The organism is Bacillus cereus group sp. BfR-BA-01524, from assembly GCF_022662595.1.
GTDB lineage: Bacteria > Bacillota > Bacilli > Bacillales > Bacillaceae_G > Bacillus_A > Bacillus_A thuringiensis_S.
The window spans coordinates 1-57,671 of the sequence record NZ_JAKUDW010000005.1 but is presented as its reverse complement, the minus strand read 5'-3'; the positions used below and the strand labels follow the sequence as shown (position 1 = coordinate 57,671).

Here is a 57,671-nt window from a genome sequence, read left to right as displayed (position 1 = left end):
TAAAATAATACCGGCAATAATGCAAAGACTGTACAAAAAAGCTTCTTGTTTCGTTACCTTCGTAAGTAATGAGCTAAGTGTACTTCCGTATATACCAAACCAAAAAACAAGATTTAATGGATTGGATATCGCAATTAAAAATCCTGCCATAAACGATTGCTTAAGGCCACCTACCTCTTCTTTTTTATATTCCATATTCGAGTGGAAAATTCCTTGTTTTACACTTTGAAATCCTAAATAAAATAACAAGAAAAAACCCGTGCAATACATGAACGCTTGTACATATGTATACATAAACACAGAAGATAAACCGAAATAAATGAGAAGCATAAATAAAACATCTGCAGTCATTCCACCAATTCCAACAACCCAAGCATGCCAAAACCCACGTTCAATTCCTCGTTTTAACATTTCAATATTAATCGGCCCTACTGGCGCAGCTAATGAAATACCTAATACGATTTGCTGTATAATTGCTCCAAACATCGCTCTATCCTTTCTTCTCTTTTTACTACTAGTTAATGATGTAATTTTAAAAAATAGACTAGCTTTCATAATAAAATACCCTTTTTTATCCAAAATATACAAAAGAGCCATCCAGATGATGGCTCTTATTTTTCTATCCTATGAAGAAAAGGACATTTCCCTTTTATTAGCTCTACATCGTCTCCTATGAAATATTGTTTCCATTCACGATGCTCTGGGTCACCGTAATGACTAATGTTAGGATGTTTCGGCAATTGATCCCACTTTTCAACTCGCTCACGGACCATTTGTCTTGAATATGCTCCTTTAGGACGATCTCCCTCTAATCCATCAAAAATAGTGCGTGGCTGAAACCCAATAACGAGAGAATTCCCTAAATGTCTAGTTTTTCGTTGTTTATAAGCTGGCGCATTTCCAAATGCAAATATTGGCTCACCACCAAATGAAAATTCCCATAAATAATGGTCTGGATCTTCAGGAATTTGCTTTGGCCATGCTTGATTATCGTTTTCATGTAAATACTGTAGCACTTTCCAAAAGGAATCACGGTAATATTCGAGTGATTGTTCTTCACATTCCGGTTCTACAAAAAGGAAAAAGCCCCTTCTTACAATCGGCCTCTCTTTCATTAACTCTAAAAAAGATAACATTGTATGTGGTAAATGACTCCAATTATTATGAGAAAGAAATGAATAGCGAAGTTCATTCTTTTTCAAAGCTGTTAAACCGAAATAACATGGAAAAGTTGGTTCTAACACGACACTTGAAAAAATCTCAAATTCTTTTGCAACCCAATCCGGTATGTCAGTTCTCGTTCTCATTTCTTCATTATCTAATAAGTAAGACTTATTCATTCTTTCACCTCATTATGTATAGCATTCAATTAAGAATATTACATACTCGGCCTGTCCTATACCTATTTAAAAATTCGACTGAAAAATTATTTAAAAATACAAAAAATAAAATCGCTTACTTGACTAAATTCTCCCAATTCGTGTATATTTAAATTAATCATTTAGCAGAATATTCAAGAATATAGCATTTTTAGTTTATATTATTTTTCAAATGAATTTCACTAAATGAAAATAGTAAACGCTTTTAGGAGGAATTATAACATGCAAGGAAAAGTAAAATGGTTTAACAACGAAAAAGGTTTTGGATTTATCGAAATGGAAGGCGCTGACGATGTATTCGTACATTTCTCTGCTATTCAAGGAGATGGCTACAAAGCTTTAGAAGAAGGTCAAGAAGTATCTTTCGACATTACTGAAGGTAACCGTGGACCTCAAGCTGCTAACGTAGTAAAACTTTAATCCAACATATAACAGGAGGTTACCTTACTTGGTAACCTCCTTTATTATTCCTTTGTATATTTCCGTTTTACAGAGCAAAAACTATGTGAAATGCGCAATATACAAAGGAGGCAGTAACAATGGGATCAGAAGTAAATGATTTTGAAGAAGTAAAATTCCGTGTAGAAACAGCACAAAAGATGGTAGGTTCTGCAACAATTTCAATGGATCCAGACACATTAGAGCATGCCACTACTGCAGTAGAAGCAGCTCGCTCACAGCTTGAAATTATGAAATCTGTTGCAGTAGATTTAGATGAACCATTTTTAATGAACGAGGAAAAGAAACTAAGCAAATGCGAGCAGCAATTAAACGAAGCAAAGCACTAAAAAAACATCCAGAGAATTTTCTCTGGATGTTTTTTTATGACAACTGTTCTCCATACTTTTTCAATGTTTCTCCAACTGTACATTGTCTTATACAAAATGAATGAGCATAATACTTACTATTTGTCTTTCGATTATGTTCTCGCAAGAAACATCCTTCACAGTATGTTTCTAATAAGTCATTTACCTCTGTAATGAGTTGCTTTTTATCCACCTTTGCACCTCTCTATTCGGTTATTTCTTTATGACTATCAATGACTGTCCCTTCTAATGCTTGCGTTGCTAATTGATGTGCTTCTTTATTTTGTTTTCTAGATATTGGTTCACATACAAGTTTTAATTTCATTTGCTTCGCCTTTTGTTCAATTTGATCTAAATAATGGTTTAAATGCTCATCATAACAAGGCCATTCTCCGGCTAATTGCTGCAATACAACTTGAGAATCGCCGCGAAGTGTAACTGCTTCATATTTAATCCCTAATTCCTCGAGTATATTCATACCGTATAATAGTGATGCATACTCCGCTTCATTATTATCATCTATACCTTCTATATATGCATTGCGGCGAATGCGGTAGTTTGTATTTCCTTTTTTATAATACACACATATACCAACGCCAGCTTCTTTCGTTTGCACATCATACCCCCCATCAAAATAAACGAGTATTTCTTGGGGCTCTTCCTCTACTTGCTTACTTAACTTTTTCATCTCTTTTAATGACCATTCTGCGTCCATTTCATCATAAAATGAAAATTCTTTTACTCTTCCTGTTTTCTCAAAATCCTCTGCAAATTGAAGTATTTCTTCTATGTTCATATACTCTGTTGTTAATTCCGTCTGCAATCCGCGCTTCGTTTTATACAACCAATGAATTTTATATTTCATACTACATTCCCCTTATGTAAGACTTCTTATATGTAGCCAGCTAATAAAAGCCTCACTTTATTTTATTATATTTTATCAAGAGTCAAAGAATTATATTCAATATTATCACATGCAAAAAGAGCTATCCCTATAGGAATAGCCCTTTCATCTATTACATAAATCTTTCAAATTGTACTCGCTTATTAATCCAGTACATTACAGGCATACCAATCGCCATGACAACAAATTCACCGATTGCACATGTTAACCAAGACAACATAAATGGTAAACCCAATGCAAGATGAAGTTCAATTGCAATCATAAACATTGTAATCGTAAAGATAACTGTATTAAAAATCATACGAGCCCAAACACCTTTAATAAATCGCATAGAAATAATCGTTGCAACTAATGCAAGAATAGATTGACCTACTCCAAATACTAAATCATAAGCGATCATAGGTGAGAACAAGAGATTCGTTAAAAATACACCTAATACAATTCCGTAAATTGCTTTCTTGTTAAATACAACGAGATGATTAAACATCTCTGAAATACGAAATTGTACATTCGTAAAGCCAAATGGCTGAATAAGCATAGAAACAGCAATATATAATCCCGCTAAAATACCATTACCGACTAAAGTTCTAATATTCATGACAAAATCTCCTTAGTTTTTTTACGTGGGATGGTTTCGAACCACGTTATTCGTTTTTTAAGCAACAAGATTATATTTTACGTCGTAGCCCCTCTTTCGTCAATAGATTCCTATCATAAACTACCTTTTTCCTTTTAGACAACGTATAATGAAACATATGAAAGATTTAGGAGGTTTCACTTCATGACAGCAACAATTCAAAATGAAAAAGTGATCGTTTCCATTTCTGACAAAGGTGCAGAATTACAGAGCGTTCGCTTAAAAGAAGACAACACAGAATATTTATGGCAAGGTGATTCTACTTATTGGGGACGCCGTGCACCAATTTTGTTTCCAATTGTCGGCCGATTAGTAGATAATACATACTACGTAGACGGTAAACCATATTCATTAACACAACACGGTTTCGCTCGTGATCTTACTTTCTCTGTGAAAGAACAAAGTGAAACAAAGATCACTTATATCGTTACTAGTAATGAAGAAACATTAAAAAAATACCCATATGAATTCGAATTACTCGTTTCTTATGAGCTAGATGGACAAAGCGTTCATGTAACATATGAAGTAAACAATCCTACTTCTAAAGAGATGTTCTTCTCAATCGGAGCACATCCTGGATTCAACTTCCCTTTATTGGACGGTGAATCATTTACAGATTATCACTTAGCGTTTAATGGTTCGGAACGCTTAGAAACAAGCGTATTAGAAGGACCTTACCTTTCAAACAAAAAGCAATTAATCGCTGAAAATACGACTGAACTGCCACTTACATATGATTTATTCAAAAATGATGCGCTTATTTTTGAAAATATGAATACGGATGAAATTTCTATTCGTTCTCATAAACATAATAAATTTGTAAAAGTAGAATTTGATGGATTCCCATTTGTCGGCGTATGGACACCAGGGGATAACGCACCTTTCTTATGTATTGAACCTTGGTACGGAATCGCTGATGAAGTAAAACCAGCAAAAGATTTCAAGGACAAAAAGGGAATTCAATCTTTACAAGCGAATGAAACATTTACATGTCGTTACAGCATCACAATCGGATAACTACTCTATCCCCTACTTCAAAAAATATTTAAGTAGGGGATAATCTTATAATTTGGAGGTTTCTCATTTTGATTGAAGTATATATTGATGGTGCATCAAAAGGAAATCCTGGTCCTTCTGGTGCAGGAGTGTTTATTAAAGGCGTTCAGCCGCCTGTACAATTATCATTACCACTTGGAACAATGTCCAATCATGAAGCAGAATATCGCGCTTTACTTCTAGCATTAAAATATTGCATCGAGCATAATTATAGCACTGTCTCTTTTCGTACAGATTCCCAGCTTGTCGAACGGGCTGTTGAAAAGGAATACGCAAAAAATAAAATATTTGCACCTCTTTTAGATGAAGCACTGCAGTACATAAAAAACTTCGATCTCTTTTTTATTAAGTGGATTCCAAGTAGTCAAAATAAAGTAGCTGATGAATTAGCTAGAAAAGCTATATTACAAAATTAACGGGGGTATGAGTGTGAAAAAAGAGTGGATTGCTCCTCTTGCTTTATTATTTGTCTCTTTTATTTGGGGAGCTACGTTTGTTGTCGTTCAAAACGCTATGTCTTTCGTTAGTCCATTTACGTTTAATGGTATTCGCTTTTTATTCGCTGGAATTATTTTATTATTCGTTCGAATTATTTTCTCACAAAAAACTTCAAAACAAGATATAAAACATAGTAGCACGGCAGGGATAATCGTTGGTTTTTTCTTATTTGTCGGTTATTTATTGCAAACATTTGGCTTACTCTATACAACATCTTCAAAAGCAGGTTTCTTAACTGGGCTAAGCATTGTTATGGTCCCAATCTTATCATTTATCTTTTTAAAACAAAAAGCTACCATTTTCATCGTACTTGGTATTGCTGTAGCTACAACGGGTTTATACTTATTAACAGCTGCTGATTCTTTTCAATTAAACATTGGAGACATACTCGTTCTCGGTTGTGCAGTCGCTTTCGCTGCCCATATTCTTGTTAACGGCTTCTTCTCTAAGAAAATATCACCTTTATTGTTAAGCACGTCGCAAGTATTAGCTGTCGGTATGTTTTCTTCTATTTGCGCCTTTTTGTTTGAAGATTGGGAAAAATTATTTTCAGTAGTACTATGGACGAATTCTTCCTTTTTATTCGCTCTATTTTTAACTTCCCTATTTGCGACATCCATTGCTTTTTTCATTCAAACATCAGCACAAAAACATACGTCTCCAACGAGAGTAGCAATCATTTTCGCAATGGAACCCGTTTTTGCTGCCTTAACAGGCGTTCTCGTTGCAAACGAACAACTTTCTATTTCTGCTATTATCGGATGCCTCTGTATTTTCCTAGGCATGATTTTTGTTGAATTACCTTCCAAAACAAAAAAAGAAGCGCAGGCTGCGTGAAGTTACGCTTGTAACTTCCGCATAAAAGCCTTAGCGCTTTTTTTATCTGTAATTTCTTCCTCTTTCAATCGTTCTAATAACGCAACGAAATAACTACCATCAAACTGCAATTGATGTTTAATTGTTGCTTCTATTGCTGCGTTCACAATCCCATCAGACGCACCAGTATATCCTTGTCCGAACATAATAAACCCTTGTGCTTCCTCTGATAATTTAAATCCTTTCGTATGTAAGAATGAAAGATAATCTTCTACTGTTTGCATGTTATTCCCACCTACTCAAAAATTCTCCATCTCCTATCATACATGTTTTTACATGCTATGAGAATGAAATTTCTTTGACAACTTTGTAAATCAATCTTCTACTTCGCTTACAATGGAGGATTTCCTAACAACCTGAAGGAATATGTAAAATGGAACTTATTTCATATTAAAGGGGAGACACGATGAAACAAGCACTATTAATTATCGACGCTCAACAAGAATTAATTGATGGAAATGAGCAAGAAAATGAAGTTTTTCGCAAAACCGAGCTATTATCTACACTAAATACAGCACTGCAGAAAGCAATAGATTCAAATGCTCTTATTGTTTTCGTAAGAGATATCGATGTTGCTTCTGGCAGCGGCGAAGGATTTGAAGTACATAATCAAATTCAAGTACCCCAGTCTGCAATCCTTATTAATAAAGCAGCAACCAATTCATTCTACGGCACTTCTTTACTTGAACTTTTAAAAGAAGAAAACATTAATCATATTGTTATAGGCGGATGTAAAACAGAACATTGCATCGACACTGCCGTTAGGACAGCAACTGTACAAGGATTTGACGTTACATTAATTAAAAACGGTCATTCAACAACTGATTCTAACGTATTGTCTGCAGAGCAAATTATTGGTCATCACAATAAAACTTTACACGGCCATTATAACGTTGATCATTTTTCAGTTGTTAGAGATGTCGAAGAAGACCTCTTTCAACCTACTCATGACCAATATCGTGATTAAATTGGCTATAAAAAAGAATCCTTTTCACGAAAGGATTCTTTTTTCACCCAAAAACTTGTGCTGCAATGCTATACAGTTCATTACTCCTTTTTAATAATTTATCGCTATTTTTCATCATAATTGGTGGTGTATTAACCTTTTGAAAACCAGTAATCTCTAATTCTTTCATGAAACCATTCTTTCCTTCTGGTACATCCATTCTTAATTTACCATGATGCTCTCTTGCTAAATAATGTACAATCCTCATTGCCATCGTATCATTTTTCGCAACAACTGGTCCTATTATTTTATTTTCTGATGTTTGTATACTTAAACCGTAACCTAATACATTTCGTTTGTTGTCCTTTACAACGATGCACTGTTCACTTTGTATCATTCTTTTCGTTAAAAATACTTTTCTATTTGTTCCAAACGCATTTTCATCTAATTTTATTATTTCTTCTAAATCACACTCTTCATACTTCACCATATAATCTTCATTTCCTACACAATAATCATTCACATTGTACGAGTTACATATGTATTTAGAAACATAGCTTACTACTCTAAATCCTAATTTTTCATATAGAGGCTTTCCCTCATCCGTAGCAATAAGTATAATGGGAGTTTGAACCGATACGCTCTTAATACATGAATTCGTTATCGCCTTTCCAATCCCTCTCCCCTTATAATCTGGATGTACAATGACCATTCCGATAGACGCTAATTTTTCCCCATATAATATTATTGCCGCGCTAGCAATTAGTTTCTCCCTCTCATTCCACACACCATATACGATACCTGAATCAAAAATAGTCTCAATTTCTTCTCTGTTATAATCCCAGCCAATATAAGAAGATAATGCTACAATATCGCCTATTTGTTCTTTCCTAAGACGCTCCACCCTAATTTCCAATTCAATCATACTCCATCCCCTTATCTAGACATTTAAATCATTATTACTAAATCAACTTGTACATGTTTCCCTTTATTTGTCACATACATATGTTATTTTGACCAAGACTATATTGTAAATGAGGTGACAACATGCCCATTACGAATCGATTTTCTACCACCACTAACGGCGCACTCGCTATTACAGGAAATACTTTAGGCTTAAGTAAAATTAGTAATCAAAACCGTGCTGGTACAATCGGGGCAATTGGTGCATTCGCAACTACGAATACTGCTTTACAAGTACCTACTTTTCCTGCTGGTACAACGTTAAACTATACACAAAATAGTTCTACCGCTATTTTAAATATCCCTGCTGGTAGTACTATTCTTTACGCCGAACTCGTTTGGGGTGGAAACTATTTATCTCGTGATCAAAACATTACGAGTGTATTAGGAAACCCAGTTTCTTTTTCAACACCTGTTTCAACATACTCGATTACTCCTTCAGCTGTTACGGCTTCAAATCAAACATTTGTTTCAAACTCTATTACATTTGGCTTTTACACTCGTTCGGCAGACGTAACAACTCTTATTCAAGCGGGAGGTTCTGGTTCCTATACTACAGGATCGGTTCCTGGACTTGTAGATCCTATAGATGCTTCTAATGGAACAATTAATTCGGCTGGATGGACGCTTATCGTCGCTTATCAAAACGGCACATTGCCAGCAAGAAACTTAACCATTTATGTAGCGGGTAACCGTGTTTCTGCAGAAACTGGTAGTGCCGATGTATCTGTTTCTGGATTTTTAACACCTTCCGGAGGACCAGTAAGCGGGAGATTATTTTTAAGTTCTACCGAAGGAGATGCAGATTTAACCGGGGATCAAGCTTTATTTGGACCAAATTTCAGTTCATTAAATGCTTTATCCGGACCAAACAATGCTATAAATAATTTCTTCGGTTCTCAAGTTAATAATGCTGCAGGAAACTTAGATACAACAGGGACATTTGGAACGCGAAATCAAAGTGCTTCTACAAGTACAAACATCTCCGCAGGAAGACAGGGCTGGGACATTACTTCCATTGACATTTCCTCTTATTTAACAAACTCACAAGTATCCGCCGCAATCCGTTTAACTACTAACGGAGATGCATATATGTTAAATACAGTTGGCTTACAAATTAATATAAACTCCCCAAATATTCAAGCAACGAAAAGCGTGAATAAAAGCGTTGCTGCAATTGGAGATATTCTCACTTATACAGTTACTATCCCTAACACCGGGCTTCTTCCTGCCAATAACGCTATTTTTATAGATAGTCTCCCTAACGGTACTTCTTTTATACCCGGCACTGTAACAGTAGATAACGTACCACAAACAAATGCAAATCCCGCGGCTGGTATATCTCTTGGAACAATTAATAATGGTACTTCTCGCACAGTAACCTTCCAAGCTACTGTCGTTTCTCTTCCAAATCAAAATCCTATCTCTAACACTGCGAATATTACATTTCAATATACACCAATCGCCGGAGGAACAACCTTTAACGGTCTTGCAACAAGCAATTCTGCTGGAACACAAATTAACCTGGCAGATATTAATGGAACAAAATCAGTCAACAAACTTTTTACCGATATTGGTGAAACATTAACTTACAGTATTGCCTTAGCTAATATAGGAAATATCGCTGCAACAAATGTTATATATACGGATCCGATTCCAAGCGGGACTACTTTCATTCCAGGGAGTGTAACTGTGAACGGAGTTACTCAAGCTGGCGCAAATCCCGCTAATGGTATATCAATTGGATCCATTGCCGCAAATTCTACTACTACTATTTCATTTCAAGTATTCGTTCCTTCTATCCCCCAAACAAATCCAATATTAAATAGTGGTACAACAACATATCAATACATTCCTGTACCAAATCAACCTGCAGTAAGTGGGACTGATACGACCAATATCGTATCTACTCAAGTGAATAACGCTACTGTAACAATGGCAAAAGCAGTAGATAAAAATTTTGCAGATATTGGTGATACACTAACGTACACCGTTTCCTTTACAGGTACAGGTAATACAAATGCGAACAATGTTATTTTTACAGATATCATTCCTACTGGAACAACTTTTGTTCTAAACAGTTTAACAATAGATGGCACGACACAGGTGGGCGCAAATCCCGCTACCGGCGTGAACATTGGATCTATCCCAAGCGGCACAATAAAAAATGTTGCATTTCAAGTAGTAGTAAACACAATACCCGCGTCAAATGTCGTATCTAACGGATCAAGCGCTTCTTATCAATATACCGTCAACCCTAGCCAATCTCCCGTTACAAAAAACATTTCTTCTAATCTCGTTTCCACTCAAATTAACAATGCGAATTTAACTTTAACAAAATCAACTAACAAACAATTTGCCACAATTGGCGAAACGATAAGTTATACAATCCTTATTACAAACAGCGGAAATGCAGCCGCTAATAACGTTCAACTAACAGATCCACTTCCAAACGGAACGATATTGACTCTTGGTACTGTAACACTAAACGGAGTTTTGCAGAATGTAGATTCTCTCGTTGCTTTACCTATCGGCACAATTCCTGGTGGAGCTACTTTTACCTTATCCTTTCAAGTAACAGTCATTAACATCACTGCCCAAAATCCTATCATTAATAACGCTTTCGCCTCTTATATTTACACTGTAAATCCAAGTTTGCCACCAACTTCAAAAACAGCAAATTCTAATTCTGTTACATCAACAATTAGACTAGCAAATCTCCATGTTAATAAATCTGTAGATAAAACGTTTGCGGAAGTTGGCGATGTATTAACTTACACCTTTGCTCTTACTAACGATGGAAATGTTGCAGCGAACAATGTATTACTATCTGATTCAATTGCGAATGGAACCACCTTTGTCCCAAACAGCGTTATAGTTAACAGTGTTACTCAGCCAGGCGTTACACCAGCTAGCATCAATATTGGTAGCATCAATGCTAATACTACAATTACAGCTTCATTCCAAGTAGTAATAACTAGCATTCCAAATCCAAACCCTATTTCAAATAGCGCTTCCATCTCCTATAACTTTATCGTTGATCCAAACACTTCACCTGTAAGTAAGAACACTACTTCAACCACTACATTTACTCAAGTAAACGATGCAAATGTCATTTCAGCCAAAACAGTGGATCAAGCGTTCGCTACCGTAGGGGATATATTAACTTATACTGTTACTTTGACGAATGCAGGAAGTGTTTCTGCTGATAGCCCTACTTTCGTAGATACGAATCCAGACGGTACCACCTTTATTCCAAATACTTTTCTTATTAATGGTGTACTTCAAAATAACGCAGATCCAAATATAGGTGTTCCACTACCTTCCATTGCTGCTAATGGCTCACTTACTGTCTCTTATCAAGTAACCGTCACCTCTTTACCAACACAAAACCCAACATTAAATTCATCTAGTACACAGTATAGCTTTATTCTAAATCCGGGCGATCCACCAACTATAGAAACATCTGTAAGTAACACTGTAAGTACACAAATTAATTTAGCAAATGTAGTGATTGTCAAAGAAGTAGATTTAACTATCGCCGATGTCGGGCAACCAATCACATATACAATTTCTTTAGCTAATCTTGGCAATACTACAGCAAATAATGTTATCGTTACCGACATAATCCCTAATGGCACCACTATCGTACCAAATAGTATTTTTATAGGTGGTGCTTTACAACTAGGTGCAGACCCTAGTACCGGTCTTCAAGTCGGCTCCATTCCTTCGGGTGGTTTTACAACGATTGTTTTTCAAATAAGTGCAAATGGGCTACCTTCACCAAACCCAATTCAAAACAGCGCTTCACTTCAATATAGCTTTATCGCTGATCCAAACTTACCTGCTCTTGTTAGAAACACTGCTAGCAATATAGTAACTACACAAATTAATACTGCTAATATTGTTGCTACAAAACTAACGAGTACAAACTTCGCTGATATTGGTGATGTCATACTATATGCGACTATTTTAACGAATAACGGGAATATCCCTGCTGCTAATGTAACATTTACAGATATCATTCCAACGGGTACCCTCTTCATTCCTAATACTGTAACGATTAATAATGTCCCTATAGCTAATGCAAATCCTGCTAACGGCATTTCAATTGGTACGATAGGAGCGAATTCATCACGCACCGTTGCATTCCAAGTTTTTGTACCAACTATCCCTGCTGTAAACCCAATTACAAATCAATCAGGCTCAACATTCCAATATACGTATGATCCATCCAAACCCGCTGTGATGCAGATGGTTGCTTCTAACACTGTACAGACAACTATTAATAACGCCTCAATTGCTGCTACTAAATCGGCAGATAAACAGTTTGCTAACGTAAATGATATTATTACGTACACGACTACTTTAACGAATAACGGGAACACACTTGCATCAAATGTAATATTTACAGATGTAATTCCAAACGGGACATCGTTCATTCCTAATAGTGTTACTGTAAACGGGAATACACTGCCTAATGTCAATCCAGCAAGCGGAATTGCAATCGACCCAATAAATCCGAATGCAAATACAATCATCTCATTCCAAGTACAAGTAAATTCTATCCCGAATCCAAATCCAATCCCGAACCAAAGCAATACAACGTACCAGTATGTCGTAGATCCTAACTTACCTCCAGCATCCGCCAATACGTTAAGTAACGTAATAACAACTCAAATTAATAACGCTACTATTGTCGCTACTAAGTCTGTGAATACACCGACAGCTGCAATTGGTGATATTGTTACCTATACGATTGCAGTAACAAATACAGGTAATATCCCTGCTAGTGCAACTGTTTTAACAGATGGGCTTGGCGCAGGAGCTTCATTTATCCCAAACTCCGTAACTATCAATAATGTTCCACAACCAGGATTAGATCCATCACTTGGTGTTCACCTGGCAGATATTTCGCCAGGAGATACTGTATTCATTACTTTTCAAGCACAAATTTTAGCGATACCACCTAGTGGCACATTAACAAATAATGCTCTTGTAAATTATGAATATACCGTTAATCCAAACCAATCTCCTGCTGTTGGTAGTACAATTACGAATACGACGGTTACTCCAATTATTGATGCTACTCTTTCTATAAATAAAAATGTCAATTCAACATTCGCTACTATTGGAGATACACTTACTTTCACTTCTACCATTACGAATTCCGGTAATACTACCGCAAACAATGTTATTTTTACAGATGTAATTCCAAATGGTACAACGTTTATTCCAAATAGTTTTACGGTAAATGGAACAACTATTCCTAATGCAAATCCACAAAATGGTATCAATATTGGCAACATAAATTCAAATGCATCCGTTATACTCAGTTTTCAAGTAAACATTACAACGATTCCAAATCCTAATCCAATCCCTAACAAATCATCGCTTCAATATAGCTTTATTGTAGATATAAATGAACCGCCAGTTTCACGAACAGTTAAATCTAATAAAACTTTTACACAAGTAAATACTGCTTCTGTTATCGCAACAAAAACTGCAAGCAGTGCTTTTGCTGCTGTTGGAGATACAATTACGTATACAACTACCCTCACCAATAGCGGAAATACTACCGCAAACACACCTGTTTTTATCGATATATTACCACCTGAACTTTCATTCGTTCCTGATAGCGTACAAATTAATACCATCCCACAACTTGGATTTAGACCAGATAGCGGGATCTCTTTAGACTCAATTCCAGTTGGAGAAACGACAACAATTAGCTTTCAAGCTATCGTTGGCTCAATACCAGCTACCAATCCAACTTTGAACCAATCTAGCACAACATACTTGATCATTGTTGATCCTACCCAGCCGCCTGTGACAGAAACAGCTACAAGTAATCCAACTTTAGTTCAAATTAACGAAGCGATTATTCAAGCAACGAAAAGTGTGGATCGACTATTTTCTGACGTAGCACCTGGAAATTCATTTTTAACGTATACTGTTTTATTGGATAATATAGGAAACACAACTGCTACGAATATCATTTTTACAGATCCAATTCCAAATAATACAGTGTTTATAGAGGATAGCGTTCGAGTAGGCGGGGTTTTATTACCTGGGGTAAATCCAGCGAATGGGATACCAATTGGGGATATTATTGCAGGAGATTTTATAAACGTTACCTTCCGTGTGCAAGTAGTTAGCATTCCAAATCCAATTTTCACAATTGGACCTGGGGGTCCAAACTCACCTGTTGTAAACGGAGCTTCTATTGATTACCAATTTATGACAGGACCTAATTTACCACTCGTTTCAAGAAATACGACATCTAATCCCGTTTCGACACAAATAAATTCTGGGGAAATTGTGGCAATCAAATCTGTAGATAAAACTTTCGCAACAATTGGCGATACAATTTCTTATACGATTACATTAAGTAACCCTGGAAATGTCACTTCACAAAATATAATTTTCACAGATATTTTACCTGACGGAACAACATTTATTTCCGGAGCTCTTACAAACGATTCTGGTACACAGCAAATCGGAAATCCAGCTAACGGGATTCAGATTGGAAATATAAACCCAAATGGAACGGCCGTGATTACTCTCAACGTACTTGTTACAAACATTCCAAGTATAAATCCAATTTCTAATTCTAGTTCTGTACAATTTGCACATGTGGTCGATCCTAGCCAACCTGCCGTATCACAAACGAATGTATCTAATGCGGTTTCGACAACTATTAATAGTGCAATTTTAACAACCCAAAAAAGTGCTGATAAATCTATAGTTTCAGTTGGAGATACGATTACGTATACAACTACTATTACCAATACAGGAAATACAGCCGCAACGAATATTACTTTCACAAGCTCTATTCCAGCTAGCACTACCTTTATACCAAATTCAGTCACAATCAATGGTGTTCAGCAGTCTGGTGCGCAACCAGCACTTGGAGTAAACATACCAAATATCGCTCCTGGTGAAACAGTAACTGTTACTTTCCAAGTAAATGTTATTTCTGTTCCCCCTTCCAGTTCGATTATGGGTAATGACACAATTTTATATTCTTATACTGTTGATCCTAACAGCGCTCCTGCTACTACCTCTACTTCAACGAATATTGCTACAAACCCTGTATTAGATGCTATGATAACGATGATAAAATCGGTCGATCAAACGCTTGTAACACTAGGCGATACCATTACCTATACGACAATTTTAACGAATAGCGGTAATACAAATGCAACGAATATTACTTTCACTGATCTTATACCAGATGGCACAACATTTATTACTGACAGCGTTACAATAAATGGAACCACACAAATTGGATTGAATCCTAATACAGGCATAACGATTGGATCAATTGCCCCTAACAGCTCAATATCTATAGCATTTCAAGTGACCGCTACTTCTACCCCTGTTCAAAATCCTATTGCCAATTCCGCTACTGCTTCTTACACATTTATCGCTGATCCAAATGCACCGATTGTTTCAAGAAATGTTACTTCAAACACAACGTTTACTACAATTAATACTGCTACCATTCTTTCATCGAAACAAGTTGATAAAGCTTTTAGCCACATCGGAGATACACTCACTTATACTGTCACTTTAACAAACAATGGAAATTCCTCCGCACAAAATGTTATTTTCACAGATGCTATGCCGAGCGGAACTACATTTATTACAAATTCATTTTCTATTAATGGAATTCCTCAAAGTGGTGCGGATCCAACAAACGGTGTAAATATTGGGCCAATAACAGCTGGGGCTACAATAACTGTTTCATTCCAAGTAAATGTGACCTCATTACCAACCCAAAACCCAATTGTAAATTTCTCATCAACATCGTACCAATTAGTCTCACCACCTGATGCAGAAACTTCAATTAGTAATCCTGTTTCAACACAAATTAAAGAAGCAATATTATCTATGACGAAAAATGAAAGTGTATCCTTTGCAGATATCGGGCAAACTGCTTTTTATACTACTTCCATTACCAATATAGGCAATACCGATGCAACTAATATAGTATTCACAGATGCATTACCAAGTGGACTCACATTTGTTCCTAACACATTAACGGTCGATGGCGTTTTACAACCGAATGCGAATCCAAATACAGGCGTATTACTTGCAACACTTCCACCAAATGAAATATATAGTATCGTCTTTCAAGTTACGGTGAACAGCATCCCACCTATTAATCCTGCACCAAATACAGCAGCAACGATGTATGAGTTTACTGTTGATCCTGTTAATCCTCCCATTTCAAGTGCAGCTACTTCCAACACTACACTTCTTCAAATAAACAACGCAACTATTATTAGCACAAAAACAGCAGATCTTACTTTCGCGGATATTGGTAATACAATAACATTTACACTTAACCTCCCTAATACCGGGAATACGGCTGCAACTGATGTAACTATTATCGATATTCTTGATAGTAATTTAAGTTTCGTTCCAAATAGTTTCACAGTTAATGGGCAAACCATTCCAAACGCTGATTTATCTACTGGTGTAAATATTGGTTCCATTAACGGCGGTAATGCAGCAATCGTCACATTCCAAGCAACTGTTACCACACTTCCTACACTTAATCCTATTTCTAATTCTGCTTCTATCACATATCATTATGTCGTTGATCCTAGCCAACCATCTATTACAACGTCCAATCAATCTAATACAACGACCACACAAATTAATAGTGCTATTCTTACTGCACAAAAAAATTCAAATGTATCTACGGTAGATATCGGGCAGGATATTACCTACACCGTTACAATTACAAATAGCGGCAATGTTAGTGCAACAAATGTTATTTTTACCGACCTTATTCCAGACAGAACTTCATTTGAACCGAATAGTTTTACACTGAACGGAACTAGCATCCCAAATGCAAATATCATTACAGGCGTTCCAATTGGTGATATCGCGCCAAACCAGTCTGTAATCGTAGCATTTCACATTAATGCCAATGAAATTCCACCTATAAATCCAATTACTAATCAAGCTAGCGTTAGCTTCCAGCATATCGTTAATCCAGCTAATCCTCCAGTTTCAAAAAACATTGCTTCTAATAGCGTTTCAACACAAATTGAAAGTGCAATTTTAAACACTACTAAAATAGGAGATAAAACATTTGCAACGATCGGTGATACGATTACGTATACAACAACGATTACGAACACAGGAAATATTCCAGCTAACAATGTTGTATTCTCAGACCCTATACCATCGTGGACACAATTTGTTGTAGGATCAGTTGTTGTTGATGGAACTCCATTACCATCCGCTTCTATCATTGACGGCGTTGGCATAAATACAATAACTCCAAATCAAATCGTAACAATCGTATTCCAAGTTCAAATTGTAAGCAATCCAACAACGCTCACACCTGAACTCCAAAACTTAGGATTTGTTAACTTCCAATATAACGTAGGCAATGCATTACAGGCTCAACCTGGCAATGTGGAAACGAACGTCTTCGTTACCTCTATTAATTCAGCAATACTTTCAGCTGTAAAAACTGCTAATACAGCCTTTGCAAATATTGGAGATACGATCACTTATACAGTTTTGATTCAAAATAGCGGCAATACAAATGCAACGAATGTAAATTTCTCAGACATGGTTCCAGCAGGTACGACCTTTGTTGAAAATAGTTTTGCTGTAAATGGAAGTACCATTCCAGGCTCAAATCCAAATAATGGAGTTAATGTCGGAACAGTTAGCGCAGGTAGTTCCTTAACCGTTACTTTCCAAGTCATAGTTACATCAACTCCACCTTCAAATCCGATTACAAACGTAGCATCTATTCAATACGCATTCATCGTTGATCCGGCCTCTCCTCCTGTTACAGGCACGATAAATTCTAATAGCGCTTCAACACAAATTAATAACGCAACTGTTACAACTGTTTTACAAGCAAATCGAACAATCGTATCTATTGGAGATGTAATTACGTATACAGCAACATTAACGAATACTGGAAACTTCCCTGCAAACTCTGTATTACTCATTAACGGAGTTCCTGAAGGAGCATTATTTGTTCCAAATAGTGTTACGCTCAACGGGATTTCACTTCCAGATGCAAGTCCAACTCTTGGTATTCCAGTTGGTATTATCGCACCAGGTGATTCCGCTACTATTACGTTCCAATTTCTTGCAAGTTCTATCCCGCCGCAAGGAGCGATTATAAATCAAGCACTTACAAGTTACACGTATATTGTCGATCCAAGTCAACCTCCTGTTACAGCAACATCCTCGTCTAATACAGTTAATACAGCTGTTGTTGATGCATCGTTATCCGCAATTAAAAGTACAGATTCTCTCGTACAATCTACTGACGGTACAATCACTTACACAGTAGTCGTTCAAAACAACGGAAATACTACTGCAAATACAGTTACTTTAACAGATTTGGTCCCAGAAGGAACTGCATTTATTCCGAATAGCGTAACTATTAATAGTGTTTCCGTTCCAGGTGCCGACCCTAACGTAGGAATACCAGTAAACCCCATCACACCGTCAGAAATCGTCACTGTAACATTCCAGGTTATCGTTCAATCTATTCCAAGCGTGAACCCAATTTCTAATACAGCCCGTATTGACTATACTTTTATCGCCGATCCAACTGCTCCTATCATCTCTCGAACAATTACTTCGAATCCAGCTTTCACACAAATTTCGGATGCGACTATCCTTTCTTTAAAAGGAGTCAATGCACAACAAGCAACAACAGGTGATATTTTGACTTACACAATAACACTAGAAAATACCGGAAATATTCCAGCTACGAATCTCATATTTTCAGATACTATCCCCCAAAATACTACATTCGTAGAAAATAGTTTTACACTTAACGGAACAACTATACTTGGTGCTAATCCAAATGTAGGTGTTACTTTACCTACCCTAGCAGCAAACGCTACTCATCTTATTTCATTCCAAATTCTTATTAACGATTCACTCTCGCAAGAATCGATTACAAATCAATCCAATACAACATATACAATCCAACCAGACCCAGGGCAACCGCCTATTACTGAAACATCTACTAGTAATATCGTCATTACAAATTTCGTGCAAGCACAATTGACAATTACAAAAACATCCAATCCAACAACTGTAGATATCGGTGGAACTATACTTTATATTTCTGAAGTGAAAAATATCGGTAATGTTGACGCAATAAATATTAATTTCACAGATTCTATTCCAGCTGGGACTACATTCGTTCTCGATAGTGTCACAATTAACGGTGTCCTTCAGCCAGGTGTAAATCCAGAAAACGGAATACCGATTGGAACAATCCCAGCAAACAGTTCCAAAACGATACTATTTCAAGTGCAAACAAATAATCCACCTACTGAAACCGAAATTGTAAATCAATCTTCAGCAACTTACCAATATGTAAGTATCCCTACAGCCCCACCAGTAAATCGCTCTGCAAATTCTAACATTGTTACAACATCACTTCAAAACGCAAATATTATTTCTGTTAAAAGCGCGGATGTAACTTTCGTATCAATCGGGCAAATTATTACCTACACAAATACACTACAAAATATAGGAACCGTTCCAGCTAACAATACCGTGTTCATTGATAACATTCCGGAAGGTACTATATTCATTGAAGATAGCTTAGCAATAAATAATGTCATCCAGCCTGGTGCGAACCCAGAGAATGGCGTAACTCTCGGCACGATACAACCAGATGAAACAGTCACTCTTTCATTCCAAGTACAACTTACAAATATACCAGAGGGCAATACAGTCATTAATATTTCAGACACTTCGTACGAATACCAAATTGACCCTAGTTCTCCAATTATTCAGCGTAGATCGTTATCAAATGCAGTAAATACTGAAGTACGGACAGCAAATGTTAGCGCCATTAAATCCGCCAATAGATCCATTACACGTATCGGTCAAATCATCACATATACAGTCGCAGTTACAAACGCTGGTACAATACCTATTACAAATACGCTTCTACTTGACGCAATTGCTGCTGGTACCACATTCGTTCCAAATAGCATTCTTGTAGATGGCGTACCAAGACCTAACGAAAATCCAATTACCGGTATCAATCTTGATATAACTCTTCCAAATAATACGATTATTGTTACGTTCCAAGTAAGCGTAGTCTCTATACCGCCACAAAATAACATTAATAATATCGCCGTCATTCACTATGAGTATCGACCAGACCCAAGCGCACCACCAATTTCAGAAACAACCTCTTCCAATAGTACAAATATACAATTTATTGATGCTATTCTTATTGCTACAAAATCCGCTAATACTGTATTAGCTAACATTGATGAAACCATTGAATATACAGTATTCATTCAAAATAATGGATCGACTACAACTAACTCCATCTTTTTTTCAGATACTATAGCGGATGGAACAGTATTTATTCCAGGAAGTGTAATAGTTAACAATACTGTACTTCCTGCAGCAGATCCGAATATCGGCTTTTCCATTCCTAATGTTGCAGCAGATCAAATGGCTACAATAACATTCCAAGTTTCCGTTACGAATTTACCTGCTGTAAATCCAACACCTAATACTGCAAACATCGTCTACGACTTTATTTTCAATCCTGACTTTGCACCAATTCAAAAATCTACGACTTCCAATACTACTTTCGTTCAAATTAATGATGCTGATATCGTTTCACTTAAAACGGTTGATCTGACCTCTGTAACAATTGGTGACATTTTAACTTATACAACAACTTTAACGAATACAGGGAATACGGATGCCACTGCTGTTGTATTTACAGACAATATACCTGATGGAACAACCTTTATTGACGGTAGCGTTTTAGTAAATAACATTCCTCAGCTTAACGCCAACCCAAGTGCAGGTATACTTGTAGGAACGATTGCTCCTAACATTTCTATCCCAGTCACATTTTCTGTTACCGTCGTAGCTCTTCCTACTAGCGGCCATGTTCAAAATCAATCAACTTCTCGTTATACAATAAACGTGGAAGAACAAATATCGACTAGCAATATTACTTTCACTGAAGTTATTTCTGCTAATGTAATTGCGACAAAAACAACGCCTATCCAATATGCTGACTTACAAACTATCATCCCTTATACAATTTCCATCATAAATAACGGAAATATACAAGTCGAAAACATTATTGTTACAGATATCATCCCAGCAAATACGAGCTTTATAGAGAATAGTGTTATCGTGAACGGCAACGCTCGGCCAAATGACAACCCTCTTAACGGTATACAAATTGATAACATTCCGCCTAATACGACAGCAACTATTCTATTCCAAGTACGAGTTACTTCGATTCCACAAACAAATCCAATCTCTAACACGAGTACAATTGAATATGAATACACGGTACCAGATCGACCACCTATTACCGAAACTATTATTTCATCAGCTGCCGCAACAGAAATTAATCACGCGAATTTGAATAGTAATAAAGCTGTTGACCTTGCATTTGCAACGGTTGGTGATACGTTAACGTATACGATTACACTAAATCAAACCGGTAATGTTGCAGTAAATGATGTAATCATTCAAGATATTATTCCTCAAGGTACTACGTTTATAGAAAATAGCGTCATTGTAAACGGAGAAACTCTTCCAGGAATGAATCCAGTAAGCGGCATACCAATTGGTACTATAATTGTAGATGGAGATGCTATCGTTTCATTCCAAGTAACTGTGACTACTATTCCAACACCAAATGAACTAAACAACAACGCAATTACTACTTTTAACTATATAGTCAACCCAAATAACGTACCCGTTACAAATACGACTACAACAAATACCGTCACAACTACTGTCCAAAATGATAATGTCATTGCCATAAAATCTGTTGATGTAACGAATGCCTTACCTGCTCAAACTTTAACGTATACAATTACGATTATGAATAGCGGTAATGTAACGATTGAAGACCTTCTTGTTATAGACACCATACCAATAGATACGACTTTTGTTGCTGGTAGTGTTACGATTAACGGAATCAATCAGCCTAATGAGAATCCTGAAAATGGTATTACGTTAGGAAATCTTGCTCCTAATGACTCTGTCATTATTACGTTCCAAGTGACAATATCTTCTTCTACTCTTCAACCTACAATTAATAACGATGCTTCTGTTTCCTATACCGTTATCATTGATCCAACAAAACCACCTATTACAATTACAAAGCAAACAAATACCGTTACAACGACAGTCATTGATCCGATGGTTCGTATTGAAAAAACAACTGACAAATCTATTGTCGTTATAGGGGATATCATTACATTCACATTAGCGGTATTTAATCACTCCCCAATTCCGACAATCAGCACTTCTGTTATAGACACAATTCCAGCTGGTACAACATTTATAGAAAACAGCGTAACAATTAACGGTACTCCCGTTCCAAATGTTCGTCCAGACACTGGTATTAATATCGGCTCTTTACCTGCAGATTCAGTAGCAACTATAACATTCCAAGTTCTCGTAACTTCTATTCCTTCAAATAGTACAATTATAAATTCTGCAACAGTTACCGCTGCCTTTCAATTGACACCACAGGATCCAATTATTACTTTCATTGTTAATTCAAATATCGTTCGTATACCAGTTCAATTTATAACTACAACAGTCACGAAAAATGCTTCCGTCAGCTCAGCTTATTTAAATCAATATTTTGATTACACGGTGCGTATTACAAATACTTCCGAAATTTCACTCTCAAATATTTCTTTACAAGATACCATTCCAGCAGGTTTACAATTTATAAACGGCACTGTCTTTATTAACGGTGAACGCTCTCCACTAGCGAATCCGAATATCGGTTTCCTAGTTGCCACTAATTTAGAGCCAAACGAAACAATTATCGTGTTATTCACAGTACAAGTAATAAGTCCACCTGTTAATAATCAATTTAAAAATACGGCCAATATTTCGTTACAACTTCAAGTCTCGCCTACCGATCCACCAATTACAGTAACCGTTACAAGTAACGAAAACATCGTCACCTTTGTTCCAGAAAATCCAGATGAAACACTTCCAAATTTAAATTGCTTCTTTGACGGTGAACGCTTCATTCGCATTACTCCTCGAAATGTACGAAATTACCTTTGGACTTGGATTTGGTGGAAGTAATTTAAACAAAAAAAGAGATTGTAGTTTGGTTGAAACCAAATTACAATCTCTTTTTCATTACCTTTATCACACTACAATGGAACTCGTCCAAGGATATATAATTAAATATAATCTTAAGTTATCTTAGTCGTAATAAGTTGGCCAGCTTCATTAATAGTAACTTTCCATTTCACTCCACTAGCAGTCTTCATGATTATACCTTTACTTGCCTCTATTTCAATATCTCCAAACATTCTTCCACCAGTTGTCGCTAACCAAGCGCTCCCATTTTCCATAGAAGACCTTGCAAAAATACGATTAATTCGAAAACGCTTATGATCTTGAGAATACCCACTTAATGTAATTCTAACTTTATATAACTGACTCGCCTTCATATTCGATATAATTGTATCGCCAACATTTAATGGAACATCCAACGCAATAACCCAACTTCCAGTTGCACTTAATGCATATTCAATTTTAATTTTCTTTGGACTCTCTCCCCACCCAAAATACATTCCAAAACAATTTAACATTTGTATTGGTTTTTTCGTAAAATCCAGTTCAATTACAACTGGATTACTATCTGGAACGTCAATATAGTTTACACTTTGTTCATCTATTAAATTAAAGCAATTTGTGAGATTCCCCCCGTACGGCACTTTCCCACTTACTTGCTTAACATTATATTTCTGCTGAGCATTTACTAAAATATCATCTTGGTTTCCTATTAAATGAGGTCTATTTAACGTCAACGGTAACTGAATTCGTAGGGATTCTTCATAAGTAGACTTACAAACATTGTATTGTCCTTTATCTACAATAGTTGTCGAAAGCAGATTTGAAAAAAGGTAGTTACGATGAGAATTGGAAGAAAATTCAATAACAATTTGTTCACTACTCATCCGGTACGTATCCCAAATCATACAATCAAATGTATTATACGCACCTGAGCAACGAATTACTTTTTTCGTTTGTTGTCTACATTGCACTTGAATATCATGAAACGTATTTCCTGAACTTTCATTTGGCAAATCACTATTTCCATCGACTTCAATCCCATACCCACACCCATCAATAAAAATAGATTGAAATACATTGGCGTTAATCCAGCAAGGTGTATTGATATCATCTATATACTCTGTTTTCAAATATATTGCAGTTTGAAAGTTTTTAATTTGAATAAATTTAACTTGAAAGAAACTAATATAATCCCATGCCTTTTGACAATAAAAGTGTATAGCTTTTCCCTTATACGATGGAGTTGTATTTATTATATTTATATTTGATATAACAGATTGATTAGGTACTTCGATTTGTTGTGAACCAGAGACATAAATGACAGCAGATTGAAACAATGAATTTATAACTTGAATAGTACCACCAACAATCGAAGCGTTACTTTGTAGCTCAAACGCATTAAAATCCCCATCAATTTGCAGCGTTACGGTAGGATCTAACTCTAATCTTACGTTTGATTTAATAACAATCGGCTTTACAATTTTGTACGTATTTACCCCTGTAATTCTAACCGTCGAAATTCGATTCGCTACACAATAATCAATAGCTTGCTGAATTGCTAATGAGCTATCATTTCCCGAGTTTGGAACTGCGCCAAAACAATCGATGTGAACGCTACCTTCTGGCGCACAATCTTCTTGGGAAGAAATATATTCTGACAAGATAAATTCACTCCTCATATTACCTTTTTCATATAATATGTGAGTTCTCTCTTAAAAGTTTCTATAATAAAAAAAACAAACGACCTACCCGGTCATTTGTTTAATTCATATATATTTTTCGTTTCTTCTATCATTTTAGTTAACGAGAAATACCTCACTGCTTTCTCTCGTGCTTTCAATCTAATATCATTTACCTTTTCTTCATTACCTTGTAGTTCCTCAAGCGCACTTGCGAATTCCAATTCGCAATATTCAGATATCAAAACACCTGATTCTCCATCTATTACCGCTTCATGTATTCCACCAACATCTATTGAAACAATTGGTGTCCCTGTAGCCATCGCTTCAATTACTACCATTGGAAACACTTCACGAAAAGATAATAAAAGTAAGGCATCCATATTCCCTATAAACTCATGTGGTTCTGAAATATTCCCTAACATCTTTACACTCTGTTGCAACCCATATTTTTCTATTTCTTTCATAATCGATTCTTTCTCTGGTCCATCACCAGCAATATAAAACAAAAAGTCATCTCTTTTTTTCAACACATTTGCAATCTTTATAAATAGTTGATGATTTTTCTCTTTAGATAATCTAGCTAATATCCCTATTTTATATGTAGATTCTTTCTTTTTCTGCTGGAATAAAAACTTTTCGATATCGACACCATTATAAATTGTATTTATTTTTTCTTCTGCTACATGAATTGAAATTAAATTATTCTTTTCAAACTCACTTACTGTAATAATATTGTTCACATATTTATTCATGAAATAACGAAAAAGAGTTGGCATTTTCTTTTCTAATATCGTTACATTATGTTTCGTATAAACAATCTTTATCTTTTTTTTAATAAACTTTTGAAGTAGAAAAGCATATAATACCATTCGCAAACTATTTGCATGAATAAGTTCTATCTTTCGTTTACAAATTTCGTTTCGTAAATAATAAATATTTCTCAAATGATTCCATCGACTAATTAATATAAAATTTTCTTTTCTAGTAAGAGATTCATATAGTTCTCCATCACCTGCAGCTGTATAAATCTTAAAATCATCATAACGCAAATTACTTTCCAATTTACAGAAATAGCTCTCGGCTCCGCCAGTTATCAATTTATCTGTCATCAACAGTATATTCATAATTGCGTCTTCCCAACTACATTAATTTTATTTTTTTTATAAGCATGATAAGCATACTTACTAAAATAGTAAAAAATTTGCACCGAATTCAATCGTTCTTGTTCCCTTAACAATTTCCAATACCGGAAAGCTGCTCTAATTTTATTTCTAGAAACAGAATTTGTAACAATTCTATATTTTGCTAACACTTGCTGTATCCCTTTTGCTTCATACCCTTCATGTAATAAGTTCAACCATAACGCTGTATCTTCCGGCTGTATACTAGGCATTTCGACATATGGAATTTTTTCAAGATCAATCATCACTGTTAAACAACCGATAATTGTATTTCCTACTAAATAATGATAGTCAACAGATTTTGGTGCACTCACTTCGCGATTTAATTCATTACCATTTTCATCAATTAAACTATACGACGCATATGAAAAAGCAATATTCATTTCTTCCATAAATAACAATTGTGTCTTCAATTTATGTGGCAACCATATATCATCACTATCTAAAAAGGCAATGTACCTTCCTCTTGCCTCTTTGATCGCTAAATTCCGAGCTTTAGCAGCACCGACATTTTCTTTTAATGATAATAACCTAATTCGTGAGTCTCCTTCTATTATCTCTTTAATTTTTGCGGCAGATTGGTCGGTTGAACAGTCATCAACGATAATCATTTCCCAGTTTTCATACGATTGATTCTGTACAGATGAAATTGTCTCACCTATAAATCGTATACTATTATAAGAAGGTGTTATTACAGAAACATAAGGCGGCTCGTTATGTGCTGATAGACATTTTACCATCTATCTTTCCCCTTCCTTCATATATTGAAATATACTTCACAACAACTGCTAAAAATAAAAAGAACGCTTCGTTAATAATGAGTGACAATGACATCATCTGAAATAAAAATGCAATCATAGTCAATAGAAGATATGGTTTTTCACGAAACAAAGTATGCTGCGCTAACTTGAACATTAATATGAATAAAAACGCGCTATATAGAAGAAAACCAATTGTACCCGATTCAGACAAAATTTCTAAAAATGTATTGTGTACATATAATTTTTCATTAAATTGATACTCATAATAATTCGAAAAGTTAAAAGCACCAATTCCAATATATGGATTGGATAAATAATATTTAAAAGCAGCTTCCCATAATGTAAATCTACCACTTCCATTATCATGGGAAAAATCAGAAATTCGTTTATTTAATATGTCATCTAATTGGCCCCCCATTACACTGTTCGATAAACTAAAAATAACTACACTAAACAATACTAAACTCATAATTATTTTTATTTTTTTGGCGAAACTAGACATACATATATATACAAAAACGACAAGCACAAGCGCTAATATACCACCCCTTGAAAAGGTTAATAGACTCGTCGTAACACATAAAATTAACCCTAGGATGTTAGTGATATTTTGTAAATTCGTTATATAGTACATAAAAAATATTGTATTATAGAAAATAAAAATGTTAGGATCATCTAGCAATCCAATTAACCGTGGATATCCTCTATCCACTAATAACCCAGCAAAAATTTCTCTCTCTTCTCCACCGTATAAACTAAAGTATTGTAAACCGATTATATAGAGTATTAGACTTACAACATTAAATACTACTCCTACATAAGCAATAGATGATTCAAGTACCACTATTTCAGTATTCCCCAATAAATTCCTCATTATAAAATAGCATCCTAAAACGAGTAGCACGCCAAAAATCATACGAATACTAGCATTTAAATACATAGAAAGAATTCCACTTAAACAATAAATGAAATAAAACAGTAAAAATACAACTTCATGAAAATATAACTTTTGAATATGAAAGTTTTTAATTGTTAAACAAAAATATATGACTAAAAAAATCATATATATCTTCAATGAAAATCCAATATATAAATTGTATTTACTTAACATAACAAATAATATTAGAAGTATAATCCATCCCATCGATACTTTCATATTATTTTCCATAGGCTATATCCCCTGTTTCGTAATATAATCCTTTTTGCGTATTTTTCTTATAAAAGAAAGAAGAAGTTTTTTCAGCTCATAATCATATAGGAATATGGCAGCTACTACGATTAGTATATTAAGAACAAGCGCAATTAAATGATATGTATGCAATATATATTGCACTCCAATAAAGGTTACACCAAAATAAATTGTATACGGTATTACAATTTGGAATACAATTTTTTTCTTCACTACACTTACCGCTATGTATCCCACTAAAGCGACGATTTCAAATAAAACCATAGCATATGCCGCTCCTATCACTCCACCAATACTACTAAAGCTATAAAGCATAACCCCACCTATCACCAATGCTACACACTGCACAACAGTCCTCTTATTTTGACATCCACTCGTCGTTAAACCGTCAGCAATAGCAATATTTAAACTTTGTAGCACAATAAGAAATGATAATATTTGGAGTGGTTCTACTGCATTGCGCCATTCTTCATGAAAAAATATAGAAATAAAGTATGGTGCTAAATGATATAAACCGATCGTCATACATATTCCTACAATCGCCATTGATTTAATTTGAAGCAAATTTAATTTCGTATGCTCTTCTATATTATTCTGGTTATAATGCTTAAAGAGCACTGGAAAAAATGCACCTGCAATTACCCCTGGTACTTGATATAAAGCTGCCGGCATCCGGTACGCCACTGCAAAAACACCTACCATACTTAATGGTAATGTATAGTTCAGCAAGATAGGCGCTAATTGTGGCGTACTCATTATTAAAAAACCGCTAATAATAAAGGGAGTTAATTGCCAAAATAACGCTTTATGAATTGCGACTTTCATATTCATTTTCGTCTTTCTTCTCATGGTATATATACTGAATAAACCACCAATCATATACCCAAAAGCATATAAGCGAGCCGTTACATACACCGGTAACTCTCCGAAAATACAAAAACATGTAATTATAATGACAACTGATGCTGATACAACTTTTATGAGCGCTATATACTTCATACGTTCCGTCAGTTGAAAATAGACAATCCCTATGTTTTGCCAAGTTAATCCTATTAACATGAAAAACATTACGTTTATCATCATATAAATTAAATTTTTATCCGCATACATATAATGAATAGCAATATAACCGATGATAGAAATAAAAATAAGTAAAATCATCCTTATTTTTATATACGATGATAAAATCTTCTCTAAATCTGCCCCATCCTTTGCCCCTTCTCGAAGAAACGTATTACTAAGTCCTAAGTCTGTAAAAAATAACATAACAAACGTCACTGCTATGGCAACACTAAACATCCCATAATGTTGTGCGTTAAAAAAGTTTGCTAAAATAATTAAACTGACAGCCTGAAGAAGGTTAGCTAAAATCGTACTATAAAATAGATGGATAATATTATTTAGAATAGATCTACCCATACCAGTTCTCCTTTGCAAGTAACCTACTTACATATGTTGTTTGTTTGCATATAAATTTATCTTGCACCATTACCGTTCAATACAATTAAAACGGTCTTACATAAAATACGGATGTCCATCCGAATCGTTTTCATTTCAATATACTCCATATCCAGCCTCAACTTTTCCTTTGGATCAAGATTATATCCTCCATTTATTTGTGCCCATCCTGTTAATCCTGGTTTTACCATTAAACGATCCTTAAATTCTGGAATATACGTATCAAATTCATTATAAAAAAACTCTCTTTCTGGTCTAGGGCCTACAAAAGACATATCTCCTCTTAAAATATTTAAAAGTTGCGGTAATTCATCAATTCTCGTTTTCCTTATAAACAATCCAACTTTTGTAATTCTTGGATCATGTTCTTTTGCCCATTGTGGGCCATTTATCTCAGCATCCTTTACCATCGACCTTAATTTAAATACATTAAACTTCTTCCCGTTTATACCTAAACGTTCTTGAAAGTAAATTGGAGCCCCTGATGTTTCTAAAGTAATCATAATACAAAAGAACAACATAATTGGTATCGTTAATAGTAACAATATGAGTGAAAATATAATATCAAACAAGCGTTTTACACTTCGATTCAATATGCTAGGCTTCTCTTGAGCCGGAATCGTATACAACTTGGCTTGATTTGTTTCACGAATCATGGATCGTTACCCCCACATTCAAGAATATAAAATTATACCTATTAATTCACATTCTTTCCTATTTATATCAGCTATTACTTTTTGCACTGTACGTAGTGAATCTTTTCGCTTTTTAACTGCTAAGACCACTCCATCGCATTTCCCTGCAATAATGTGCGTAGCAGGAAGCTCAAATACTTCAGAAGAATAAAAGAAAATGTAATCAAAATCTTCTTTCCACTTAGCAATCGCATTATCAAATTCATCCATAGCAACTAAGGGCGTCCCTGTGTGTACTGTTTTTTTTGCAGGAATACAATATAAGTATTTAGACAAATTACTAGAAAAAGATTCATAATTACAGGGGGAAGAGCTTATGATATCATTTACTGTTATCATGTGATCACTTTGTAATAATACATGTAGTTTAGGGTCAGAAAAATTCACATCAATAAGTAATACCTTTTTCTTCATTTCCGCAAACACTAGACCCATATTTACTATAAGCGAGGCAACAACCCCTCTGTCCTTCGTTGAACTAACTGTGAACAGTTGTTTTCCAGATTTTTTCAACTCGTGATACACCGTATAAAACTGCTCTTTCATCAGATCATCATGCAGATCGAATGGCAGCTGTTTCTTTGTCCTAAACATCGACATGTTCACCTCGATATATAGATGATTGTTTATCAAACTCTGTAGGTTTCTTTTTTCTATTCGGTTTCATATTTATGTGACCAATAACAGAGACTGTTGTTATTTTCTCTAAATCCTGTTCCACGTATATACGTTCATCAAAATAATCTCGAAATACAGCTAAACCTATCCCAACAAAAAAACTAACAATTAAAGAAATAGGAATAATCAGTTGAAATTTCGGAAACAATTTTTCAGCCTGTTCCTGTAACTCAGGATCAGTCAATACTTTCACTCCTTGTACATTTGTGTACTGTTGAAAGCTTTTTTGTGATTGCTCTGCCAATGTCTTTACAATGTCTTTCACGACTTTCGGATTGGAATCTTTTACTGTAACAGTTACAATTTGTGAGTTGTCCGTATTCACCACCGAGATTTTTTGTGCTAATTCATAACTCGATTGCTCTAATTTCAAAGTTTTTTTGACTGTTGAAATAATTAATGGGCTTTTTAAAATATCGACATACGATGTTACTAGTTGCTTATTTTCTTGTGTTTTATTTGTTGAATTTTCCTTATTAAACTCATCTAAATTCCCAACAAGAATTTGCGTTGAATATTGATATGACGGCTTTAAAACATACATAGAGATAAGAACTAAAGAAGCGGTTAAACAACACATCGTTAAAATAATCGTTACGAATCTTCTTTTCAATAATTGTTGAAAATCTTTTATACTCATTTCTTGCTTCAATTATTTCACCGCCCTTTTCTGAATAACATCCTGCAAGTCACTCTTTACAGATAACCCTTTCTCCTTTCTATCCACTTTTTTTGTTACATACTTTCCGACTCTGAATGCAAATTTTTCTACATATATATACGAAAGCATTGCAAATATAAACGAAAAAATAAGCGAGAAAATTAAAATAATAGGCAACGGTAATATTTCATGGAGCATGTATACAAGGGAAAATAACGATATAATATGATATAAATAAAGACTGTAAGAAATCTTCCCCAAATATAACAAGTATTTATTACGTAGCAAGGACGACAAAGTTGATATTGACAAGCTTAATATAACAAATAGACATGCACTTATCGCCACTACGTAGTCTCGAAATATAAAATTATTGAGCACTTTAATTTCTCCAATAAGTCCTTCATACATAAAAAGTAAAATCGCAAATAAAAACCATGCAATTTTCGTGTTTTTAGTACAATTACTATAAAAAACTATTAAATTATTTTTATACTTCGCAACTAGTGCTCCTAGTAAAAACAGCACCGTGTAATGCAACGTTAACGCATAGCTCGTTAACGTTAAGCCCGAGCGAAACAAAAATAATATTACGATAGAACATATACTAAAACTAAACAATAATAGTAATGAACGCCTTAACGTTTTTCGTAAACAAATCATCAAAATTAACGGAAAAATTATTGATATTCGCATTTCATGGACAAGTGACCAAATCACACCGTTATATGCATCTGTATTATATTTCCCAACCAATAAAATATGTTGCGCTATTAAGCTTGGAGAACTTTCAATCGTCCATGAGCGATTAAACCATTCACTTAAATAAGAAATACCATATTCACTAATTGTAGCCTGGCATATAATAGCTATAATTATTGCCACAATATAGGGAATATATATTCTGCATATACGTTTTAAAAGGTATGACCCATAGCTACTATAGGTTTTTTGAATGGATTCATACAAAACAAATCCGCTCAAAACAAAAAAGATAATAACAGATTCGTTACCACTACTAAAAATAAGACGAGCAGGCGTTTCTTTTAATAGATACACAACAAATGGTTTATTATCTTCATAACTGTAATTTTGAAATGCTGAAAAAATCATTAAATGATGACCGATCATTACTATTAATGAAGAAATCCCTCTTATAGAATCCAATTCTTCGTATCTCTTCATCTTTTTACATCAACTCCTAATGAAATGATAATAATCATTTCAAAGCGACATCTTTATTCATATTCCTCTCCTTTCTTTTCATTCCAATTTTTCATATTAAAATGATTTTATAGTATAAATTTGAGTGTATTGTAACATTTTTTGTAATATTATGAATAGCGAATCTCAAAAATTGGTATATACCAATTTCAACCTCGAAAAATGAGTAATATTGATAGAAAAACACTATAAAAATATCTTGCATATTTACATAAATTAAAGAGATGAATAGCGTTTTTTCAATATAAAATAAAAAAGATAGCCTGCATAGGCTATCTTTTTTATTTTATTTAATTACTGGCACCACTATATGCTACATGTCGTTTCTCAATTCTCTCTTCAATTTCTTTCATATTTTCTTTATTATTTAATAGTGATTGTTTATTTTCAATTAATAATTGTTTAAAAGATTTTCTCACTTTTTTTCTCATTTTCATTGTCCTCCTTGGGGGATGGTTTATATAAAAGATAAAGAATTATCTGTGTGTCCTTATAATAATTGATTGTTGTGAATTCTATTTGAACTTCATATGAAAATTCCGTTTATTTTCTGACAACTTTGTGAACACGAAATAAAGACTCTCTAAAACTATGTTGAAATTAATTCACTTCATTATAAAAGTTACTATTCCCCTCAACTTTTATCATTATATCTTGTCGAAACATTTATATATTTAAAATTGAGTTCGACATAATTTTATTTACTATAATACTGTTTACAAAAACAAAAAGAAGGAGTCACCAAGTCAAATTTCGACTTATGCAACATCCCTCTTTCCAAACTATTTATAGCATATTTATTAATATTTCAGGTCTTCCCCAATTCATTTCTTCACAAACAAATCTAAGTTTTTCTTCATCCATTGTGTGTAATCCCTCTTCTAGTGAACATGAAATTGGAACTTCACAGTGAATTTGTGCTAATTGCAACGAAATATTTAAGTTCTCTAAATCACTTTCAATCTTCGTACGCTGCGCTTTTGTTAATAATTCTACATTTTCTAGTACAGCGGATACTGTTCCGTGCTCTTGAATAAGCTTATACGCTGTTTTTTCACCGATACCTTTTACACCTGGATAATTATCACTTGTATCTCCCATGAAAGCTTTTGCATGGACGATTTGCCACGGCTCTACACCTTTTTCTTCCATGATTTTCTCCGGTGTGTAATATTCGTAATTTCCAATTCCTTTACGCAGAAGCATAACTGTAACGTTCTTATCAACAAGTTGAAGTAAATCTGTATCACCAGTTAAAATATAAACTTCAGCTTCATTGCAATATTGTTTTGCAAGCGTACCGATACAATCATCGGCTTCGTAGCCTTTCATACCGATAACTGGAATGGATAATTTCGCAGTCATTTCTTGCACTAAATCAAATTGAGGAATTAATTCTTCTGGTGGCGCTGCACGATTTGCTTTATAATTCGAGAACGATTCTGTTCTAAATGTCGTACTTCCCATATCCCAGCATGTAACGATATGTGTTGGTTCGATCGCTTGCGTAGCTGTTAACAAGTGTTTCATATAACCATGAATCCCGTTCGTAGGGGTTCCATCTTGTCGTTTCATAAATTGTCCGTAGACACTTGTTGCGTAAAAAGCACGAAATAATAGTGCCATACCATCAACTAATAATACTTTTTTCATAATTCCTCTCCTATTAAAAAAATAATAACCTCACGTTATCACGTAAGGTTATATAAATAGATTACCATTCTACGTTTTTGCTCAACTTTGTCTATTATACATGGTTTTTGTATATTTAGCACCATTAACACATTAAGACATCCTACTACAACAAGTATGCAATATGCCTGAATACGTATTTTTCCCAGTAGAAACAACGACAGCCTTTGCATTTCCACTAACAATATGCGAACCTTTAAAACATACATTTTCAAGCTCAAGTGGATTATAATCTTTCATCCGTTTTAATGGAATAAATCGTTTACGTTCAAGGTGATAGCAGCTTTCAAACTTCTCTATACTCGCTTCGTTTCCCGTTAACACAGACTCATTCACTAATAAATCATCTGCATAAATAATACGTACATCAGCTGGCACAGCATCTCCAGCCGAAAGAAAAATCATATCTCCAGGTACAAGTTCTTGCACTGGTATCTCCATCATTTTCAGTTCACTATTTAGCCCTATACTACTAGAACATTCTACTCTAGATACAGTAATCGTTTCACGTTGTAATTCATCACACACACGTTGTTTTGAAAAACCTGGAATCATGCCACCAAGCTTCATCATTACTTCTGCAAGAATTGCTCTTTTTGAAGTTAGTTCGTTTCGGCCATATACTTGAATACGTTTTTGCGCCTCTTTCATTGATAGTCCGTCTCTTGTTGTTTTAAAATATGCAAATACAGATTTTACATCTCTTGTTGCAATTTCAATTAATAAATCTTTATTTTTTTGGAGCATTGTTTGTTCTTTTATTGATTTTTTATTTAGTTTATATGACGTGTTACCCACAGTTTTGTTTGCATATAACATATTATCGTCTCCTCCTTTACAACATAGGAAGAAACGCTTTGTTTCTCAATTTATCCACTTTACTGTGAAAGTGTCTAGCGCTTTATAAACGCTACATTGTGATAAATATAGAGGGAGGAACAAATCGTTTCCTGCCTACATCATATATTTTTGATTTGAAGTATATGGGTAACGGAACCGAGTCAGAATTTGACATGCTCCTCACCTCCTCGTTTAATTTTATATTTTATACTATGATATTACTCATAGCTTGGTAACAAAAAAGACCCCTACCCTTAAGAGAGTAGTGGCCATTACATACACAAATAAACGATTTCTAATATAATTAGAAATCTACGGACCTCTCCCTCGCCGAGTTTTAGCACTGTATAGCATAGGTACATTACCAGCTACGTTAAGAAAAACCTTAATTCGATCATTCCTGTTGACCCATTGGCGTCTCTCGACATTTTTGGGCAGTAGCATTTCTCTATACAGGAGCCTCACCTAACAGAGACTTATTTTCATTACATTGAAAATGTTACTCTTATTTAAATTAGATGTCAACAGTAGCCTACAATTTTTTCAAAAGGTATGGCAAACTAACGTATATAAAGTGAAACTTTAATCAGTGGGGGTTTTGTTCATCCCCCACTGATTATTAGCCCTCACCAATCGGGCTGCCCGGCAAATAACGGGATAAAATAAAAAACTTTACGTTTAAACGTAAAGTTTTTAATAAGTTATACAACCAGCGATTACAATCCCAATTGAAAGCGATAAAAACATAAGAAAAAGACCGACTGCTTGATTATCTTCTTCGAGACTTTTGTTTATATTAAAGCGTGGTGTAAGCCACTCAGCTAAATAAAAGACGATAATTTGAGCCAAAATCCCAACTGCTCCCCACGAAATCATATCAAGAAGTGAAATTGAATTAGCTGCTGTCGAATATAAAACAATAGCTAACCCAAGTAATCGTCCTCCAAGCACATAGCTTACCGCCTTATTCCCTTGAGCCATTAACTTAAATTCCTTAACTTTCGTTGTCACTTCCATCAAGAACAGACCAATACATAAAAGGCCGAGTGTTACTGCTAGATATAATAAAAAATTAATCATTTTTTCCCCCTCCTTTTTATACCTACCGGTAAATAGTACGATTCATTTCCTGTAATCTTTTCTCCCGCGCGAATACCGATACTACTCGCTTTTCCAGCAATTAAAAACGAGCCAAACACATACGACAGTTTCTCCATCCCTTTTTCTGTTTCCAAGGATACGACTGGAAGTTCTATATACTTTTGAAATATCGGCAGTGACGCTTTATACGTTTGGTGTGCATTTTGAAGCATAATATTTTCGTCTTTATCGCGAATCGTAATTGTATCTCCTTCTCTCCCAAATGAAGGTTTTTGAACGAAAGAACCTTTGCCTAAAAATAAATCTGGTTCTAAATATGTAGGTAACATATATTCTTTAATCCACTGTTGTTCCTCATTTGTATAAAAGGCCTCTTCTTCTGCTAACCCCCAAATAAGACACTGAATTGATTTTGGCTGAAGTAAAAATGCTGACAAAGGATTTATTATAAAAAGCTTTCCGGCTTTTACAAGTTGTAACAGTTCCACACCTACCAAATCTCCTGTTTCAGGATCTTGATCCTCAATTAAATCTTCTATCGGATATGTTTGGCGATATAAAACATCAATCCTCGCCCCATCTTTATCGACTAGAGCATCTTTCGTAATTCTAAGTTCTGACATTGGCACTACTTTATTTTCAACATGGCATAACTGACTCAAATACTTAGTCGTATTCCAATCCTCAATATGTTCATGATGTGCTGTAAAAACAACATTTGGATTGTCTAATCCCTTTGTCGCTTCCATTACGGCTTTCGTAACACCAGAAGATAGTAATCGTTCTTGATCCGAGTTTGGATCATCATATCCTAGGTTTTCACAAACTTTTCCATTCATTTGAAAGCATTCCATAATAAAAGTTGGTGTATCACTATTAAACTCAAGCATTTTAATTTGGTTATCGTCCGTTATAACGAAATCAAATCGTGAAATAACAGATTCAGGATATAATTCTTTCATTCTAATGAATGATAAGCTCGCAGGAGGAAAACCAAGCTCAAGAAGCTGTTCGTCACTTAAATTACGTAAAAGTCTAGCAGTCTTAAAAAATATTTTCCCCATTCGTTCCGTAGCTAATTGCAATTGTTCCAAAGTCTGATTTGTTATAGAAAAAACATGAAACAAACTATACTCACATTCATATAAATCCGACCAAAAATTCGGATGTTTCAAATAAAACTCTTTTCGATTTCTTATGTATTGCGACATATTTTAGCCCCCAAATCCTCCCTTTGAACCGCTTCCAATTCCACCTTTAAATTCAGCAGACGATTGATACGATTTAAACGCCGATGAATTTTTAAAGGTGGACTTATTTTGATAGTATCGCCCACCATAGAAATAATGCCCACGATAACCTGAACTACTATCATCACACTGCCATACCCCAAGTTCATCATCCCAATCCCAATCAGAACAACTATTATCATTCGGTTTTGGGGGAAGATCTTGTGCGCAGCCAAATAAAGTGCCAGTCATTAAAGATGTTACGACACCACCTACTAGCCATTTCGTTTTTGTCACCTTCGCACTCCCCTTTTTAAATTATATTTCTATTATATAAGACGGCATGATAAAGTAGAAGAAAAAGGAAGAAGAGGGATTAAATGCGCTTAGAATATCGACTTAATGATGAAACAAAAGGGTATCCTGCTTTATGGAACTACGCAAATATTTCTAATTCTGAAATTATCGCACGCATGACTTGTGAATATTTTATTAAAGAGAAAAATACTTATGTTGTTACTGCAACTTCGGTTGATCCAGACGGAACAGCAGTTATTTATATTCAAAAAGAAGTTTTCGCAAATGACCCTTCAGACCCTACATACTCCTACATCGGTTTTGAAATTAGAGAACTAAGTGAAACGAGTTCAAACATAGTAGATAGTCAAGATGTATGGAACTACGAAGAAATTTTACCATCTCTTCATTCAGATATTATATATATTCAGCGAGACGGCATGTCTATGGAATTCTCCTTGGATTCAAGAGAGATTGATGAAGACAGAAAGTGCTACATTTATTACGGAAACTTCACAGGTGAATCAAGATAATATTGATATATCTATGCAACAAAAAAACCTTACGTATAAAACGTAAGGTTTTTATATAGCCCCACATATGCCGTTCTCTCTAGATGTCCATAAACCTGCTCTCACAGGTGGATGCTCTCACAAATGTTTGTAACTTCCTTCTTAAAAAGATGGCATGTTAGCTACATTTAAATATTGAACTTCCATATTAAACTTATTGGTTTAAGACATGCATAAGCTACGTACACCGTAGGAATTTTATATAAGGTTAGTTGAAATAAGACCCCCGCACGTGCCGCTCCTCGTAAATGTCCAAAAACCCGCTACTCGCAGGTGGATGCCCTCACAGTTACCGTACATCTTCCTCCACAAGGAAGGCTTGATGATGGTCGCTAAATATTGAGCTTCCGTATAACTAACATCGGTTTTAGACATAAATAAGTTACGCACACCGCAGGATGTATTATTTACTTGTCGTTATATTATCACATTGTTTCTAATGTGTAAAATACAAAGTTTTTCGAGCAATCTCTTGCTTGTGACCTTATTTTAATACAAATTATTTTTGCATGCAAGTGATTAATCTTCTTCTTTTGCAATTTGATTTTCTGGATAAGAAATCCAATCACTCCAGCTACCTGCATACAATTTAACATTTTGGAATCCAGCCAATTTTAATGCAACGATATTTGGACATGCCGTAACACCAGAACCACAATATACAATGGTTTCCTTATCTTTCGACAGGTTTTTGAATCGTTCTTGTTGCTCAGCTTCATTCTGAAATTGTCCTGATTGCAACATTCCATCCTTCCAAAAATAATTTACTGCTGTCGGAATATGTCCTGCTTTATGATCGACAAGTTCCTCTACACCAGCATAACGTTTTGGCTCTCTTGAATCAATTAACGTAACATCTGCACCTGCCTGGATATTCTCTCTTACTGTTTCCATCGATACAAGCATATGATCTTGTATGTTTGTTTTGAATGTTTTTCGTATAACAACAGGAATTTCCGTTGTTGTCGGTAGTCCATTCTCTTTCCAAACCGGGAAACCACCATCTAATATATATACTTTCTCATGTCCTACATAGTTACATAACCACCATAAACGAGCAGCATTTGCACCAGCTTGACTGTCGTACGCAATTACTGTCGTATGTTCATCAATACCAACCTCCGAAAGCTTGTCCGCAAACTCTTCAATGCTTGGCAACGGATGGCGGCCACCATGTTCTGCTATAGGACTTGATAAATCTAAATTCAAATCAAAATATAACGCATGAGGAATATGTTCTTCTTTATACTTTTCTCTACCCCAATTAGGCTTCGCTAAATCAAAACGACAATCGATTACACGGACGTTCTCATCTTCTATATGCTCACGTAACCATTCGACTGTAACTATCATCTTTAACGACCTTCTTTCTCTTGTAAACGACTTACATACTCCATAACCATTTCTTCTGTAACATATTTACGCTGCAAGGTAACACCATTTTTTGCAAGATCATTAATTTGCTTTGTTACAACATTAATGACATCAACCGAAAATTCTTTCCCATTTGACGCAAGAGATACGGCTGCTTCAATAGCTGCTTCACGCTGCGCATCTAATTGTAAACATGCTTTTACACTTTCATTTTGTTTACGAGAATGTGCTGTAATTGCTTTATGTACTTCCATCTTCTCTTCCCCCTAAATAAGTTATACGTTCTAATTCAATTCCATTGCAAGCCGAATCATATCACGACATACAATCCCATTTTCAATAATCTCTTCTTCATAATGCTTTGAAAAGTAATCAAAATCAATAGAAAAAATACGAAATCCACATTTTTGATATAAAGCAAGTTGTGAAACACTAGAATTACCTGTACCAATTTCAATTTTGGACATACCATATTCCTTAGCTGTTTCTACAGCATGCTTTAATAGCTTCTTTCCAATACCTTTTCCTTGCATATGTTCTACAACCGCAATATTCATGATTTCCATCGTCTTCGGCCTTGTTTCCAAAAGAACATACACACCGATGACGCTGTCCCCTTGCTTTGCTACGTATGTTAACCCTCTTTGTACATATGTAGCTATTTGCCGTTCACTTGGATCAGCAAGTAGCAATAAAGACTTCGGTATAGCCTCTTTTAAAATACGTTCTATTACAAAAGACATAAAAAATCCCCCCATCTCTATTGTTCTAAACCCTCCTTGTCTACCATAAATAATAGAAAGGAGGGATTCCCCATGGACAACAATGAGAAAAAATGCAACGTCATCTCTATTGATGGAAAGAAGAAGAAAAGCGACACGTATTCCTACCCAAAATTAGTAGTAGAAAACAAAACATATGAATTTTCTTCATTCGTCTTATGCGGTGAAACACCAGATGGCAGACGACTCGTTCTTACTCATATGATTTCTACCGATGAATTTGCTGGATTTGTCAAATCTTTAGATACTGTACTGCAAAAGAAAATTGAACGAATCTTTTTCTCATAACGACTATATAACATAAATTTCTTTTTCAATCTCTACTAACTGCTTTTGCAATTGTTCTTTACTTTGTTCATATAGAGATACATCGATCGTTTCAGCCAATGCAAACAATATACTTTCATAATAGTTCATCACATCTTGTTGCATCACTTTTTGGAATAAGTTCCACTTCATATCCCATTCTTGCTTATAATGATGAACAAATAAATCTTTTTCATCGGCTACATAGTTTGATACGAGCGGTTCTAATACAGATTTAGCGTCTTCTTGCATAAAAGCTTTGTCATTCTTTTCAAAAAAGCTTTTCTCATTTTTAAATTGTGCCAGTGCTTTTTTGAAATCTTTTATTTCAACTGAAGGGAACGGTTCTTTATGTGTAATATCTTTATATTCATACTCCACTGTTCCATTCATAGAAATTGATTGATTTTCTACTTTACAGTTCACTACAATTTCGTCCTTTGCACGCTTCATCGCTTCGTCTATCCATTTTTCAAGACGTAATGATGTCGCACGCATTTCTTGTAATAAATCATGCTGAATAAATGCTACTAATTCCATAACACACTGTTGCAATTGTGTTTTCACATTTCCATCCGTTCGAAGTGACGCCGGATTAATAAATTCAGTAAACACATCGTTATAACGTAGGAATAGACGCTGTTGCACGTAATAAAGCAACTCTTTCACTTCATTTTGCATCGCCTGTTCTTCAGCAAGTACACTATATGATGAAATAATATGAAGTAGTTGATCACGCTCTGCTTCATATTTTTTCGTTTGCTTCTCTTTCTCTTCATTCCCCTGCTTTGCACCATTTATCATGTTTACTAAAAGCTGATCTGCCCCTTGCAACGCACCGTATAGAGCATGCACAGAAACAAGCATTAAATCTCTCATCATAAAGGACGTAAATGATTCCTCAAACTTAGTAATTCCAGAGTTTTGTAAAATACCATACTTCTCTTTTTCAACATTCTTTCCTTGTTTCTCTTCAAGCGCACATAAACTTGAAATTGCAAATAAACGCGGATTTCTAATACCGTATTGCAGTAGCTGATCTGCGATATAACCTTTTACCATTTCAAGTTCTTCTTCAGACTCTGCTAAATCCGCCGCATTAATTAAGAAGAACATTTTATCAAGGACAAAAGTATCCTTTACACGACCAAGCTGAATTAAAAATTCACGATCAGCACGAGAGAATACATGGTTATAATATGTTACAAATAAAATAGCATCTGCGTTTTTAATATACTGGAATGCAACATCCGTATGGCGAGCATTAATAGAATCCGCTCCAGGTGTGTCTACAAGCGCTACTCCCTGCCTTGTTAAAGCACAATCATAATAAAGCTCCATATACTCAACGAAGCATGATTTTTCTTCATTCGCTACATAATCAGAGAACTCTTCTAATGTGACTTGTACTTGTTCTCCTAAATAAGTAGAAACTGCATCATACCCTTTTTGTACCGCTCGTAAGAAGCTAAATGTTGTTTTTTGCTTCCCAGTCGGTGAAGGATATTTCATAACTTTATCAATTTGTGCTAACGCCTCATCTAACGTAGTAATCTCATAATGAAACAGCTTATAAACAGCTTTCATATCTTCTAATAGAGCTTGCTTTGATTTGAATTGAACCATTACTGTTCCGTGTGGTTTTTCCACTGTAACCGGCAAAATTTGATTAATCGTTGCCGTCGTCGGATTTGGTGATACAGGAAGTACCTTCTCACCAAGTAAGGCATTGGCAAATGATGATTTCCCAGCACTAAAAGCTCCGAATAACGCTACTGTAAATTGTTTCGTTTCCACACGACGCCTTTTTTCTATCACCTCTTGCTGTACATGTTTCAGCGCTGGCAATGGCTCTAATATCATTTCAGCTTTCTTCACTTTCTCTAATATACGCTGAATATTTAAAGCTGCCGTTCCTTTTATCTCTTCTTCATGAGCCGCTACGTTATCATTTACCATTTCCTGCTCTTGTAGTGTGAATTTCTCACTAACAATTTGTTTTTCACGTTGCAATATCTCCTCTATTTGCAATCCTTCTGGTGTAGCAACACGCTCGTGCCAAACATTTTGTAAATAACTTTCATATGTCTCTAAATTGTTACTGTATTGTAATTCCGTCTCTTTTGCCGTTTGCAACATCGTATATTTTTCAATCTCTTCTTCCATACGAGCAACTGCTTCCTTCACTTTTTGCTTTAAAACGACTGCACTTTTATCAAAAATTTGCTGTGCTTTTGTAAAATAACGTTTCTTCAGTTCATTCGCTACATCCGCTGTATAAAGAAGTAAGTAATCACCTGTGAAACCTGCACCTTGTTTAATGACTTCAGCTAACATTTCTGGTCCAAAAGCAATTTCTAAAGCATATATGTCTTTCCCAATTTCCTCCGTGAACAATCCTTCTTCTTTTAAGAAGGCTACAATAAATTCTTTCACATGAAAATCAAGTTGCGTTTCAACAGTCTTTTGAAGGGCAGAATAAAACGCCTCTACACGTCTTTGTTTTTCTTGCTCCGTCTTTCCTTTCGCAAATAGCAAACCAACTTTAAACTTTGTTAATTTCGTTTCTAAATATGCATTTGCCAATTCTCTCATTTCAAATGGCATTAAATACGCGTTATCTAATATAGCTTGTAAACCTTTTATAAATTCGTTTCTCACATGAGATTCTTTACTAGCCTCGCGATGTTTAGTTTCCGTTAGCTCTTCTTTCTTTTCAACTATTTCTGAAATCGAAAGCGGTGATGCTAACTCTTCCTCATATGTCAAAAGAGCTTTTTCATTTTCAGAAACAATAAACGAGAAATGTTCTCCCATTAAATATTCTGTTTCTCGCTCCATTCCCTCTCTTACATACTGCTCTTTTTCTTTCATAATAGAAGTAATTAATGTTTCTAAACTTCCAATTTCATTATGTGGATGGTTCATCATTCGTAATGACGTATAATAAACTCCATCTACTTCAATATCCCAGTTAGAGAACGATTGTTTCACACTATCTTTATAATCCTCAAATGATAATTCATTTTCTTTATGTTTATCTATTTGATTTACAACGAGATAAACCGTTTTATTACGTTGTTTCAATTCTTTAACAAATTGCAAATTCACTTCCGATTGGACGTGATTATAATCCATCATATAAAAAATTACGTCTGCTAGATGTAGCGTTGATTCTGTCGCTAGTTGATGGGCATCATCTGTTGAATCAATCCCTGGTGTATCAACTAACATAACACCTTCAGGAATTGGTGCATCATTCCGATAAATATGAACACCAATTACCTCATCGCCATCTTTACAAATTTGCTTTAATTCTTCTGCTGAATATGCACCGTCATATTCGTACTGCTCTCCAGATTTAATCGTAACAACAACACGATCAAATCCCTTTTCAATTTTAACGACGTTAGCGCTTGTCGGAATTGGACTTGTTGGTAGCAACTGCGCTTTATATAGATGATTCATCATCGTTGATTTCCCTGCTGAGAAGTGACCGCAAAACGCTATCATAAGCTGCTCTCGTTTATATTTTTGAATTACTTCAAACAACTTTAAGCTATTCTCTGCATCGCCGTGTTTTTGCCACTCTTCATAAAAACAAACAAGTTTTTTCATACCGTTTGTCTGTACTATGTTTGTCATCCCCTTGTTCCCCTTTATCCAAGATGTATATACTTTTCCCCGCTAATTGCGAGCTCATAACCAGTGAGAGTTACACCTACCCATTGATTACAGTTTCACTTTACTATCATACTAAATTTTCAGCATATTCTCATTAAAAATAAAAAATCCCTTTCATTCTTTTTACAAATGAAAGGGATTTTATGTCATATCACTCATTTTGCTGTTCCTACTCCATTTAAAACATACTTTGCAATAACTGCATATACAGCAACTGTACCTGCTACTAATGCATATACCATACTTACGCACCAACCTTTTTTTGATAATGATTATCACTTTTGAATACATTTTATCATTAAAGAGAATCATTATCAACACTTTCCATAAAGAAAGCTCCTTATAAGAAGGAGCTTTACTGCCTGTTTTGAAAAAGGTTAAAACTTGTTGTGCACTTTTATTATATCTCATAATACACATCTTAACAGTTTTAAAAATTGGAAATTACCTATATACCCATCCGTTTACATTTTGTATAATAAAAGGAAATTACTTAACAAGGAGGAAAATAATGACACAAAATCTCACACAAAGCGAGAGGATACATTCCATCGATATTATTAGAGGAATAGCCGTACTAGGTATTTTTCTTGTAAACTGGCCTGTTATCGCCGGGATTGACTCACGTGATCTTTCAGGAGTTTATGAGGGACTAGATAGCTATATCCGTCTATTTTACGATATGTTTATACAAACAAAGTTTTATACTATCTTTTCGTTTTTATTCGGACTAGGCTTTTACATTTTTATGACTCGTGCTGAAGCGAAAACAGATAGTCCAAAAACTTTATTTGTTCGGCGCTTACTTATTTTATTACTATTTGGTTTCTTACATTACGTTCTTTTATGGGACGGAGACATTTTACATACGTATGCGATCGCTGGATTTTTCTTATTTTTATTTTATAAGAGAGAACCTCGTACCATTTTAATATGGGCAATCGTTTTATTAAGTATTTTTCAGTTTCTTATGCTAATTGCTAGTATTGGTATTGCCTTCATGCCAAAGGAGGAACTTGGGTTATCCTTACCAATCATGCCACTTGAAGACTGGGTGTCACAAATACAAAATCGTTTCCATGCATTTTATGCTGATGGAATTGGACTCAACGCATTCATGCTACCAGAAACAGTTGGGCTATTTTTACTTGGTTTATATGCCGGTAAAAAGGATATTTTCCGCCGTACGAAAGAGTTAGATCCAAAGCTTAAAAAATGGCAAATTATTATGTTCATTTTAACATTGCCAATGTGGTTCTTCATGGTCCGTTATTTCTTATCAAAACCATCTTATGAACCAATTTATATGCAGGCCTTTATAATGTTTAGCGGCAAAACATTATTCATATTCTACATTTTCACGCTCATGCGTTTATTACAAAAAGAACAATGGCAAACATTATTACGTCCATTCCAATACGTTGGACGAATGGCATTAACAAATTACATCTCGCATACAATTGTTACATTACTTGTATTCGGGCTATTGTTTAAAAATGATTATCTTGCTCCACTATGGGTTGGACCACTATTCTGCATTAGTTTCTACACGTTACAAATCTTTATTAGCCGCTGGTGGCTTTCACATTACCAATACGGGCCACTTGAGTACATTTGGCGTCTTGGTACTTACGGAAAAATGATGCCCCTTAAAAAGAAAAGCAAGGTCTCATAACGAGACCTTGCTTTTTACGCTTCTCTTACTGCACTTTGCATAGACACCGGCTCTTCTTTTACTTTCTCTTTACGCTGCGGCACCATATTAAATACGATATTTAAAAGTACTGCTGACGCACTTCCCAGCACAATTCCGTTATCTGTTAAAATACGAATACTTTCTGGAAGTTGTGAGAATAATGTAGGAACGACTGTAACACCAAGCCCGATTCCGACAGAACATGCAACGATTAATAAGTTTTCTTGTTTACCAAAATCAACGCTACTTAACATTTTAATACCATATGCCATAACCATACCGAACATTGCTAACATCGCCCCGCCAAGTACTGATTTTGGAATGATTGTTGTAATAGCTGCGATTTTAGGAATAAATCCAAGAACGATTAACATACCACCGCAAGTATAAATAATAACGCGATTTCTCACTCCAGTTAATTGAACAAGTCCTACATTTTGAGAGTAAGTTGTATATGGAAATGCGTTGAAAATACCACCTAACACCATCGCTAGCCCTTCTGCGCGATAGCCTTTTGTTAATTCTTTTTCACCGATTTTTTTATTGCAAATATCAGATAATGCAAAGTATACACCCGTTGCTTCTACAATCCCTACGCAAGCAACGAGAATCATCGTAATAATTGGTGTTAATTCAAATGTTGGTGTACCGAAGTAAAATGGTTGAATACCGTGGAACCAATCAGCCTCTCCAACCGCTTGCAAGCTTACTTTGCCCATAAACGCTGCAACGATTGTACCGAACAATAGACCTAGTAAAATAGAGATTGAACGAATAAATCCATCAAAGAAACGATACATAATGATGATAAATAGTAACACACCAAATGCTAATGCTAAATTTTCAAGACTACCGAAATCCTTACTTCCTACTCCTCCAGCCATATCATTAATTGCTGCTGGAACAAGTGTAACTCCAATTACAGTAACAACAGATCCTGTTACAACAGGCGGGAAAAGCTTTACAAGTTTCCCGAATAACTTTGCAAAAATAACAACGAACAATCCAGCAGCAATAATTGCTCCATAAATGGAAGACACACCGTATTGTTTTCCAATCGCAATCATTGGTCCAACGGCTGTAAATGTACAACCAAGTACAACGGGAAGTCCAATACCGAAAAAGCGATTTGATAATGCTTGTAAAATTGTCGCAACGCCACACATTAATAAATCAATTGAGACTAAATATGTTAACTCTTTTTGATTTAAACCAAGTCCACCGCCCACAATAAGCGGAACGATAATTGCTCCAGCATACATTGCAAGCATATGCTGCATACCAAGCGATGCAATTTTAAATGGATGCTGCTTCATCGTTTATTTCACCTCCGCAGTTTCTTGCTGTACAAATGTAACTGTGCCGTTATCAAGTGATGCAATTTCTGCTAGTGATTCAACACGAACGCCTTGTTCACGAAGCTTCTTTCCTCCATCTTGAAATGCTTTTTCAATAACAATTCCAATTCCTGCAATACTCGCTCCTGCTTGCTCTACTAAACTCATTAAACCTAAAGCAGCCTGACCATTTGCTAAAAAGTCATCGATGATTAATACACGATCATTTTCATCGATATGATTTCGAGATAATGAAATTTCATTTGTTTCTTGTTTTGTAAATGAATATACGTTTGCAACGTACATATTATCTTGTAACGTTAACGATTTACGTTTTCTTGCAAAGATTACTTTTACACCAAGCTCTAATGCAGCCATAACAGCTGGTGCAATGCCTGAAGATTCAATCGTCACGATTTTTGTAATGTTCTCTTCTTTAAAACGTTTGGCAAATTCTTTTCCGATTTCTTGCATAAGTACTGGATCAATTTGGTGATTTAAAAATGCATCCACCTTTAATACATCACCAGATAAAACCTTTCCTTCGTTCAAAATCTTTTCTTGTAATACTTTCATGTTTGTTCCCCCTCTTATGCAATAAAAAAACTCCAAAAGCCGCCACCACTCGTTACAAGTGAGAGACGCGCTTTTGGAGTTTCGCAAAAAAAGAATGCTAAACAAGCAATTATATTCGTCCTCACTCATAGTCAAAGTATTTACGGTACTTCGGTAGAAACTTGCAGGCCATATCCCCGCGATTATATGAGTGTAGCTAACTATTTATTTTATAGAAGGATTATAACCCACTTTTTATACTTTGAAAAGCATTTATCGAAAAAACACGTACGAATTTTTAAAAACTACTATTTTCGTTCGAGTTTTGTAAACTCTTTCATTCCCAATTACAACTTCGTTAAAATGACTGGTCCATCTTTTGTAATCGCAATTGTATGCTCGTATTGAGCTGATAATTTCCTGTCCATCGTTCTTGCAGTCCATCCATTTAAATCTACTTTCGAATATCGCATACCTACATTGACAATCGGCTCAATCGTAATCACCATTCCTTCTTGTAACTGAGGCCCTTGTCCTTGCTTCCCAAAATGAAAAATTGCTGGTTCTTCATGAATCTCTTTACCAATTCCATGTCCCGTAAAGTCTCTTGCGACAGAAAAACCTTCATTTGTTACATAACTTTCAATTGCATAGCCAATGTCTCCTACATGATTACCGATTACTGCCTGATCAATCCCTTTATATAAAGCTTTTTCAGCTACTAACAATAACCTTTCTGCTTCATCAGAAACATTTCCGACTATATACGTCCAAGCAGAATCTGAAAGACCACCATTTAAGTTTACTACCATGTCAACGGTTACAATATCTCCTTCATTTAAAGGAACATCGGCCGGAAACCCATGACACATTTCATCGTTTACAGATGCACATATCGCATATGGATACCCATTGTAATCTTTCTGTTCAGATGTGGCACCATGCTTTTTTAAATACATTTCAACAAACGTATTAATTTCTTGTGTCGTTATACCTGGCTTTATCATTTTCGCAATTTCTTTATGACATGAAGCAAGTAATTTTCCAGATTCATGCATCAAATCTATTTCATTTTTCGTTTTAATTGTAATCATACTACCTCTACCTTTCCTTACTAAACCTGCTATTTGCTACTAAAATTCAATCATACACATCAAAACCCTCAATTACAACAAGTACAAAAATATGTATCATATATTTCTACATCAAAATTAAAAAACAGAAGATCCCTCTGTTTTTTAATCATTTTTACACATGTAATTCATTTTCAAAAACTCAAAACAACTACCATTCGTTCTCTGTATAAACGTTCCAACTGCCTCAAATCCTGCTCTTTTATACACTTTGATTGCTCTCTCATTAAATGTCGCTACTGATAGTGTTATATAATTGCATCCGTATTTTTCTTCACTAAAAGCTAGTCCAGCATTTACGAACTGTAAACCAAATCCATTGCCAGTTATATCAGGTCTCATTCCAAGTCCTATATCAACCGTTCCATCATTCATTTTACAAACAGTAAAAAAACCAATGAGAATGCCATTTTGCTTCACAGAAAATGTATGATTCCCTCTACTCTCACCATGTAAAAATTCATCTAAATCTTCTTCATCTGCCTCTATATCATAAAAAGAATATTTCCCTTCATAATGCCAGTTATACGCAATTTCCTCCGCTTCTTCTCGCTTCATTACTGTATATGTATAACCCATTCTCCCATCCCCTTTAACAAAAAGAGCTGCAATTAAGCAGCTCTTTTTGTTACAACTCATAAATCTCTTTATATTTCGCTTCTAAATAATCGGCTAAGTAGTTTGCATTTAAGCCTTCACCTGTTACATCTTTTAAAATTTCAAGTGGCTTTTTCGTTTTACCATATTGGTGAATATGTTCTGTTAACCATTCACGAATCGGTGTTACGTTTCCTTCTTCTAATAATGCATCAAAGTTCGGAATATCTTTTAACATTCTTTGCTTAAATTGCGCTGCATACATGTAACCAAGCGCATAAGATGGGAAGTATCCAAATGAGCCACCAGCCCAGTGAACATCTTGTAATACACCTTGCGCATCATTTTCCGGACGAATTCCTAAATATGCTTCCATCTTATCATTCCAAGCTGCTGGTAAGTCCTTCACTTGTAATGTACCATCAAATAATTCTTTCTCTAATTCATAACGCACCATAACATGAAGCGGGTATGTAAGCTCATCTGCTTCTATACGAATGAATGACGGCTTCGATTCGTTAATTGCATCATAAAACTCATCGACTGACATATCATCAAATTGACCATCGCTATACTCTTTTAATAAATCATAATTTTTCTTCCAGAATGATTTATTACGGCCGATAAAGTTCTCAAAGAATAATGATTGTGATTCGTGAATACCCATAGATGTACCACTGCAAAGTGGTGTACCTTCAAATTGTTCTGCAATATTTTGTTCATATACTGCATGACCACATTCATGAATTGTTCCAAATACAGCCATACGGAAATCTTTTTCATCATAGCGTGTCGTAATACGAACATCCCCTCTATTTAATGTAATTTCGAAAGGATGTACTGTTTCATCAAGACGACCTGCTTCAAAGTCATAATTCAATTGCTTTAATAGTTCTAATGTAAAGTTCTTTTGTTTTTCTTTTGAAAACTGTTCCGATAAAGCACTTGTTTTTAATCCTTTTTTAGACTCAGAGATTTCTTTTACAAGCGGCACGATGCGCTCACGAAGTTGACCAAATACGTGATCTAAAACTTCTACTGTAATACCTGGCTCATACATGTCTAATAATGTATTGTATTTATATGTTTCATAACCCCAATATGTAATAAATTTCTTTTTAAATTCAACAATTTTTTCTAAGTACGGGCGGAACATTTCGAAATCAGATTTTTCGCGAGCTTCTTCCCACACACTCTCTGCTTTCGCTTCTAATTTCACATAAGCCTCATATTCAGCTTGTGGAATTTTTTTATTTCTATCATATTCTTTCCGACACTCTTCAACCATTTTCGTCGTCGTTTCAGAAAGCTTATCTTCACGTATTAAAGCTTCAAGCTCTGTTAAATAGTTTCCCATCTCATCTGAAGTCGACATAGCAAACACTTCTGACGAAAGCATACCAATTACTTCTGAACGCTGATCTACACCTTTTTTTGGTGCACCTGTTCTTAAATCCCAAAACATTAAACTTAATGCTTCTCCGTAATTCTGTATCTTTTTCACGTATGTTAAAAATTGTTTTTCCACTTCATATGTAGCAACTGTCATCGTATAAAAGCCTCCTTTTTCTACCTCAAACTTAATTCGACACGGAAACATAAATTCCTTTTATAATAGAAAAAAAGCTTGGCAAGCGCCAAGCTTTCTCCTTATAATTCTTTACCTTCTACTGGCAGTACATTTTTCACAGCTGCAACTACTTTCTCATCTTCTGAATCAGATAAGAAAATCGATATAGCACCCTTATCTTCACTTGTACGAATTAAACGCCCAATTCCTTGACGAAGTCGTAAAATCATATATGGTACATCTACATCCCAGAATGGATCATTTACGTGCTTACGTTTCGCTTCAAACACAGGGTCGTTTGGAGGGAATGGTAATGACCAAATAATAACGTGCGATAATGATGAACCAGGAATATCTAAACCTTCCCATAAATGAACCGCACAAAGTACAGTTTCTTCTTCATTTTGGAAACGAGAAACGAGCTGACTAATTTCCTGATCTCCTTCATATAAGAATGGAACCGACATTTGCTCTTTACTTACATACTCTTTGAACGCTGCAAGCTCTTGCGTTGTACGGAATAATACAAGTGTACGTCCATTTGTTTTTTGTATATTTTCAAGTGTATATTGACACTTTCTTTCCCATTCATTTTCTTTCGTATGCGATAGTAAGTTTACTGCCATTTGCTCTTCGTAATCAAACGGTGAAGCAACTGAGAATGATAAGTAATCTTTTACCCCTAGGCTATTAGCTGTAAACGCGAATGAATCATTGTTCGATAATGTCGCAGAAGAGAAAATATACGGTATTTTCTTCGAGAACACTTTCTCTTGTAATACTTCTTCAACTGCACGCGGCATAATCACTAATGTGAAGGCACCATCACCTTCTTCACCCCAAGTAATTACATTTTTCTCGTGCATGAACAGACGAAGTGAATGTTCTAATACATCTAAATGCTCATCAACAATATTTAAATCATACGTGTTTACTGTATGCATTTCACTTTCAAATACTAATGCATCTCCAACTTCACCGATTTTTGCATAAAGTCGTTTCGCTTCAGCTGTTACTTTTTCTGTCACAGTAATTTCTAAACGATCAGAACCGGCAATTTCTTTTTTGTTTTCTTGTAACACATCAAAGAATTGTTCAGTTTGCCAGATTGTTTCTTCTACTAAATGTGCAAACTCTTCACGAATATCATTTTGTAATAATCTCGTTAAAAGTTGCTCCATCATCGTTTGCTTTAAACGGTACGTTAACGCTTTTTGAGCTGCATATTCTACAAGATGCCCTTCATCGAATACAACGCAGCTACTTTCAGGTAATAACGGAATTTGCCCTTCACGTTTACGAGCATCGTACGTCCAAATATGATCCATATAGAAATCTTGAGAACAAATAATTAAATCTGCTGCTTTACGATAATGTTCACGAGAAAGAGTTTGACCACAGCGATGACGTGAATCGCAAGTAAAGCAATCCTGGAAGTAATCCCAGTTTACTCTTGACCATTCTTCGTCATTTAAAAGTGGAAATTCTTTTCGATCACCATAGTGAGTAAAGTTTTGCATCGTACCATGATCGAATACGAATTGTGGTAATTCATAATATAGGTCTTCAATTACTTCTGGAGCTCGTCCACTCATAACATCTTCTAATTTTCGTAAACATAAATAATTATCCATTGATTTCGCAAGTCTTACATCAACTGATAAACCTAATGCTTCAGATAATTTAGCAATGTCCCCTTCTTCTTTTACAAGCTGCTCAATTAACGTTTCATCTGCACAAGCGATAATTGCTGGTTTTCCAGTATAACGCGCGTAGCAAATTGCATATAGAAGATATACAATTGTTTTCCCTGTTCCTACACCCGCTTCTGCGAACATAACTTTCTTTTCTTGGAAAGCGCGTTCTAACTGAAACGCCATAAAAATTTGTTCATCACGCTCTTCAAAGCCTTTTTCCGGAAGGATGTCGTAAAACACATCTCCAATCCACTCATTCAACTTATCATAAAAATTATCTTGTTTTCCTACTTCAAATGGTAATCTCTTCTCAGTAAACATCCTTAGCCTCCAACCAAAAAGTTTTTCTATAAAAAGATATAGCAACTGCTACACATATGTGTGCAACCTCTTTCCCCTGTTGCAATACATCGAAATTCACGAAAAAAAATTTTCCTTTCGAAAAAGGAAAATTTTCTTCTATATTAATGACTTTAAATACCGTTTATCAATCGCCGTTTCATGTGAAAGAGCTGACAAATATTCTTCTTGTGCTTTTTGTATTTCATCTACAATTACACCTTGACTATCCACTTCTTTTCCGAGCTCATCATACGTACGGTGAATAGCTTTTTGAATCATTGATAATTGGAAACTATCCATATCACTTCCTCCTTTACGCATTACATAATAGCCAGTATATGCGCGCTGGAGGAGTTTTATACTATGAATTACGCGGTGGACGTTTTCCGAAGTATTGGTAGTAATCTGTACGGATAAATCCATTAAACAGTTTACGCTTCTTCGACGCATCTTTTCCGTAACACTTCTCAAATGCTTCGTAGCTTGTTAATACATACGCTGACCATGTATCTAATGGGCGGAATACTTGTCCCATTTCTTTATACAGTTGTTCAACGAGTGCTTTTTCACTTAAACGTTCTCCGTATGGAGGATTCGTTACAACGTAGCCATAATCCTCTTTTGTTGTGAAATCTTTTACTTGCATTTGTTTAAATGTAATTAAATCGCCTAAGCCTACTTCGTCTGCGTTATCTTGAGCAACTCGAATCATACGATGATCAATATCTGATCCAATGATTTGTAATCGTTGATCATAGTTCGCTAAATCTTCAGCTTCTTGACGAGCTTCACGCCAGTTTTGTTTACCTACCCAGCCCCACTCATCTGATGCGAAACCACGGTTAAATCCTGGTGCAATGTTTTGTCCAATTAATGCTGCTTCAATTGGAATTGTACCTGATCCACAGAATGGATCAACAAATGGACGATCTGGCTTCCAGTTTGTTAATTTAATTAAAGACGCAGCTAATGTTTCTTTTAACGGAGCTTCCCCTTGATCCATACGGTATCCACGTTTATGAAGTCCAACACCACTCGCATCAATTGTTAATGTTGCAATATCCTTAAGCATTGCAATCTCGATACGGAATAACGGACCATCTTCTTCAAACCAAGTTGTACGTTTATATGTTGTTTTTAATTTTTCAACGACAGCCTTTTTAACAATACGTTGGCAATCCGAAACACTGAATAATTCAGATTTTAAAGATTTACCGATAACAGGGAATTCGCCATTCTCTGGAATATAATCTCCCCAGTTTAATGCTTTCGTTTTTTCAAATAGCTCATCAAATGTTGTTGCTTTAAATTCGCCAACTTTAATTTTTACACGGTCTGCAGTACGTAACCATAAATTCGTGCGACAAATCGCCTTTTCATCTGCTTCAAATGTTACTTTGCTGTTTTCTACTTGACATTCATAACCAAGATCGCGAACTTCTCGGGCAACTAACGCTTCAATACCCATTGCCGCTGTTGCAATTAAAGTAACTTTTCCCATTTGTATTCACCTCTTATGTATATTCAAACAATAATTAATAGCAATTGGTTCTATTAATCATTACATTTTACGAAGAATTTTCTCATTAATCATTTTAACTCATACTTTATAACTTCATACAAATAAAAAGCCCTCCTCTAACAAAGGAGAGCTGAGTTATTTCATAGTTGGTTCATAACGTTCTGTAAGCCATGTTCTGTTCCTTTGTACTACAAACGGCCCACGCCTCGTACTCCGGTGGCAATCATCTATCTACAGGTTATACAACCTGTCCTTTCCCGTCGTTCATTTCCTTGGAAAAGATTCCCCTACCATTATTTGGGTTTCTCGCTCGTGGGGTTTACCTCGTTCCACTCCTATCATTTCTTCAAGGACTTCGTCACTGTGGCACTTTAAAGGTAGTCAAACCATATCCGAAAGGACTTAGGTTTTTTCCCTGCCGTTAAACCAGCCTTACAGCCAGAATACCCTAGCTTATGAATTGGCTAGGCACGAACACTACAGCCGTCTCAGGCCGTGCGAGCATGGACTTTCCTCTACAACGTTGGCGTTGCAGCGATTACCCAAACGTTATGACATCCATTAGTATAGTGGAAACAAAAAGATTTTGCAACGTTTTTTTCTATGTAAAATGCTTAAACCTTTTCCCACCTTACATCATTCGTATAACTTACTTCCAAATACAGCTTTTTCTAAGTTAGATAAGCGTTTTAAAATATCCGTATTCGTGTTGTTATAAACCGGTTGTGCAACTGGTGTTTGTACAGGTTGTTGTGGAACTTGCGTTACTGCTAGTTTTTGTTCCTCTAATTCACGCTTTAAACGAGCATTTTGTTGCTTTAATTGCTCAAACTCTTTGTGGAAAGCTTCATAATCTTTAATGATCATATCAAGAAACTTGTCTACTTCTTCTTGCTGATAACCTCTCATACCTGTTTTAAATTCTTTTTCTAAAATATCTTTCGCTGTTAATTTAATTTTATCCGAAATCATTTTCTTCACCTCAAATTTTTACCAAAACTTTCATTAACTAAATTTTTTCAGAAACAATGCTTTTTGTCAATCATATATACGAGTACTATATTACATATTACTCTGCATTATTCCACTGTTCCTCTTCTATTATATCTTGTAAATCAGAAAAAAGAATGAAATAACTGTGATAATTTTCTATTTCCCCTTTTTTCTTTGCTGCTTCTACAATATATTTGGGGCTTCCTGGTTTTTCTTCATCGTATACCGCTAAAAGCGCATCACTTTTTTCAATAAAAAATTGATTTTTTAATTTAAATTGCTCTGGACTTTCATACTTCCTTTTCGTGATACTATCAACATGGTCTGCTTGGGAGAGAATAAATTCGTAATATTCACGATTATCTTCTTTCCAACTTTCTTCTTGTTCTAAAAACGGAGTGAATACCGCTAATTTTAAATCTGGATATTCTATTTGAATTTCAAAAACAACTTCAGCAGCCCATAATTCTACACCTAACTGACCGCTTATTATAACCCACTCTAAACCATCTTCTACAAAAGTGGTTAATTTACGGTGTAATGCCTTCTTTATACACTCCACCCCTGGATGATCATTTTTAAATATTCCAAGTTCAAATGGCTTATATCCTGTTACTGCAATAACTTTCATATCAACACTCCAATTACAAAAAAAGAACTAGCATTTCGCTAGTTCTAACATATCATTTACTTTTTAAATATTCCACCAACGTTTGGTCCGATATTTGGACCAATTGGCGATACATTGTTTGGTAAAAATGGTGATACATTTGGTCCTGGTCCAAACGGTGACACATTCGGTCCTGGTCCAAATGGAGAAATTTGATGTCCGTGATGATGATGATGATGGCCATGGCCACACGGTCCACATCCGCCACCAAATCCTGGATCGATTGGGTCCACGACATTTACATTTGAATTTGTTTGTGGGAAGAAGTTTTGGTTTTTAATTTGTTGATGGTGTACATGTGTTGTATGTGTTGGGAAAATGTGTGGCACCACCGTTGTTGAAAAAGAGTGTGTTACGCATTGTTTCGTCGGATGAACGACAGGAGCAGTTGTACAAATAGGTCCTACAGGCTTATGCCCTCCAAAGCAAGGATGACAATGATGCATAGTTTTTTCTCTCCTCTCTCGTTAAAAAAATCTGATTACACTTTACAGTATGAGAAAAGAGAGAAAGCCGTTTGTTATATATACCCATTTATTACAAGGAAATTTGTCTAGTCCTTTATTTCATATACAATACTTTCATAGACAACCCTTCAACATTACTTACCAAAAAAACCTCCAACTTGCTTTACAATACCTGTCACCTGATTCATCGCATTCATCATTTGTCCAGCTGTATTCATCATTTTATTTACATCATAGTTACCATCTGATGTTTTAAATTGAGAAACAAAACTAGAAAACTGACTTGGCTGTTGTTGCTTTTGTTTACTCTGCGTCGGATACGGTTGTTTTGGTGGATAAAACATCCCTTGTTGATTAGCATAGGCCGTTGGTGGTGGCATATAATATTGCGAATTCATATAAGGCTGCTGCTGTTGTTGATTCATGTATGGTTGCTGAGCTTGTGATTGTTGAGCTTGATTCACATAAGATTGCTGCTGTTGTGGTTGTTGAGCTTGATTCACA

General features: G+C 35.2%; 48 protein-coding genes, 3 other RNA genes and 3 riboswitches (1 of these 54 running past the window's edge). Of the genes, 10 read left to right on the top strand and 41 right to left on the bottom strand.

Annotation, left to right across the window (positions count from 1 at the left end; genetic code table 11):
• Positions 1-597 carry the 5' portion of a LysE family transporter gene (locus MR170_RS02855; RefSeq protein WP_016082209.1) on the bottom strand. It extends 147 nt beyond the left edge of the window, so 597 of the gene's 744 nt are visible here — the first part of the coding sequence; its start codon is at positions 595-597; its stop codon lies off the left edge, out of view.
• A gap of 14 nt (positions 598-611) precedes the next feature.
• Complete coding sequence (locus MR170_RS02850) at positions 612-1,340, bottom strand: YqcI/YcgG family protein (RefSeq protein WP_242307138.1); 729 nt, start codon at positions 1,338-1,340, stop codon at positions 612-614.
• Between the two features lie 261 nt (positions 1,341-1,601).
• Here MR170_RS02850 and cspB point away from each other — a divergent pair, with 261 nt between their 5' ends.
• Positions 1,602-1,799, top strand: coding sequence for a cold shock-like protein CspB (gene cspB, locus MR170_RS02845; RefSeq protein WP_001161731.1), 198 nt, complete (start codon positions 1,602-1,604; stop codon positions 1,797-1,799).
• 119 nt (positions 1,800-1,918) lie between these two features.
• On the top strand, positions 1,919-2,167 hold the full coding sequence (locus tag MR170_RS02840) for a DUF2564 family protein (protein ID WP_000534400.1): 249 nt from the start codon (positions 1,919-1,921) through the stop codon (positions 2,165-2,167).
• 34 nt (positions 2,168-2,201) lie between these two features.
• Here the strand turns inward: MR170_RS02840 and MR170_RS02835 are convergent, their stop codons facing one another.
• From MR170_RS02835 to MR170_RS02825, 3 genes are all read right to left on the bottom strand, one after another.
• Positions 2,202-2,378: a zinc-finger domain-containing protein gene (locus tag MR170_RS02835; RefSeq protein ID WP_000358801.1), complete on the bottom strand. Its 177-nt coding sequence runs from the start codon at positions 2,376-2,378 to the stop codon at positions 2,202-2,204.
• A gap of 12 nt (positions 2,379-2,390) precedes the next feature.
• Positions 2,391-3,050 (bottom strand): ribonuclease H family protein, encoded by a 660-nt coding sequence (locus tag MR170_RS02830; RefSeq protein WP_000875544.1) that lies wholly within the window; start codon positions 3,048-3,050, stop codon positions 2,391-2,393.
• Positions 3,051-3,201: 151 nt separating this feature from the next.
• Positions 3,202-3,687, bottom strand: a complete 486-nt coding sequence (locus MR170_RS02825; RefSeq protein WP_242307136.1) for a QueT transporter family protein — start codon at positions 3,685-3,687, stop codon at positions 3,202-3,204.
• Between the two features lie 6 nt (positions 3,688-3,693).
• Positions 3,694-3,738, bottom strand: a riboswitch (PreQ1 riboswitch).
• 132 nt (positions 3,739-3,870) lie between these two features.
• On the opposite strand from MR170_RS02825, the gene MR170_RS02820 reads away from it, so the two are divergent.
• The 3 genes from MR170_RS02820 (at position 3,871) to MR170_RS02810 (ending at position 6,117) form a co-directional block, all read left to right on the top strand.
• The gene (locus tag MR170_RS02820; protein WP_016082212.1) at positions 3,871-4,743 is read left to right on the top strand and encodes an aldose 1-epimerase family protein; all 873 of its coding nucleotides are present in this window, start codon (positions 3,871-3,873) and stop codon (positions 4,741-4,743) included.
• A 68-nt stretch (positions 4,744-4,811) separates the two neighbouring features.
• Complete coding sequence (locus MR170_RS02815; RefSeq protein WP_000573877.1) at positions 4,812-5,198, top strand: reverse transcriptase-like protein; 387 nt, start codon at positions 4,812-4,814, stop codon at positions 5,196-5,198.
• A gap of 13 nt (positions 5,199-5,211) precedes the next feature.
• Positions 5,212-6,117: a DMT family transporter gene (locus MR170_RS02810; protein ID WP_242307134.1), complete on the top strand. Its 906-nt coding sequence runs from the start codon at positions 5,212-5,214 to the stop codon at positions 6,115-6,117.
• A 2-nt stretch (positions 6,118-6,119) separates the two neighbouring features.
• On the opposite strand, the gene MR170_RS02805 is transcribed toward MR170_RS02810, so the two are convergent.
• Positions 6,120-6,380: a DUF6123 family protein gene (locus MR170_RS02805; protein ID WP_001195212.1), complete on the bottom strand. Its 261-nt coding sequence runs from the start codon at positions 6,378-6,380 to the stop codon at positions 6,120-6,122.
• Between the two features lie 182 nt (positions 6,381-6,562).
• Here MR170_RS02805 and MR170_RS02800 point away from each other — a divergent pair, with 182 nt between their 5' ends.
• Positions 6,563-7,123, top strand: a complete 561-nt coding sequence (locus tag MR170_RS02800; RefSeq protein WP_016082214.1) for a cysteine hydrolase family protein — start codon at positions 6,563-6,565, stop codon at positions 7,121-7,123.
• A 43-nt stretch (positions 7,124-7,166) separates the two neighbouring features.
• On the opposite strand, the gene MR170_RS02795 is transcribed toward MR170_RS02800, so the two are convergent.
• Positions 7,167-8,027 carry a GNAT family N-acetyltransferase gene (locus tag MR170_RS02795; protein WP_098873907.1) on the bottom strand — a complete coding sequence of 287 codons (861 nt, stop codon included), beginning with the start codon at positions 8,025-8,027 and terminating at the stop codon, positions 7,167-7,169.
• Between the two features lie 122 nt (positions 8,028-8,149).
• On the opposite strand from MR170_RS02795, the gene MR170_RS02790 reads away from it, so the two are divergent.
• Positions 8,150-23,182, top strand: a complete 15,033-nt coding sequence (locus tag MR170_RS02790; RefSeq protein ID WP_242307133.1) for a DUF7507 domain-containing protein — start codon at positions 8,150-8,152, stop codon at positions 23,180-23,182.
• A gap of 113 nt (positions 23,183-23,295) precedes the next feature.
• Here the strand turns inward: MR170_RS02790 and MR170_RS02785 are convergent, their stop codons facing one another.
• The 15 genes from MR170_RS02785 to MR170_RS02715 all read right to left on the bottom strand — a co-directional run bounded on the left by MR170_RS02785 (position 23,296) and on the right by MR170_RS02715 (position 37,870).
• Positions 23,296-24,843 carry a glycoside hydrolase family protein gene (locus MR170_RS02785; protein WP_140163666.1) on the bottom strand — a complete coding sequence of 516 codons (1,548 nt, stop codon included), beginning with the start codon at positions 24,841-24,843 and terminating at the stop codon, positions 23,296-23,298.
• Between the two features lie 92 nt (positions 24,844-24,935).
• A complete protein-coding gene (locus tag MR170_RS02780; RefSeq protein WP_242307126.1) occupies positions 24,936-25,988 on the bottom strand; it encodes a glycosyltransferase family 4 protein in 1,053 nt (350 codons plus the stop codon).
• On the bottom strand, positions 25,985-26,785 hold the full coding sequence (locus MR170_RS02775) for a glycosyltransferase family 2 protein (protein WP_242307125.1): 801 nt from the start codon (positions 26,783-26,785) through the stop codon (positions 25,985-25,987). Before MR170_RS02775 ends, MR170_RS02780 begins: the two co-directional genes overlap by 4 nt.
• The gene (locus MR170_RS02770; protein WP_242307120.1) at positions 26,760-27,974 is read right to left on the bottom strand and encodes an O-antigen ligase family protein; all 1,215 of its coding nucleotides are present in this window, start codon (positions 27,972-27,974) and stop codon (positions 26,760-26,762) included. The genes MR170_RS02775 and MR170_RS02770 overlap by 26 nt, the downstream gene beginning before the upstream one ends.
• 3 nt (positions 27,975-27,977) lie before the next feature.
• On the bottom strand, positions 27,978-29,414 hold the full coding sequence (locus MR170_RS02765; protein WP_242307118.1) for an oligosaccharide flippase family protein: 1,437 nt from the start codon (positions 29,412-29,414) through the stop codon (positions 27,978-27,980).
• A gap of 56 nt (positions 29,415-29,470) precedes the next feature.
• The gene (locus MR170_RS02760; RefSeq protein ID WP_016082220.1) at positions 29,471-30,109 is read right to left on the bottom strand and encodes a sugar transferase; all 639 of its coding nucleotides are present in this window, start codon (positions 30,107-30,109) and stop codon (positions 29,471-29,473) included.
• Positions 30,110-30,127: 18 nt separating this feature from the next.
• Entirely contained in the window at positions 30,128-30,748 is a 621-nt protein-coding gene (locus tag MR170_RS02755; RefSeq protein ID WP_016082221.1) for a CpsD/CapB family tyrosine-protein kinase, read from the bottom strand.
• Complete coding sequence (locus MR170_RS02750; RefSeq protein ID WP_016082222.1) at positions 30,735-31,478, bottom strand: YveK family protein; 744 nt, start codon at positions 31,476-31,478, stop codon at positions 30,735-30,737. Before MR170_RS02750 ends, MR170_RS02755 begins: the two co-directional genes overlap by 14 nt.
• Positions 31,479-32,672, bottom strand: a complete 1,194-nt coding sequence (locus tag MR170_RS02745; protein ID WP_242307110.1) for an acyltransferase family protein — start codon at positions 32,670-32,672, stop codon at positions 31,479-31,481.
• A 329-nt stretch (positions 32,673-33,001) separates the two neighbouring features.
• On the bottom strand, positions 33,002-33,142 hold the full coding sequence (locus MR170_RS02740; RefSeq protein WP_001228048.1) for an FbpB family small basic protein: 141 nt from the start codon (positions 33,140-33,142) through the stop codon (positions 33,002-33,004).
• 355 nt (positions 33,143-33,497) lie between these two features.
• Complete coding sequence (locus MR170_RS02735) at positions 33,498-34,364, bottom strand: 5'-3' exonuclease (protein WP_242307109.1); 867 nt, start codon at positions 34,362-34,364, stop codon at positions 33,498-33,500.
• 132 nt (positions 34,365-34,496) lie between these two features.
• Positions 34,497-35,222 (bottom strand): P-type ATPase actuator domain-containing protein, encoded by a 726-nt coding sequence (locus tag MR170_RS02730; RefSeq protein ID WP_242307107.1) that lies wholly within the window; start codon positions 35,220-35,222, stop codon positions 34,497-34,499.
• 335 nt (positions 35,223-35,557) lie between these two features.
• A riboswitch (M-box (ykoK) riboswitch) is annotated at positions 35,558-35,723 on the bottom strand.
• Positions 35,724-35,936: 213 nt separating this feature from the next.
• Positions 35,937-36,323 carry a DUF350 domain-containing protein gene (locus tag MR170_RS02725; RefSeq protein ID WP_000606857.1) on the bottom strand — a complete coding sequence of 129 codons (387 nt, stop codon included), beginning with the start codon at positions 36,321-36,323 and terminating at the stop codon, positions 35,937-35,939.
• Positions 36,320-37,555 (bottom strand): glutathionylspermidine synthase family protein, encoded by a 1,236-nt coding sequence (locus MR170_RS02720; RefSeq protein ID WP_242307105.1) that lies wholly within the window; start codon positions 37,553-37,555, stop codon positions 36,320-36,322. The genes MR170_RS02725 and MR170_RS02720 overlap by 4 nt, the downstream gene beginning before the upstream one ends.
• Before the next feature lie 3 nt (positions 37,556-37,558).
• Positions 37,559-37,870, bottom strand: coding sequence for a hypothetical protein (locus tag MR170_RS02715; RefSeq protein WP_000169030.1), 312 nt, complete (start codon positions 37,868-37,870; stop codon positions 37,559-37,561).
• Positions 37,871-37,953: 83 nt separating this feature from the next.
• Between MR170_RS02715 and MR170_RS02710 the strand changes: the two genes are divergently transcribed.
• The gene (locus MR170_RS02710; protein ID WP_001235523.1) at positions 37,954-38,403 is read left to right on the top strand and encodes a hypothetical protein; all 450 of its coding nucleotides are present in this window, start codon (positions 37,954-37,956) and stop codon (positions 38,401-38,403) included.
• A gap of 54 nt (positions 38,404-38,457) precedes the next feature.
• On the opposite strand, the gene ssrS (MR170_RS02705) is transcribed toward MR170_RS02710, so the two are convergent.
• From ssrS (MR170_RS02705) to MR170_RS02685, 5 genes are all read right to left on the bottom strand, one after another.
• Positions 38,458-38,641: non-coding RNA, 6S RNA (gene ssrS, locus MR170_RS02705), on the bottom strand.
• Positions 38,642-38,662: 21 nt separating this feature from the next.
• A non-coding RNA gene (ssrS, locus tag MR170_RS02700) (6S RNA) lies at positions 38,663-38,845 on the bottom strand.
• 116 nt (positions 38,846-38,961) lie between these two features.
• Positions 38,962-39,795, bottom strand: coding sequence for a sulfurtransferase (locus tag MR170_RS02695; protein WP_242307104.1), 834 nt, complete (start codon positions 39,793-39,795; stop codon positions 38,962-38,964).
• A gap of 2 nt (positions 39,796-39,797) precedes the next feature.
• The gene (locus MR170_RS02690) at positions 39,798-40,070 is read right to left on the bottom strand and encodes a YpbS family protein (RefSeq protein ID WP_000451820.1); all 273 of its coding nucleotides are present in this window, start codon (positions 40,068-40,070) and stop codon (positions 39,798-39,800) included.
• Between the two features lie 30 nt (positions 40,071-40,100).
• Entirely contained in the window at positions 40,101-40,559 is a 459-nt protein-coding gene (locus MR170_RS02685) for a GNAT family N-acetyltransferase (protein ID WP_016082228.1), read from the bottom strand.
• Positions 40,560-40,631: 72 nt separating this feature from the next.
• Here MR170_RS02685 and MR170_RS02680 point away from each other — a divergent pair, with 72 nt between their 5' ends.
• Positions 40,632-40,886, top strand: coding sequence for a DUF3931 domain-containing protein (locus MR170_RS02680; RefSeq protein WP_000369740.1), 255 nt, complete (start codon positions 40,632-40,634; stop codon positions 40,884-40,886).
• A gap of 3 nt (positions 40,887-40,889) precedes the next feature.
• On the opposite strand, the gene MR170_RS02675 is transcribed toward MR170_RS02680, so the two are convergent.
• Positions 40,890-44,549, bottom strand: coding sequence for a dynamin family protein (locus MR170_RS02675; RefSeq protein WP_242307103.1), 3,660 nt, complete (start codon positions 44,547-44,549; stop codon positions 40,890-40,892).
• A gap of 550 nt (positions 44,550-45,099) precedes the next feature.
• Here MR170_RS02675 and MR170_RS02670 point away from each other — a divergent pair.
• Positions 45,100-46,263 carry a DUF418 domain-containing protein gene (locus tag MR170_RS02670; protein WP_242307097.1) on the top strand — a complete coding sequence of 388 codons (1,164 nt, stop codon included), beginning with the start codon at positions 45,100-45,102 and terminating at the stop codon, positions 46,261-46,263.
• 14 nt (positions 46,264-46,277) lie between these two features.
• Here MR170_RS02670 and pbuX read toward each other — a convergent pair whose 3' ends face one another.
• From pbuX to MR170_RS02605, 13 genes are all read right to left on the bottom strand, one after another.
• Positions 46,278-47,600, bottom strand: a complete 1,323-nt coding sequence (gene pbuX / locus MR170_RS02665; RefSeq protein WP_048565233.1) for a xanthine permease PbuX — start codon at positions 47,598-47,600, stop codon at positions 46,278-46,280.
• 3 nt (positions 47,601-47,603) lie between these two features.
• Positions 47,604-48,197: a xanthine phosphoribosyltransferase gene (locus MR170_RS02660; protein ID WP_000866483.1), complete on the bottom strand. Its 594-nt coding sequence runs from the start codon at positions 48,195-48,197 to the stop codon at positions 47,604-47,606.
• A 108-nt stretch (positions 48,198-48,305) separates the two neighbouring features.
• Positions 48,306-48,407, bottom strand: a riboswitch (purine riboswitch).
• A 116-nt stretch (positions 48,408-48,523) separates the two neighbouring features.
• Positions 48,524-49,270 carry a type I methionyl aminopeptidase gene (locus MR170_RS02655; protein WP_016082232.1) on the bottom strand — a complete coding sequence of 249 codons (747 nt, stop codon included), beginning with the start codon at positions 49,268-49,270 and terminating at the stop codon, positions 48,524-48,526.
• Between the two features lie 144 nt (positions 49,271-49,414).
• On the bottom strand, positions 49,415-49,888 hold the full coding sequence (locus tag MR170_RS02650) for a GNAT family N-acetyltransferase (protein WP_242307095.1): 474 nt from the start codon (positions 49,886-49,888) through the stop codon (positions 49,415-49,417).
• 49 nt (positions 49,889-49,937) lie between these two features.
• Positions 49,938-51,455, bottom strand: a complete 1,518-nt coding sequence (gene ypwA / locus MR170_RS02645; RefSeq protein ID WP_242307092.1) for a carboxypeptidase M32 — start codon at positions 51,453-51,455, stop codon at positions 49,938-49,940.
• Positions 51,456-51,556: 101 nt separating this feature from the next.
• Entirely contained in the window at positions 51,557-53,494 is a 1,938-nt protein-coding gene (locus tag MR170_RS02640; RefSeq protein ID WP_242307088.1) for an ATP-dependent DNA helicase, read from the bottom strand.
• 138 nt (positions 53,495-53,632) lie between these two features.
• Positions 53,633-53,815 carry a DUF3921 domain-containing protein gene (locus MR170_RS02635; protein WP_000376898.1) on the bottom strand — a complete coding sequence of 61 codons (183 nt, stop codon included), beginning with the start codon at positions 53,813-53,815 and terminating at the stop codon, positions 53,633-53,635.
• Positions 53,816-53,876: 61 nt separating this feature from the next.
• Entirely contained in the window at positions 53,877-55,016 is a 1,140-nt protein-coding gene (locus MR170_RS02630; RefSeq protein WP_016082236.1) for a THUMP domain-containing class I SAM-dependent RNA methyltransferase, read from the bottom strand.
• Between the two features lie 180 nt (positions 55,017-55,196).
• Positions 55,197-55,587, bottom strand: an RNA gene (gene rnpB, locus MR170_RS02625) — RNase P RNA component class B.
• An 86-nt stretch (positions 55,588-55,673) separates the two neighbouring features.
• Positions 55,674-56,009, bottom strand: a complete 336-nt coding sequence (gpsB, locus tag MR170_RS02620) for a cell division regulator GpsB (RefSeq protein ID WP_000622431.1) — start codon at positions 56,007-56,009, stop codon at positions 55,674-55,676.
• A gap of 97 nt (positions 56,010-56,106) precedes the next feature.
• On the bottom strand, positions 56,107-56,661 hold the full coding sequence (locus MR170_RS02615; protein ID WP_016082238.1) for an SLOG family protein: 555 nt from the start codon (positions 56,659-56,661) through the stop codon (positions 56,107-56,109).
• Positions 56,662-56,717: 56 nt separating this feature from the next.
• Entirely contained in the window at positions 56,718-57,146 is a 429-nt protein-coding gene (locus tag MR170_RS02610) for a CotD family spore coat protein (protein WP_043935513.1), read from the bottom strand.
• Positions 57,147-57,301: 155 nt separating this feature from the next.
• On the bottom strand, positions 57,302-57,671 hold a 370-nt coding region (locus MR170_RS02605; RefSeq protein WP_242307085.1), incomplete at its 5' end, for a YppG family protein.

Coding starts and splice junctions, on each gene's coding strand:
- MR170_RS02795 (WP_098873907.1), bottom strand. CDS start 8,027: ATGATTGAATTGGAAATTAGGGTGGAGCGTCTTAGGAAAGAACAAATA.
- MR170_RS02655 (WP_016082232.1), bottom strand. CDS start 49,270: ATGATTACAATTAAAACGAAAAATGAAATAGATTTGATGCATGAATCT.
- MR170_RS02685 (WP_016082228.1), bottom strand. CDS start 40,559: ATGTCTTTTGTAATAGAACGTATTTTAAAAGAGGCTATACCGAAGTCT.
- MR170_RS02830 (WP_000875544.1), bottom strand. CDS start 3,050: ATGAAATATAAAATTCATTGGTTGTATAAAACGAAGCGCGGATTGCAG.
- MR170_RS02850 (WP_242307138.1), bottom strand. CDS start 1,340: ATGAATAAGTCTTACTTATTAGATAATGAAGAAATGAGAACGAGAACT.
- MR170_RS02630 (WP_016082236.1), bottom strand. CDS start 55,016: ATGGGAAAAGTTACTTTAATTGCAACAGCGGCAATGGGTATTGAAGCG.
- cspB (WP_001161731.1), top strand. CDS start 1,602: ATGCAAGGAAAAGTAAAATGGTTTAACAACGAAAAAGGTTTTGGATTT.
- gpsB (WP_000622431.1), bottom strand. CDS start 56,009: ATGATTTCGGATAAAATTAAATTAACAGCGAAAGATATTTTAGAAAAA.
- MR170_RS02670 (WP_242307097.1), top strand. CDS start 45,100: ATGACACAAAATCTCACACAAAGCGAGAGGATACATTCCATCGATATT.
- MR170_RS02730 (WP_242307107.1), bottom strand. CDS start 35,222: ATGTTATATGCAAACAAAACTGTGGGTAACACGTCATATAAACTAAAT.
- MR170_RS02725 (WP_000606857.1), bottom strand. CDS start 36,323: ATGATTAATTTTTTATTATATCTAGCAGTAACACTCGGCCTTTTATGT.
- MR170_RS02720 (WP_242307105.1), bottom strand. CDS start 37,555: ATGTCGCAATACATAAGAAATCGAAAAGAGTTTTATTTGAAACATCCG.
- MR170_RS02780 (WP_242307126.1), bottom strand. CDS start 25,988: ATGAATATACTGTTGATGACAGATAAATTGATAACTGGCGGAGCCGAG.
- MR170_RS02710 (WP_001235523.1), top strand. CDS start 37,954: ATGCGCTTAGAATATCGACTTAATGATGAAACAAAAGGGTATCCTGCT.
- MR170_RS02615 (WP_016082238.1), bottom strand. CDS start 56,661: ATGAAAGTTATTGCAGTAACAGGATATAAGCCATTTGAACTTGGAATA.
- MR170_RS02800 (WP_016082214.1), top strand. CDS start 6,563: ATGAAACAAGCACTATTAATTATCGACGCTCAACAAGAATTAATTGAT.
- MR170_RS02840 (WP_000534400.1), top strand. CDS start 1,919: ATGGGATCAGAAGTAAATGATTTTGAAGAAGTAAAATTCCGTGTAGAA.
- pbuX (WP_048565233.1), bottom strand. CDS start 47,600: ATGAAGCAGCATCCATTTAAAATTGCATCGCTTGGTATGCAGCATATG.
- MR170_RS02745 (WP_242307110.1), bottom strand. CDS start 32,672: ATGAAGAGATACGAAGAATTGGATTCTATAAGAGGGATTTCTTCATTA.
- MR170_RS02820 (WP_016082212.1), top strand. CDS start 3,871: ATGACAGCAACAATTCAAAATGAAAAAGTGATCGTTTCCATTTCTGAC.
- ypwA (WP_242307092.1), bottom strand. CDS start 51,455: ATGACAGTTGCTACATATGAAGTGGAAAAACAATTTTTAACATACGTG.
- MR170_RS02825 (WP_242307136.1), bottom strand. CDS start 3,687: ATGAATATTAGAACTTTAGTCGGTAATGGTATTTTAGCGGGATTATAT.
- MR170_RS02690 (WP_000451820.1), bottom strand. CDS start 40,070: ATGGAAGTACATAAAGCAATTACAGCACATTCTCGTAAACAAAATGAA.
- MR170_RS02610 (WP_043935513.1), bottom strand. CDS start 57,146: ATGCATCATTGTCATCCTTGCTTTGGAGGGCATAAGCCTGTAGGACCT.
- MR170_RS02775 (WP_242307125.1), bottom strand. CDS start 26,785: ATGGTAAAATGTCTATCAGCACATAACGAGCCGCCTTATGTTTCTGTA.
- MR170_RS02640 (WP_242307088.1), bottom strand. CDS start 53,494: ATGTTTACTGAGAAGAGATTACCATTTGAAGTAGGAAAACAAGATAAT.
- MR170_RS02680 (WP_000369740.1), top strand. CDS start 40,632: ATGGACAACAATGAGAAAAAATGCAACGTCATCTCTATTGATGGAAAG.
- MR170_RS02695 (WP_242307104.1), bottom strand. CDS start 39,795: ATGATAGTTACAGTCGAATGGTTACGTGAGCATATAGAAGATGAGAAC.
- MR170_RS02735 (WP_242307109.1), bottom strand. CDS start 34,364: ATGAAAAAAGTATTATTAGTTGATGGTATGGCACTATTATTTCGTGCT.
- MR170_RS02635 (WP_000376898.1), bottom strand. CDS start 53,815: ATGGATAGTTTCCAATTATCAATGATTCAAAAAGCTATTCACCGTACG.
- MR170_RS02805 (WP_001195212.1), bottom strand. CDS start 6,380: ATGCAAACAGTAGAAGATTATCTTTCATTCTTACATACGAAAGGATTT.
- MR170_RS02770 (WP_242307120.1), bottom strand. CDS start 27,974: ATGGAAAATAATATGAAAGTATCGATGGGATGGATTATACTTCTAATA.
- MR170_RS02765 (WP_242307118.1), bottom strand. CDS start 29,414: ATGGGTAGATCTATTCTAAATAATATTATCCATCTATTTTATAGTACG.
- MR170_RS02675 (WP_242307103.1), bottom strand. CDS start 44,549: ATGACAAACATAGTACAGACAAACGGTATGAAAAAACTTGTTTGTTTT.
- MR170_RS02790 (WP_242307133.1), top strand. CDS start 8,150: ATGCCCATTACGAATCGATTTTCTACCACCACTAACGGCGCACTCGCT.
- MR170_RS02740 (WP_001228048.1), bottom strand. CDS start 33,142: ATGAGAAAAAAAGTGAGAAAATCTTTTAAACAATTATTAATTGAAAAT.
- MR170_RS02760 (WP_016082220.1), bottom strand. CDS start 30,109: ATGATTCGTGAAACAAATCAAGCCAAGTTGTATACGATTCCGGCTCAA.
- MR170_RS02755 (WP_016082221.1), bottom strand. CDS start 30,748: ATGTCGATGTTTAGGACAAAGAAACAGCTGCCATTCGATCTGCATGAT.
- MR170_RS02650 (WP_242307095.1), bottom strand. CDS start 49,888: ATGGGTTATACATATACAGTAATGAAGCGAGAAGAAGCGGAGGAAATT.
- MR170_RS02660 (WP_000866483.1), bottom strand. CDS start 48,197: ATGAAAGTATTACAAGAAAAGATTTTGAACGAAGGAAAGGTTTTATCT.